The organism is Marinitenerispora sediminis (assembly GCF_003336425.1).
Classification (GTDB): Bacteria; Actinomycetota; Actinomycetes; order Streptosporangiales; family Streptosporangiaceae; genus Marinitenerispora; species Marinitenerispora sediminis.
The window spans coordinates 1-48,318 of the sequence record NZ_QEIO01000029.1 but is presented as its reverse complement, the minus strand read 5'-3'; the positions used below and the strand labels follow the sequence as shown (position 1 = coordinate 48,318).

The 48,318-nt window shown below is 74.5% G+C and carries 40 protein-coding genes and 2 pseudogenes; 13 read left to right on the top strand and 29 right to left on the bottom strand.

What is annotated here, in order from left to right; all coding sequences use genetic code 11:
* A partial coding sequence (gene fxsT, locus DEF28_RS08210; protein ID WP_147281055.1) for an FxSxx-COOH system tetratricopeptide repeat protein occupies positions 1-2,497 on the top strand: 2,497 nt, incomplete at its 5' end.
* A gap of 58 nt (positions 2,498-2,555) precedes the next feature.
* On the opposite strand, the gene DEF28_RS08205 is transcribed toward fxsT, so the two are convergent.
* The gene (locus DEF28_RS08205) at positions 2,556-2,834 is read right to left on the bottom strand and encodes a DUF397 domain-containing protein (RefSeq protein WP_114396445.1); all 279 of its coding nucleotides are present in this window, start codon (positions 2,832-2,834) and stop codon (positions 2,556-2,558) included.
* 219 nt (positions 2,835-3,053) lie between these two features.
* On the opposite strand from DEF28_RS08205, the gene DEF28_RS08200 reads away from it, so the two are divergent.
* Positions 3,054-3,365, top strand: a complete 312-nt coding sequence (locus tag DEF28_RS08200; protein ID WP_114396444.1) for a CU044_2847 family protein — start codon at positions 3,054-3,056, stop codon at positions 3,363-3,365.
* Positions 3,362-4,168, top strand: coding sequence for a YdcF family protein (locus DEF28_RS08195; RefSeq protein ID WP_114396451.1), 807 nt, complete (start codon positions 3,362-3,364; stop codon positions 4,166-4,168). Before DEF28_RS08200 ends, DEF28_RS08195 begins: the two co-directional genes overlap by 4 nt.
* On the opposite strand, the gene DEF28_RS08190 is transcribed toward DEF28_RS08195, so the two are convergent.
* The 3 genes from DEF28_RS08190 to DEF28_RS08180 all read right to left on the bottom strand — a co-directional run bounded on the left by DEF28_RS08190 (position 4,153) and on the right by DEF28_RS08180 (position 7,236).
* Positions 4,153-5,952, bottom strand: coding sequence for an AMP-dependent synthetase/ligase (locus DEF28_RS08190; protein ID WP_114396443.1), 1,800 nt, complete (start codon positions 5,950-5,952; stop codon positions 4,153-4,155). The genes DEF28_RS08195 and DEF28_RS08190 overlap by 16 nt on opposite strands.
* 45 nt (positions 5,953-5,997) lie before the next feature.
* Positions 5,998-6,657, bottom strand: a complete 660-nt coding sequence (locus tag DEF28_RS08185) for a PaaI family thioesterase (protein ID WP_114396442.1) — start codon at positions 6,655-6,657, stop codon at positions 5,998-6,000.
* A 153-nt stretch (positions 6,658-6,810) separates the two neighbouring features.
* Entirely contained in the window at positions 6,811-7,236 is a 426-nt protein-coding gene (locus DEF28_RS08180; RefSeq protein WP_114396441.1) for a GNAT family N-acetyltransferase, read from the bottom strand.
* A 297-nt stretch (positions 7,237-7,533) separates the two neighbouring features.
* Here DEF28_RS08180 and DEF28_RS08175 point away from each other — a divergent pair, with 297 nt between their 5' ends.
* Complete coding sequence (locus DEF28_RS08175) at positions 7,534-8,409, top strand: AraC family transcriptional regulator (RefSeq protein WP_114446120.1); 876 nt, start codon at positions 7,534-7,536, stop codon at positions 8,407-8,409.
* A gap of 598 nt (positions 8,410-9,007) precedes the next feature.
* On the opposite strand, the gene DEF28_RS08170 is transcribed toward DEF28_RS08175, so the two are convergent.
* Positions 9,008-9,322, bottom strand: coding sequence for an AzlD domain-containing protein (locus DEF28_RS08170; RefSeq protein ID WP_114396439.1), 315 nt, complete (start codon positions 9,320-9,322; stop codon positions 9,008-9,010).
* Positions 9,319-10,068, bottom strand: coding sequence for an AzlC family ABC transporter permease (locus tag DEF28_RS08165; RefSeq protein ID WP_233515164.1), 750 nt, complete (start codon positions 10,066-10,068; stop codon positions 9,319-9,321). Before DEF28_RS08165 ends, DEF28_RS08170 begins: the two co-directional genes overlap by 4 nt.
* 150 nt (positions 10,069-10,218) lie before the next feature.
* Here DEF28_RS08165 and DEF28_RS28360 point away from each other — a divergent pair.
* The 5 genes and pseudogenes from DEF28_RS28360 to DEF28_RS08140 form a co-directional block, all read left to right on the top strand.
* Positions 10,219-10,563 (top strand): annotated as a pseudogene (locus tag DEF28_RS28360) (PIG-L deacetylase family protein); the annotation flags it as partial.
* A gap of 65 nt (positions 10,564-10,628) precedes the next feature.
* Complete coding sequence (locus tag DEF28_RS28355) at positions 10,629-11,087, top strand: PIG-L family deacetylase (RefSeq protein ID WP_233515167.1); 459 nt, start codon at positions 10,629-10,631, stop codon at positions 11,085-11,087.
* Positions 11,088-11,509: 422 nt separating this feature from the next.
* Positions 11,510-13,204: a thiamine pyrophosphate-dependent enzyme gene (locus tag DEF28_RS08155; protein WP_199493174.1), complete on the top strand. Its 1,695-nt coding sequence runs from the start codon at positions 11,510-11,512 to the stop codon at positions 13,202-13,204.
* A 374-nt stretch (positions 13,205-13,578) separates the two neighbouring features.
* Positions 13,579-14,160: a DUF4352 domain-containing protein gene (locus DEF28_RS08150; RefSeq protein ID WP_114396436.1), complete on the top strand. Its 582-nt coding sequence runs from the start codon at positions 13,579-13,581 to the stop codon at positions 14,158-14,160.
* A 409-nt stretch (positions 14,161-14,569) separates the two neighbouring features.
* Positions 14,570-15,568: a DMT family transporter gene (locus DEF28_RS08140; protein ID WP_114396434.1), complete on the top strand. Its 999-nt coding sequence runs from the start codon at positions 14,570-14,572 to the stop codon at positions 15,566-15,568.
* Here DEF28_RS08140 and DEF28_RS08135 read toward each other — a convergent pair.
* From DEF28_RS08135 to DEF28_RS08120, 4 genes are all read right to left on the bottom strand, one after another.
* Positions 15,550-16,476: an RluA family pseudouridine synthase gene (locus DEF28_RS08135; RefSeq protein WP_114396433.1), complete on the bottom strand. Its 927-nt coding sequence runs from the start codon at positions 16,474-16,476 to the stop codon at positions 15,550-15,552. The two genes, DEF28_RS08140 and DEF28_RS08135, sit on opposite strands and share 19 nt — an antisense overlap.
* Complete coding sequence (lspA, locus tag DEF28_RS08130; RefSeq protein ID WP_325048992.1) at positions 16,469-17,170, bottom strand: signal peptidase II; 702 nt, start codon at positions 17,168-17,170, stop codon at positions 16,469-16,471. Before lspA ends, DEF28_RS08135 begins: the two co-directional genes overlap by 8 nt.
* Positions 17,143-17,547 (bottom strand): TraR/DksA family transcriptional regulator, encoded by a 405-nt coding sequence (locus DEF28_RS08125; protein WP_233515163.1) that lies wholly within the window; start codon positions 17,545-17,547, stop codon positions 17,143-17,145. Before DEF28_RS08125 ends, lspA begins: the two co-directional genes overlap by 28 nt.
* Before the next feature lie 294 nt (positions 17,548-17,841).
* On the bottom strand, positions 17,842-18,111 hold the full coding sequence (locus DEF28_RS08120; RefSeq protein ID WP_114396431.1) for a divalent-cation tolerance protein CutA: 270 nt from the start codon (positions 18,109-18,111) through the stop codon (positions 17,842-17,844).
* Between the two features lie 401 nt (positions 18,112-18,512).
* Here DEF28_RS08120 and ileS point away from each other — a divergent pair, with 401 nt between their 5' ends.
* Both ileS and DEF28_RS08110 read left to right on the top strand, forming a co-directional pair.
* Complete coding sequence (gene ileS / locus DEF28_RS08115; protein WP_114396430.1) at positions 18,513-21,692, top strand: isoleucine--tRNA ligase; 3,180 nt, start codon at positions 18,513-18,515, stop codon at positions 21,690-21,692.
* A 161-nt stretch (positions 21,693-21,853) separates the two neighbouring features.
* A complete protein-coding gene (locus tag DEF28_RS08110; RefSeq protein ID WP_158562779.1) occupies positions 21,854-22,693 on the top strand; it encodes a class I SAM-dependent methyltransferase in 840 nt (279 codons plus the stop codon).
* 37 nt (positions 22,694-22,730) lie between these two features.
* On the opposite strand, the gene DEF28_RS08105 is transcribed toward DEF28_RS08110, so the two are convergent.
* The 19 genes and pseudogenes from DEF28_RS08105 to mraZ all read right to left on the bottom strand — a co-directional run bounded on the left by DEF28_RS08105 (position 22,731) and on the right by mraZ (position 45,636).
* Positions 22,731-24,182: a hypothetical protein gene (locus tag DEF28_RS08105; protein ID WP_114396428.1), complete on the bottom strand. Its 1,452-nt coding sequence runs from the start codon at positions 24,180-24,182 to the stop codon at positions 22,731-22,733.
* A 57-nt stretch (positions 24,183-24,239) separates the two neighbouring features.
* Entirely contained in the window at positions 24,240-25,109 is an 870-nt protein-coding gene (locus DEF28_RS08100; RefSeq protein WP_114396427.1) for a DivIVA domain-containing protein, read from the bottom strand.
* A 129-nt stretch (positions 25,110-25,238) separates the two neighbouring features.
* Positions 25,239-25,532: a YggT family protein gene (locus DEF28_RS08095; protein ID WP_114396426.1), complete on the bottom strand. Its 294-nt coding sequence runs from the start codon at positions 25,530-25,532 to the stop codon at positions 25,239-25,241.
* A 39-nt stretch (positions 25,533-25,571) separates the two neighbouring features.
* Positions 25,572-26,099, bottom strand: a complete 528-nt coding sequence (locus DEF28_RS08090) for a cell division protein SepF (protein ID WP_114396425.1) — start codon at positions 26,097-26,099, stop codon at positions 25,572-25,574.
* Between the two features lie 118 nt (positions 26,100-26,217).
* Positions 26,218-26,949: a YggS family pyridoxal phosphate-dependent enzyme gene (locus DEF28_RS08085; RefSeq protein ID WP_114396424.1), complete on the bottom strand. Its 732-nt coding sequence runs from the start codon at positions 26,947-26,949 to the stop codon at positions 26,218-26,220.
* Positions 26,950-26,951: 2 nt separating this feature from the next.
* Positions 26,952-27,674, bottom strand: coding sequence for a peptidoglycan editing factor PgeF (gene pgeF, locus DEF28_RS08080; RefSeq protein ID WP_114396423.1), 723 nt, complete (start codon positions 27,672-27,674; stop codon positions 26,952-26,954).
* Between the two features lie 130 nt (positions 27,675-27,804).
* Entirely contained in the window at positions 27,805-29,196 is a 1,392-nt protein-coding gene (gene ftsZ / locus DEF28_RS08075; RefSeq protein WP_114396422.1) for a cell division protein FtsZ, read from the bottom strand.
* A gap of 405 nt (positions 29,197-29,601) precedes the next feature.
* The gene (locus DEF28_RS08070; protein ID WP_114396421.1) at positions 29,602-30,366 is read right to left on the bottom strand and encodes a cell division protein FtsQ/DivIB; all 765 of its coding nucleotides are present in this window, start codon (positions 30,364-30,366) and stop codon (positions 29,602-29,604) included.
* A 32-nt stretch (positions 30,367-30,398) separates the two neighbouring features.
* Positions 30,399-31,841: a UDP-N-acetylmuramate--L-alanine ligase gene (murC, locus tag DEF28_RS08065; protein ID WP_114396420.1), complete on the bottom strand. Its 1,443-nt coding sequence runs from the start codon at positions 31,839-31,841 to the stop codon at positions 30,399-30,401.
* Positions 31,842-31,908: 67 nt separating this feature from the next.
* Complete coding sequence (gene murG / locus DEF28_RS08060) at positions 31,909-33,066, bottom strand: undecaprenyldiphospho-muramoylpentapeptide beta-N-acetylglucosaminyltransferase (protein ID WP_114396419.1); 1,158 nt, start codon at positions 33,064-33,066, stop codon at positions 31,909-31,911.
* Positions 33,063-34,403 carry a putative lipid II flippase FtsW gene (gene ftsW, locus DEF28_RS08055; RefSeq protein ID WP_114396418.1) on the bottom strand — a complete coding sequence of 447 codons (1,341 nt, stop codon included), beginning with the start codon at positions 34,401-34,403 and terminating at the stop codon, positions 33,063-33,065. The genes murG and ftsW overlap by 4 nt, the downstream gene beginning before the upstream one ends.
* Positions 34,404-34,820: 417 nt before the next feature.
* Positions 34,821-36,239, bottom strand: a pseudogene (gene murD, locus DEF28_RS08050) (UDP-N-acetylmuramoyl-L-alanine--D-glutamate ligase); the annotation flags it as partial.
* A gap of 184 nt (positions 36,240-36,423) precedes the next feature.
* Positions 36,424-37,479, bottom strand: coding sequence for a phospho-N-acetylmuramoyl-pentapeptide-transferase (mraY, locus tag DEF28_RS08045; protein ID WP_114396417.1), 1,056 nt, complete (start codon positions 37,477-37,479; stop codon positions 36,424-36,426).
* Complete coding sequence (locus DEF28_RS08040; RefSeq protein WP_114396416.1) at positions 37,476-38,888, bottom strand: UDP-N-acetylmuramoyl-tripeptide--D-alanyl-D-alanine ligase; 1,413 nt, start codon at positions 38,886-38,888, stop codon at positions 37,476-37,478. The genes mraY and DEF28_RS08040 overlap by 4 nt, the downstream gene beginning before the upstream one ends.
* Before the next feature lie 723 nt (positions 38,889-39,611).
* A complete protein-coding gene (locus tag DEF28_RS08035; RefSeq protein ID WP_114396415.1) occupies positions 39,612-41,174 on the bottom strand; it encodes a UDP-N-acetylmuramoyl-L-alanyl-D-glutamate--2,6-diaminopimelate ligase in 1,563 nt (520 codons plus the stop codon).
* A gap of 73 nt (positions 41,175-41,247) precedes the next feature.
* Positions 41,248-43,221, bottom strand: coding sequence for a peptidoglycan D,D-transpeptidase FtsI family protein (locus DEF28_RS08030; protein ID WP_114396414.1), 1,974 nt, complete (start codon positions 43,219-43,221; stop codon positions 41,248-41,250).
* A 109-nt stretch (positions 43,222-43,330) separates the two neighbouring features.
* Complete coding sequence (locus DEF28_RS08025; RefSeq protein WP_181874209.1) at positions 43,331-43,888, bottom strand: hypothetical protein; 558 nt, start codon at positions 43,886-43,888, stop codon at positions 43,331-43,333.
* A gap of 85 nt (positions 43,889-43,973) precedes the next feature.
* The gene (rsmH, locus tag DEF28_RS08020; protein WP_114396413.1) at positions 43,974-44,930 is read right to left on the bottom strand and encodes a 16S rRNA (cytosine(1402)-N(4))-methyltransferase RsmH; all 957 of its coding nucleotides are present in this window, start codon (positions 44,928-44,930) and stop codon (positions 43,974-43,976) included.
* Between the two features lie 274 nt (positions 44,931-45,204).
* Entirely contained in the window at positions 45,205-45,636 is a 432-nt protein-coding gene (gene mraZ, locus DEF28_RS08015) for a division/cell wall cluster transcriptional repressor MraZ (protein ID WP_114396448.1), read from the bottom strand.
* Positions 45,637-46,039: 403 nt separating this feature from the next.
* On the opposite strand from mraZ, the gene DEF28_RS08010 reads away from it, so the two are divergent.
* Both DEF28_RS08010 and DEF28_RS08005 read left to right on the top strand, forming a co-directional pair.
* A complete protein-coding gene (locus DEF28_RS08010; protein WP_114396412.1) occupies positions 46,040-47,029 on the top strand; it encodes an AAA family ATPase in 990 nt (329 codons plus the stop codon).
* A gap of 64 nt (positions 47,030-47,093) precedes the next feature.
* The coding region (locus tag DEF28_RS08005; protein ID WP_114446119.1) for a DUF58 domain-containing protein at positions 47,094-48,318 on the top strand (1,225 nt) is incomplete at its 3' end.

Here is a 48,318-nt window from a genome sequence, read left to right as displayed (position 1 = left end):
CGGCGACCCCCCGCCCGTCTGGGGCCAGGTACCCCCGCGCAACCCCAACTTCGTGGGCCGCACCGAGCTGCTGCGCGCACTGGACGAGCGGCTCGGCCGCGGCACGACGGCGGTGCTCCCGCACTCGCTGCAGGGCATGGGCGGTGTCGGCAAGACCCAGCTGGCGCTGGAGTACGTGTACCGCAGCCGGCACAAGTACGAGCTCGTCTGGTGGGTGCCGGCCGACACCACGGCGCAGATCCAGCAGTCGCTCATCGACCTCGCGGCGCGGCTCGGCCTGGACACCGGCGGCGGCGAGGCCGCGGTCGCGGTGCGCGCCGCGCTGGAGGCGCTGCGCTCCGGGCGGCCCTACTCCAACTGGCTCCTGGTGTACGACAACGCCGGAGAGCCGGCCGACCTGCGCGGTTTCCTCCCGGTGGACGGCTCCGGCCGGGTCCTGGTGACCTCGCGGGAGTCGGCGTGGCGCACCAGCCCGGACAGCGCCCTGGAGGTCAACGTCTTCGAACGCGCCGAGAGCATCGAGCTGCTGCGCCGCCGGGGGCCGGCCTCCCTGACCGACGACGAGGCCGACCAGATCGCCGAGAAGCTCGGCGACCTGCCGCTGGCCATCGAGCAGACCGCGGTGTGGCTGTACGAGACGCTGATGCCGGTGCCCGAGTGGCTCGGCGTCTTCGAGCAGAAGGCCACCGAACTGCTGTCCAGCGTGCGGCCGAGCGCGGACTACCCGCACTCGGTGGCGGCCACGATGAACATGTCGCTGGACCGGTTGCGCGACACCAACCCGGCGGCGCTCCAGCTCCTGCGGGTGTGCGCCTTCCTGGCGCCCAAGCCCATCCCGCGGCGGCTCTTCTACGGCGCCCGCAACATCGAGGCGCCGCAGGAGCTGACCGAGGTGCTGGCCGACCCCATCAAGCTCGGCCGGGCGCTGCGCGCCATCGACAAGTACGCGCTGGTCCGGATGGACCACCGGACCGAGTCCTTCCAGCTGCACCGGCTGGTCCAGCAGACCCTGAAGCTCCCGCTGGGCCCGGACGAGCGCGACACGCTGGAGCACTGCGCGCACATGCTGCTGGCCAACCTGGACCCGGGCGACCCGGCCGCGGCGCAGGAGTGGCCGCGCTACGCCGAGCTGCTGCCGCACGTGCGGGCTTCGGACATGGTCAACTGCTACGACGACTGGGCGCGCCAGCTCGTCACCAACGAGATCGCGTTCCTGACCCACTGGGGCGGCTACGAGGAGGGGCTGGAGCTCGCCGAGTACACGGTGAGCTACTGGCGGGAGCACCTGGGACCGGACCACTCCCAGACGCTGCGGGCCATGCTCGCCTACGCGCACATCCTGCGCCAGCTGGGGCGGTTCCGCGACGCCTACGACCAGTGCAGCGAGGTGCTGGACATCCTCACCGCGACCAGGGGCCCGGACGACGAGGAGACGCTCGACGCGCGCTCCAGGTTCACCTGGGACCTGCGCAACATCGGGGAGCTGCAGCGTGCGCTGGAGGTGGGCCGCGAGGTCTACGAGAAGTACCAGCGGCTGTTCGGGCCGGACGACCTCCTCACGATCGGCGCGGCGCACCTGCACGCGGTCGGCCTGCGGCACACCGGATACTTCCTGCGGGCGCTGGAGATCGACTCCGAGGTCTACCGGCGGCGGTCGGAGATGCTCGGCTCCGAGCACCCGTTCACCCTCGGCAGCCGGCACGCCCGCGCGATCGACCTCATGGAGGCGGGCCGGTACCGCGATGCCATGGCCGAGATGGAGGAGATCGACCACCTCATCGCACGGACGGCGGCGGAGAACTCTCCCGGACGGCTCGCGGCCCTGCGGACGCTGGCCACCCTGCGGCGGCGCAACGGGATGCCGCAGGAGGCGCTGCGGCTGTCGGAGGCGGCGTGGCGGATGAGCCTGGACCGCAACGGGCCCGAGGCGCACGACACGGTCTGCTCCGCGGCCTGCCACGCGCTGTCGCTGCGGGCGGTGGACGACATGGAGGCCGCGGTGAAGCTCGCCGAGGAGGTCGGGCAGTCCTACCTCGCGATCTTCGGCCCGGACCACTCGCACACGGCCAGCGCGTCGGTCAACCTGGCCGTCGCGCTGCGGATGACCGGGCGCTCGGCCGAGGCGCTCACCATGGACGAGGCGGCGTTCGAGGTGCTCGTGGACCGGCTGGGCCACGACCATCCGAGCACCATCGCGTGCGCCGTCAACCTGGCCAGCGACGAGTTCGCCACCGGCCAGGTGGACGCGGCGCTGGAGCGCGACGCCGCGACCGTCGAGCGGTGCCGCAGCATCTTCCGCCCGGCGCACCCGCTGACGCTGGCGGCCCGCCGCAACCTCGTCCTCGACCGGCGGGCCAAGGGCGAGAAGGGCACTGAGGCCGAGCTCGCCGACGTGGTGCGCGGCTACGCCGAGGTGTTCGGGCCGGAGCACCCCGCCACGATCAGCGCGGAGCGCGGGACCCGGGCCAATTGCGACATCTTCCTGACGGCGCTGTGAACGACGGGGCGCACCCCGCGGTGCGCCCGGCCTGGGTGCGCCCCCTCGCGGGGCGCACTCAGTCGAACCCGTCGCGTTTCAGCGCGGCGACGAAGGCCCCCCACGCCGTTCCGGACAGCCGGATCACCTCCGAGGCCGGGGGCTTGGAGTCGCGGAGCGCGACCGCCCCGCCCGGGATCATCGCGACTTCCGCGCACTGGCCGTCCTGTCCCCCGCTGTAACTGGACTTCCGCCAGGACAGCGGAGCGTCGTCGCCGGACTCGGTCTTCGAAGGCGCCGCGTCCCCCCGACGCAGGTGCTCGGTCCCGTCTCTGGGCGCTGTCTGATCAGTGCTCATGCGGATCTCTCGTCCTCGAAGCGGCCAATCCGTGGCCGCCGGCACAATGTTCGACACGGGACGCTTTCCATACCAAAGGGGCTGACACTCTGTCAGCGTCGTATATATCCCCGCCCGACTTCCCGTCATGTGGGCCAACCCTGGACATTTCACTTACGCTTTCCGCACCTTCGGGTACAGAATGTGAGCGCCCCTGCGCCTGACATTGATCGGGAGACGATGAGCGAACTCCTCCGCTTCGACACCGAGAACGGCACGGAGGTGCTGGTCGAGGTCTCCGGCGACCGGTCCGGGATCGTCGACACCAGCGCCCGCGACCTCGTGCGGTCGGCCGACCGCACCTTCGAGGCGGTCCTCGACCGCGTACGCGGGGTGTCGGAGCTCCTGGCCCGCAAGCTGACGGACCTGCCCTCGCGCCCGGACGAGATCACCGTGGAGCTCGGCGTCAACATCAACGCCGAGGCCGACGTGTTCATCGCCAGCACGACCGCGGAGAGCAGCCTGCAGATCACCCTGACGTGGCGCCGGTGAGCGCTCGACCGCAGGGCCGGCCGCCGCGGGAGCGCTGGTCCGGCGAGGGCGCGGTGAGCGCGCGGATCGGCGCGGAGGCGCGCCGCCTGGCGCGGGTGCTGTGGGACTTCCACACCGCGCCCGACCGCTCCGGCGGCGCACGTCCGGGGGAACCGGCGCCGCCGGCCGACCTCATCCTCGGGCTGGGCAGCCATGACCTGCGGGTGGCCGAGCACGCCGCGGCGCTGTGGCACGCCGGGGTCGCGCCGGTCGTGCTCTTCTCCGGGGACCGGGGGCGCCGGACGGCGGGCGGAGACGGGTTCGCCCGGTGGGAGCGGCCCGAAGCCGAGGAGTTCGCCGCCGTCGCGCGCGCCCACGGGGTGCCCCAGGGCGCCCTGCTGCTGGAGGCGCGGGCGACCAACACCGGGGAGAACCTCGACTTCAGCCGGGAGCTGGCGGCACGGACCGGGCTGCGGGTCCGGCGGGCGGTGCTCACCGCCAAGCCCTACATGGGGCGCCGCGCGCTGGCGACCGCCGCCCTGCGCTGGCCGGGCGTCGAGTGGGAGTTCCGGGGCTTCCCCGGCGGGTACGACGGCTACCCCCGCTCCCCGGCCGCCGAGGTGGAGCTGGTGCACTTCCTGGTGGGCGACCTGCAGCGGCTCGACGTCTACGCCCGCCGGGGCTGGGCGGCCCCGGTGCCGATCCCCGACGAGGTGCGGACCGCGCACGACCGGCTGGTCGCGCTGGGCTTCACCGAGCACCGCGTCGCGGACCCGCCGGCGGCCGGCGGCGCGGTGCCCGGACCGGGTCACTTCCGGGCGTAGATGCGCTCGACCTCGGCGGCGTAGCGCTCCAGGATGGTGGCGCGCCGCAGCTTCAACGTGGGGGTGAGGGTCTCGTCGTCCACGCCGAAATCGCCGGGCAGCACGCGGAAGGCGCGGATCGACTCGGCACGCGAGACGTCGTCGTTGGCCTCGTCGACCGCGCGCTGGATCTCGGCGGCCAGGTCCGGATCGGTGGCCGGGTCGAGGTCGGCCGGCTTGCCGTGCTCGTCGCACCACCGCCGCAGCGCCTGCCGGTCCACGGTGACGAGGGCGGCGACGAAGGGCCGGCCGTCACCGAGCGCCATGCAGTTGCTGACCAGGGGGTGCCGGCGCACCCGGTCCTCCAGGGGGCCGGGCACCACGTTCTTGCCCCCGGTGGTCACCAGGATCTCCTTCTTGCGCCCGGTGATGCGCAGGTTGCCCTCGTCGTCGAACGCGCCCAGGTCGCCGGTGGCGAACCACCCGTCGCGCAGGGCCGCCGCGGTGGCGGCCTCGTCGTTCCAGTAGCCGGTGAAGGTCTGGGCGCCGCGCACCAGGACCTCACCGTCGTCGGCCACCTGGATCTCGGCGCCGGGCAGCGGGGGTCCCACGGTCCCGGGCCGGATCCGGCCCGGCCGCGTGGCGGCCACCGCGGCGGTGGTCTCGGTGAGGCCGTAGCCCTCGATGACCTCCAGCCCCATCCCCCGGAAGAAGTGCAGGGTGGACGGCTCCAGCGCGCCGCCCCCGGAGACGACCCGGTTGGCGTGACCGCCGAGGGCGGCGAGCACGCGCCGGTACACCAGCCGCGCGAACACCCGGCGGCGCAGGCGGAGCAGCGGCCCCGGGCCCCCGGTGTCCAGGGCCTCGGAGTAGGCCACGGCGGTGGCGCGCGCCGCCTCGAAGACCCGGCCGCGCACGCCGCCACTGGCGCGCCTGCGGGCGGTGTCCAGGATCTTCTCCAGGACGTAGGGCACGACGAGCAGGAAGGTGGGGCGGAACGAGGCGAGGTCGGCGAGCAGCTCGCGCACGCTCGCGCTGTGCGCGAGTTCGACCCCGGCGTGGACCGCGCACACCTGCACCATGCGGCCGAAGACGTGCGCGAGCGGCAGGAAGAGCACGGTCCGCGGTCGCCGGCCCGCCGCGTCGCGGGCGAAGAGCTCGGGCAGCGCGGCGATGATGTTGTCGACCTCGGCGAAGAAGTTGGCGTGGGTGAGCACGCACCCCTTGGGCGGCCCGGTGGTGCCGGACGTGTACACGAGGGTCGCGGGATCGCCCGGCCGCACGGTCGCGCGCCGCTCGGCCAGCCGCTCCCGGTCCACGCCGGCGCCGGCCTCGGCGAGGCCGGCGACCGCGCCCTCGTCGAAGGTCCACGTGTCGCGCAGCCCGGGGAGGTCGGGGCGCAGCGCCTGGACCGCGCGTGCGCGGTCCGCCGTGTCCACGAAGCAGCCGCGGGCGCCGGAGTCGGCGAGGATCGTCCGGACCTGGGCGCGCGAGGAGGACGGGTACACGGGGACCGTGACGGCGCCCGCCGCCCACACCGCGTAGTCGGCCAGGGTCCACTCGTACCGGTTGTCGGCCAGGATCGCGACCCGGTCGCCGGGCGCGACGCCCGCGGCCACCAGGCCGGCGGCGACCCGGCACACCTCGTCGCGGAAATCCGCCGCCCGGACGCCGGTCCACCCGTCGCCGGCGCGCCGGGCGAGCAGCACCCGGTCGGGGTCGGTCTCGGCGACCCGGAACAGCGGTTCGGCGAGGCCGCCGTGCTCCGGCGGGACGGCGAGGGCGGGGACGGAGTGCAGTGTCATGGCTCCTGCCTATCCGACCGCGGTCGTTCCGGTCATGCGTTCAGGTCACTCGGGGATCGCGAGCCGCACCATCACGGCGGTCCCCTCGGCGGTGACCTCGCCGTCGTGGCGGATCTCGGCGGACACGAACACCTTCCGGCGCTCGGTGCCGGTGACCCGCGAGGTGACCGTCAGCGGGACGTTCAGCGGTGTGGGGCGCCGGTAGTCCACGGTGAGGTTGGCGGTCAGCCCGGGCATGCCGGCCGCGCTGGCGGCGGCGCCGAGGGCCTGGTCGAGCAGGGCGGCCAGCCAGCCGCCGTGCACCAGGCCGGGCGGGCCCTGGTAGATGCCGTTGAGGGTGACCTCGCCGCGCAGCCCGCCGTCGGCGTGCGCCAGGACCAGCGGCGGCGCGACGGGGTTCGTGGGACCCGCGACGAGGTTGGTGACGGTGCCGTACTCGGCCGGCCCGCCGGCGGGCTGGTGCAGGAGGAGGGCGCCGGTGTCGCGGCGCCGGCCCGCCAGGCGCTCGGTCACCTGGGCGAGCGCCGCGTCCACCTCCCGCAGCTCGGCGGGGTCGGCCTCGGTGTGGGCGACGGTGTCCACCAGGTCGCGCACGCGTGCCACCAGGGCGAGCAGTTCGTCGGGGATCTCGGACTCGCGCACCACGCTGAACCCGAAGTCGGTGGGATCAGGGAGTCCCGCGACGGGCTGCGCTTCGACGGTCATGGGGGCCTCGCCGGTCTCTCGGGGGTGGGCGGACCATGCGGTCCACCGCCAAATCCTACGGTTCGGTAAGTTACAACCGGCCGCCAACGCCTCCCTCGGGGGTGTGGCGCTGCCTACACCACCCGGTGTGACGGCGGCGCGCCGCGGCGGCGCTCACAGCTCCCGGCGCATGTGGCGGTGCGGGATACCGGCGTCCATGAACTCCGCGCCGTAGGCGGTGTAGCCGAGTCGGGCGTAGAAGTCGAGGGCGTGCGTCTGGGCGTGCAGTTCGACGGCGCGCAGCCCGCGCTCGGCCGCCCGCCGCTCGATCGCCCGCACGAGCGCCGCGCCCACCCCGGTGCCCCGCGCCTCCGGCAGTACGGCGAGCCGCCCCAGCAGCCCCTCGTCCCCGTCGACCGCGAGCCGCCCGGCGCCCGTGGGAACACCGTCCAGCAGGGCCAGGAAGTGGTCGGCGTCCAGGTCGCGGTCGTCCCACTCCTCCTCGACGGGGACCCGCTGCTCGGCCACGAAGACCGCGCCCCGGATGACGAACACCCGGGCCCGGTCCTGGAACGACTCGGCGAGGTTGATGCTCAGCATGGGGACCAACTGTAGAGGAGCGGGGTACGGCCGGGCAGGTGATGCCTCCGTCAGCGGCCTGCGGGACGCGGCCGACGTGCCGCGGCCGCGCGCCGCCCTGCCGGTCCGCGCGCCGCGCGGACCGTCCCGGCCCCGGCCACCGGCGCCGCGACCTGACCTCGCGCTTCGCCGATGGGACCGGGTTGGTACCCTCGGGCTCCGGGCCCGGCGCGCGAGGGCGCCCGCCCCGCGACGGCGGCCGCCGCGTCCGGCACCGGCCGCCTCCTCCGGCACAGAGACGACGGACGAATCAGCACGATGGCAGGTGAGGGCGGCCCGGCCGCCAGAGAGAGCGCTCGGTACTGGCGGCACCCGGGGCTGCCCGACGTCGAACTGCTGCGCGCGTCGTTCGTCCGGCAGCGCTTCGACCGGCACGTGCACGAGGAATACGCGATCGGCGTCATCGAGGCGGGGATCGAGGAGTACCGCTACCGGGGCGAGCTGCACCGGGCCGGGGCCGGCGGCGTGGTCGTGGTGGAGCCGGGCGAGGTGCACACCGGCCACGCCGGGCTGCCGGAGGGCTGGCGGTACCGGATGCTGTACCCCGAGGTCCCGGTCGTGGCCCAGATCGCCCGCGAACTGGGGCGCACGGCTCCGCCGACCTTCGCGGCCAGCGTCCTGGACGACCCGGAGACCGCACGGCTGATGCGCGCCGCGCACCTCGCGGCCGAGCGGGGCGACCGGCTCGCCGCGTCCTCGCTGACGACGGCCGCGCTGCGCGAGCTCGTCCGCCGGCACGCCCGGCCGGACGCGGCGCTCCGCTCGCCGGAGGCCGGCCGGACCACGCGGTCGCAGGCCGCCGTGCGCGCCCGCGACATCCTGCACGCGGACCTCGTCGACCCGCCCTCGCTGGCGGAGCTGGCCGCCGCTGTCGGCGCCGCCCCGTTCGCGCTGCTGCGCGCGTTCCGGACCGCGTACGGGCTGCCCCCGCACGCCTACCTCAACCAGGAGCGCGTGCTCCGCGCCCGCCGGCTGCTGGCCGACGGCGTCGCGCCGGGGGAGGTCGCGGCCCGGGTCGGCTTCGCCGACCAGGCACACCTCACCCGCCACTTCAAGCGGCGGCTCGGCGTTCCGCCGGGCGTCTACCAACGCGGGACGGCGTCCGCCGAGCGGAACGCGCTCCCGCCGCACTGACCAGCGCCGCCCGGGCCGCGACCGGACGCGCGCGGCACGCCGGTGGATCCGGGCCGCAGGCGGGGACGGAGCGCTCAGGGGTGCCCTCCCCCGGTCCCGCACACCAGCGGCCTCGGCCCGCGTCCGCCCGCGGCTGCGGACGAGCCGCCCCGAGGCGGTCGAACCGCCGCGGTGGGAGACCCGGCCCACCGGCCGCGTCAGGGCGCCGCCGATCCACCACCGGTGGCGTCCACGACCGAGCCGGGTCCAGCGCCGGGGAGCGGTCCTCCTCCTGCGCGGCGGTGACGCGTGCCACGATCCGGACGCCGGGCCGAGTTCCGATGACCCCGATGACGGCGGCAACGCGCACCCGCGTCCGTTCACGGCCGGCGCACCCGGTGGTCCGGCCCGTCCGACCGGGCGGCCCCGAGCGCGCCCCCGGAGCTGGGCATCGCCGCGCGATGCCCGGGCTCCCGCCGGACAGGGCGCGGCCCGGCTCGGCTCCGCCTCCGCGGCGGTCGACTCCCCTCTCGGGCGGTCGCGCGGTGCGGCCGCGCCCGCCCGGCTCGCGGAGCTGGCGACCGTGCGCGAACGGCCCTCCGCCGGGTCGGGCGCGAGGTCACCCCACCCCGAGGAGCCGGAGGCCCGCCGCGGTGGCGGCCGCCGCGAGGATCACCACCAGGAACGGCGCCCGCAGCAGCAGCGCGACCACCGCGGTGGCCAGGCCGGCGAGCTTGGGAACGTCGAGCACCAGGTCGCGGCCGTCGGCGATCGCCTGCAGGGCGATCAGCGCCGCGAGCAGCGCGACCGGGACGGTCATGGCGAACCGGTTCACCAGCGGGTGGTCCAGCAGGCGGCGCGGGGCGGACAGGCCGGCGTACTTGAGCAGGTAGCACCCGATACCGGTCAGCAGGATGGCGATCCACAGGGTCACGGCTGCCTCCCCTCGGGCGCGGCCGACGCCGCCGACGGGTCCGCCGCGGACCCGGGGCCGCCCGTGGTCGGGGCGCCGGACGGGCCGGCGAGCGCCGCCACGGCGGCCAGCATCACCGGAACGCCCGGCGGCAGCAGCGGGGTCGCGGCGACCGCGATTCCCGCTCCCAGCACGGCCACGAGCAGCACCCGGCCGCCCTCCCGCAGCCGCGGCCACAGCAGCGCCAGGAAGATCGCCGGGCCGACCGCGTCCAGGCCGAACACCCGGGTGTCGCCGATCTGCTCGGTGGCGATCGCGCCGACCAGCGTCGAGCAGTTCCACAGCAGGAACAGGGTGGCGAACGTGACCGAGAACCCGGTACGGGCGTCGGTCCGGCCCGACTGGGCGAGGGCCACCGCGGTGGTCTCGTCGATCACCCCGTGCGCCGCCACGACCCGCCGGACACCGCGCCAGCCGAGCAGCTCCGCCAGGCGCAGTCCGTACAGCGTGTTGCGCCCGCCCAGCAGCAGCGCCCCCACCGCCCCGGCGATCACGTTGCCGCCGCCGGCGACCACGCCCACCAGCGCGAACTGCGAGGCACCGGTGAAGCAGAGCAGGCTGAGCGCGCAGGCCTGCGCCGCCGTGAGCCCGGCGCTCACCGCGGTGGTGCCGAAGGCCAGACCGGACACGCCCACGACGAGGCCGACGCCGAGGCCGTCGCGGACGGGCGGGGAGAGGGAGAGTGGGAGGAACGTACGGTGTGTCACGTCCGACGACGCTAGTCGGCGGGGCCCGGGGCGTCTTGAACGTTCTTGCGGACGGCCCCTCGGGGGCGGGAGACCGGCCGCACCCCCAGGACAGCGACGCACCGGCCGCGCGTCCGGTCCTCTCGCTCCGCGCCCGGAATCCGTTCCGCCATGGCCGCCACCAGACGCGCGGCGGCCGCCCTGCGAGATGACCCGCCCCGGCCGGGCCCCCATAATTGGCCGATGGCGACCATCGTGGCGTTCCACGCCCACCCCGACGACGAAGTGCTGCTCACCGGCGGAACCCTCGCCCGCGCCGCGGCGGAGGGGCACCGGGTGGCGATCGTGGTGGCGACGGACGGGCTCATGGGTCCCGTCCCGCCCGAGGGGCCTCCGCGGCTGGCGGAGCTGCGGGCCAGCGCGGCCGTCCTCGGCGCCCAGCGGGTCGCGCACCTGGGCTACGCCAGCAGCGGGCACGGCCCCGTCCGCTACCCCGACCCGCCGGACCGCGCCAGGTTCGTCCGCGCCGACGTGGAGGAGGCCGCGAGACGCCTCGCCTGCTGCGTCAGGAGGACGCCGACGTGCTGCTCAGCTACGACCGCAACGGCGGGTACGGGCACCCCGACCACGTGCGGGTCCACGAGGTCGGCCGGCGTGCCGCCGAGATGGCCGGTGTGCGCACCGTGCTGGAGGCGACGATGCCCCGCGAGGTGGTCGGGCGCCTGGTGCGGCTGATCCGCGTCCTGCGGATCCCCTTCCGCTTCGACGACGAGCAGCTCCGCTCCGCCTACAGCCCCGCGGCCGCCATCACCCACCGGCTGGATGTCCGGAGGTACGCCCGGCAGAAGCAGGCCGCGCTCGCCGCACACCGGTCCGAGGTGAACGGGAGCGGCCGCATCGCCCCCGTCATGCGCCTGCTGGTCCAGCTCCCCACTCCGGTGTTCGGCCTGGTCCTCGGCCGCGAGTGGTTCGTCGACCCCGCGACGAGCCCCGCGGCGAAGCCCGCCTCCACCATCGTCCCCCGGAGTTCTGACCGGTGAGGCTGGTGACGCGGGACGCGGCGGGCCACCGATCGCGGTGCGAACCGGTGGGGGTCACAGGGATGCGTCCACGCGCCGAACGCCGCGCGGCGTTCGGTCCTGGACCGGTGGGGGCGGCGTGGGACCACTCGTCGGCCAGGGTGCGGTGGGTAGCACGTGGTCGAACGCCTCGTCCCCCGTGTCCCCGGTGGGCCGCCCGGTGCGGGGCCGGCGGCCCAGCGCCCGCGGCCCCGTGCGGTGGCGGTCCCGCCCGCGGGCCGGGGCGGGCCGGTGCTCCTTCGGCTTGCGCGCCATGGGGCCGGCCCCGGCGGGCGCCCGTGTGCGCCGTGGCGGCGCGCGTCGGCGGTCGGCAGGTGACGGCGGTCGCCGGGCGGGGCAGTAAGGCGGTGACGGTTCCGCCCCTTCGACGTGGAAGGACCCCCGTGAACACCCAGCCCTCGCTTCCCGAGACCGCAGCCGACCAGGTGGTGTCCGTGCTCGTCGACGCCGGAGTCCGGCGCTGCTACACCGTGCCGGGGGAGAGCTTCCTGGAACTGCTGGACGCGATGGAACGGCACCCCGCCATGCGGCTGGTGTCCACCCGGCACGAGAACGGCGCGGGATTCATGGCGGAGGCCGACGCCAAGCTGACGGGCGTCCCGGCCGTGGCCGCCGCCACGCGCGGTCCCGGAGCCGCGAACCTGGCCGTGGGGGTGCACACCGCGCGGCAGGACTCCACCCCGATGGTCGTCTTCCTCGGGCAGGTGGAGACCGAGTACCTGGGCCGTGAGGCGTTCCAGGAGGTGGACCTCACCGCCTTCTACTCCCCCATCACCAAGTGGACGACCACCGTTACCAGGGCCGACCGGCTGGCCGAGGTGACCGCCCAGGCGATCCGGGTGGCCACGACCGGCCGGCCGGGGCCCGTGGCCATCGCCGTCCCCGGCGACCTGTTCGGGCAGCGGGTACCGTCGCCGGGTCGGTTGCCCGGCACCGCCTGGCCGCCGCGGCCCCCGCTCGGCGGGCACGAGCGCGACCGGATCGCCGCCTGGCTCGCCGAGGCCGAGCGGCCGGTGATCATCGCCGGCGGCGGTGCACGGGACGCGCGGGACGCGCTCGTCCGGGCGGCCGAGCGCTACCGCGCGGGTGTCTACACCTCGTGGCGCCGCCAGGACGTGTTCCCCAACGACCACCCGCTCTACCTCGGCCACCTCGGGCTGGGCTGCCCCGCCGCGGTACTGCGGGGCCTGGAGGAGGCCGACGCGGTCCTGGTCGTGGGGTCGCGGCTGGGCGAGATCACCACCCAGACCTACCGGCTGCCCGAGAGCGCGGGCTTCGGCGCCCGGCCGAGCGTCGCGCAGCTCGACATCGACCCCGACCAGGTCGGTGCGGTCACCGGGGTGTGGCTCGGCGCGGTGGCCGATGCCGGCCGGGCGCTCACCGCACTCGCCGAGGCGCCCGTGTCCGTCCCGGCCCGCGACTGGACGGCGGCCAACCAGGCGTGGCGGGACACCACCACGCCGCCGGCCGACGCGGCGGGCCATCCCGGCGGCCGGCTGCACCCGTGGGCCGTCGTGACGACGATGCGCCGGGTGCTGCCAGCGGACTCCGTGGTGACCAACGACGCCGGGAACTTCGCGGCGTTCCTGCACCGGGGCTGGTCCTACCGCCATCCGCGCACCCAGCTCGCCCCCACCAGCGGCGCCATGGGGTACGCGGTGCCGGCCGCGGTCGCCGCCAAACTCGTGGAACCGCACCGCACCGTGGTGGCGGTGGTCGGCGACGGCGGCGTGCTGATGACCGGCCAGGAACTGGAGACGGCCGTCCGGCTGGGGCTGCCGGTCATCGTCGTCGTGTTCCAGAACGGGCTGTACGGGACGATCGCCATGCACCAGGCCCGGGAACTGGGCCGCACCGCCGCCGTCGGCATCGGGGGCCCGCTCGACCTCGCCGGCTACGCCCGCGGCCTCGGCGCCCGAGGGGCGACGGCGACCACACCGGAAGAGCTGGAGAAGGCCCTCGGGGAGGCACTGGCCTGCGACCTGCCCACCCTGGTCGACGCCCGCACCGACCCGGAGGTGATCAGCCCGGAGGCGACCATGGCAGAACTCCTGGGCCGCGGCCACCGTGCCGGTTGAGGCCGGCGACGCGCCGGAGGACGCGCGGGCCCGGACCGGGGAGTCCCGCGCACGGCGAGACGGCTCCGCGTGGCCGGCCCCCTCGGCCGCGGACACCGCCCACGCGGTCAGCGCCGCTTCGCGGAGACCGCCGGCGTCCCTCTCGGCGGGCCCCGCGCCCGGGCCGTCACGGGGCCGCGTTGCCGTCCGGAGCGTCCGGGCGCCCCCGCTGTGCGTGACACCGCGCGGACACGCGGTGACCTGCGCAGGGGGCTGCGCCGACGACGCTCACCGGGGCTCGTGGGATCACCTGCTGACCTGCCCCGGCCAGATCGGCGGATCCGGCCGGGCCGCACCACTACGGTGCTCTCACCAGGACAAAAAGGAGATCCCCCATGTACGGTCCCCCACCCCCTCCTCCACCGCCCCAGCAGAAGAAGCGCAATCCGTGGCTGTGGGGCTGCCTCGGCTGCGGTGGCGCCGCGCTGCTCGTGCTGGTTCTGGCCGTCGGCTGCGTCGCCGTACTCGGCGGCGACGCGCCCGCGCCGCCAGCCGGCGGCGGTAGCGCCGCCTCCGGACCCGCGGAGGAGAGCCCGCCAGCGGACAGCGACGCGGAGGCCGCGGAGGAGGAGGTCGTCGAGGAGGGCCCGATCGGCCTTGAGGCGACACCCGCGGACTTCACGCCGAGCATCCTCGCGCAGGGGGACGACTACACCTCCGTGCGGGTCACCGTCACCAACAACGGTGACGAGAGCATCGAGGTGAACCCGCTCTTCTTCACGATCACGGACGCCAACGGCACCGTCCACGACACCGCGGACGGTCTCGGAGCAGACGAGACGCAGATCGGAGCGGTGACGCTGGCGCCCGGCGAGAACGCCACCGGGACGGTGACCGCGTCGGGGAGCTTCGAGCCGGCGCGCGTGACGTTCACGGAGAGCCTGATCGGTGACTCCGTGACCGCTGACGTGGCCTGACCGCCCGGCGCGGCCGCCCCGCCGACCTGTCGGTGGCGGGGCGGCCGCGCCGATACGGCGTGCTCGCGGACGACGGGGCGCGGGGCGGATGGCAGGCGGCCCTCGCCTGGCTCACCTCCGGCACCGGCTCGCCCGCCCGGGTCCGGATCGCGCGGCCGGGGCTCGCGGGGCGCTCCGGCGTGACCCGGCCGGTCCACGCCGTCCGGGAGCCCCCGCGGAGCCGGGCGGGGCCGCGGCGCCCGCCCCTGCCGCGGGGCCCCGCCCGGGTGACGGGGACGCCGGACCGGCGGGCCGTTTGAGGCAGCCCGGGCACACCCCGGGCGGCCCCCCTGACCGGTAAGAAACGCTCACATGTCGGTGAAGCAAACCAACGTGGACCCGAAGCCCGCCACACGGTACAAACGACGCCGTGTCCGTCTCCACTCCCCCCACCAGCACGCCCGCCGCGCCCCTGTCGCGCGCTCTGGACTGGCGCGTGGGGTTCCTGCTGCTCTCCCTGATCTGGGGATCGAGCTTCCTCCTCATCAAGATCGGCACCGAGGCACTGGAGCCCGCGCAGATCGCGCTCGGGCGGATGGTGACCGGCGCCATCCCGCTGGTCGCTGTCCTGCTGCTGACGCGGGGCCGGCTGCCCCGGGGGCTCGCCACGTGGGCGCACCTGTCCGTCGCGGCGTTCTTCCTCAACGTCGTACCGTTCACGCTGTTCGGCTACGCGGAGCAGCTGATCCCCTCAGCGCTCGCCGGCATCGCGAACGCGACGACCCCGCTGTTCACACTCGCGGTCAGCCTGGTGGTGCTCTCCGACGAGCGCCCCACCCGCCGCCGGCTGGTCGGCCTCGGGGTCGGCTTCCTCGGGGTGCTCGTCGTGTTCGGGGTGTGGTCCGGTGTCGCGGGCGCGGGCGGCGCGGGGATGCTCCTGGCACTGGGGGCCGCCCTCTGCTACGGGATCGGCACGCCGTACGCCAGGCGGTTCCTCGCCGGGCGGGGGCACAGCTCCCTGGAGCTGTCCACGGGGCAGCTCATCACCGGGACCGCGCAGCTTCTGGTGGTCACCCCGCTGGTCGCCGACGCGCCGGAGTCGCTGCCGTGGCGCGTGGTGCTGGCCGTGACCGCGCTGGGGGCGCTGGGGACCGGACTGGCCTACGTCCTGATGTACGGCATCATCCGGCAGGCCGGCGCGACCGTGGCCTCCACCGTCACCTACGTGGCGCCGGTCGTGGCGATCGCCGCCGGGGTGCTGATCCTCGGTGAGACCCTGTCCTGGAACCAGCCGGTCGGCGCGGCCGTCATCATCCTCGGTGCCGCGCTGTGCCAGACCTCCGCGAGGCGGCGGCCCGGCCGGGGCGCGCCGCTCACACCGGGTACCTCCCCGGAGCCGGGCGCCTCGGCTCAGTCCTCGCGGAGCTGAGCCACGGCCTTCTCCAGGTCCTCCGGATAGGGGCTCTCGAACTCGACCGGGCGCCCCTGCGTGGGGTGGTCGAAGCCGAGCCGGACGGCGTGCAGCCACTGCCGCCGGATCCCGAGCCGGGCGGCGAGCGTGGGGTCGGCGCCGTACAGGTGGTCGCCGACGCACGGGTGCCGCATGGCCGCCATGTGCACCCGGATCTGGTGGGTGCGGCCGGTCTCCAGCTTGACGTCCAGCAGGCTGGCGGCGCGGAACGCCTCCAGGGTGTCGTAGTGGGTGACCGAGGGCCGCCCGCCGGCCACCACGGCGAACCGGCCGTCACCGGAGGGGTGGCGGTCGATGGGGGCGTCGATGGTGCCGCGCAGCGGGTCGGGGTGCCCCTGGACGAGTGTGTGGTAGTGCTTGTCCACCGTGCGCTCCTTGAAGGCGCGCTTGAGGACGCTGTAGGCCACCTCGCTCTTGGCGACCACCATGAGCCCGGTGGTGTTGGCGTCCAGCCGGTGCACGATGCCCTGCCGCTCGGCGGCGCCGCTCGTGGTGACCTGGACGCCGGAGGCCAGCAGCCCCTCGATGACGGAGGGGCCGGTCCAGCCCACCGTGGGGTGCGCGACGACGCCGACCGGCTTGTCGACCACGACGATGTCGGAGTCCTCGTACACGACGCGCAGGCCGGGCACCGGCTCGGGGCGCGGAACGGGGGCGCTGGGCGGCGGGGGCAGCGTGACGTCGAGCCAGGCCCCGCCCCGCACGCGGTCGGACTTGGCCGCGGCGGCGCCGTCGACGAGGACGTTGCCCTCGGCGATCAGCTCGGCGGCGCGGCTGCGCGAGAGCCCGAACATCCGGGCCAGCGCGGCGTCCAGCCGGTCGCCCTCCAGGCCGTCGGGCACCGGCATGCTGCGGTGGTCACTCACCGCCGTCCTCCTTCGTCCCAGGCGCGTGCCCGCCGCCCGTCCCGCTCGGCCGCTCGCCGGAGCCGGACGGGCCCTGCGCCTCGTCCTCCACCGGGCCCTCCGCGGCAGCGGCGGCCGCGGCGGCCTCCCGCTCGGACTCGCGGGTGCCGTCGGGGTTGATGCCGCGGAACGCCAGGATCACCACCAGGACGCCCCCGGTGACGATGCAGGAGTCGGCGATGTTGAACACCGGCCAGTTGGGCAGCTGGATCCAGTCGACCACCCAGCCGTGCAGCGGAGCGGGCTCCCGGAAGAAGCGGTCCATCAGGTTGCCGCTGGCCCCGCCCAGGATGAGGCCGAGCGCGAGGGCCCAGCCGGTACTGCGCAGCGTCCGCGCCACCCGCAGGATGTAGACGACCACACCGAGCGCGATCAGGGTCAGCAGCCAGGTCACACCGGTGCCGATCGAGAACGCCGCGCCCGGGTTGAAGATCAGCGTGAACCGCAGCAGCCCACCCAGCAGCTCCACCGGATCCTGCGGTGAGAAGCGGGCGAGCGCGATCTCCTTGGTGGCGTAGTCCGCCGCGAGCGCGACGGCCGCGACGATGAGCAGAAGCACGAACCGCCGCGGCTTCGTCGCGGCGGATCCGTGCGCGGTCTGGTTGTCCCCGGAGGGCTCTACGTCACTCAGCGACGCTCCTCGCGCTGTTTGCACTTCACACATTGCGTGGCACGCGGGAACGCCTGCAGCCTGGCCTTGCCGATGGCCTGTCCGCACGACTCGCAGACGCCGTAGGTCCCCGCGGCCATCCGTTCGATGGCCCGCTCGCTCTGCGCGAGCAGTTCACGGGTATTGTATGCCAACGCGAGATCGTGCTCGCGCTGGTACGTCTTCGCCCCGGTATCCGCGGGGTCGTCCCCCGCGCCGTCCACCGAGTCCGACAGCCGTTCGGCCAGCTCGGTCTCGGCGCTGGCGATCTCGCCGCGCAGCCGGGCGATCTCGGCCTCCAGCTCCCCGCGCACGGCGGCCAGCTCGGCCTCCGTCCAGGGGTCCTCCCCCGGCCGGACGGGGAGGGCCGCCGGATCCGTCACTCGCGTACCTCTCCCCCGCTCGTCGCCACCGCGCCCCCCGTGCTCGTCGTTCCGCGTCCTGGCAGCCGTCGCCATGGTCATCGTCTCCCCCGGACGTCGCGGCCCGCCACCCGGCGCACGACGCAGAGCTCGCTGACGGTCCCCCGTGGACCCTCCCGTTGACATGCGGTTTCGTGGGACATCGCAGCGCGAACCGCACGGTGACGCGAAGCTTAGATCGCGATCCGGGAGAGGGCAACAACCGCGTCGGCCCGCCCCCGCGTCGCCGGAGGCGGCTGGTCCTCGGTCGGCGGTTCAGGACTCCACGACGGCGAACCCGCCGTAGTCCTCGGCGAGCGCGGCCAGGTGCGGCTCGTCGAAGACCGCGGGGCCGCCGTGCGGTCCGGTGCGCACCTCGATCACCCAGTCGACGTCCTCGGCGTCGTCCTCGCCGGCGAGCATGTCGCGGTGCACGAGGCACGGCTGGTAGCCCTGGTCCAGCAGCTGCTCGGCGAGTTCCTCGGCGTCCTCGCGGTCGGGCAGCGTCACCAGCACCGCGTCCCCCGCGCCCGTCTCCCCGGTCATGTGCCCTCTCCGCCTCGGCTCCGGCAGCTTCCGAGTGGCAAGTATGCCGCTCAGCGGTCGGTCCCGGCGACGGCGGGAGCGGCGGCCGGCCGCCGCGGTGCGTTATCCTCGGTGCCAGCGAGGCTTGGATGGGGACGAGTACCGCCGGACACAGCCAGGAGCGACTCGGGGACGGTGCGAGCCCGAGGGTATGCCCGGCCGGGAAGATCACCCCGGAGCCGTCGGAAGAACGGTCCCGACCACCACCGCGTCCACCGGAGGCGGCGGGCCAAGTAGACCCGACTGCGGCAGCGAACGAAGTGGGCAGCGTCCGGCGACGGCGCTACCAAGGAGGGTGGTACCGCGGGGCCCCGGCCTCGTCCCTCCGTCAGGTGCACACGTCCTGATGGAAAGGTACCCAGGTGTCGCAAGAGCAACGACCCGCGTCCCCGCCGTTCCCCGCGCTGCCGGCCCAGGTCGACCTGCCCGCCGTGGAGCACGAGGTGCTGCGCCGCTGGTCCGACCAGAAGGTGTTCGAGCGCTCCCTGGAGCAGACGCGCGGCGGCCGCAACTGGGTCTTCTTCGAGGGGCCGCCGACCGCCAACGGCCAGCCCGGGGTGCACCACGTCGAGGCGCGGGTGTTCAAGGACGTCTTCCCGCGGTTCAAGACGATGAAGGGCTTCCACGTCGACCGCAAGGCCGGCTGGGACTGCCACGGCCTGCCGGTCGAGGTGGCCGTGGAGAAGGAGCTCGGGCTCAGCGGCAAGAAGGACATCGAGACCTTCGGCGTCGCCGAGTTCAACGACCGGTGCCGCGAGTCGGTGCTGCGCAACGTCGACGCGTTCACCGCGATGACCGAGCGCATGGGCTACTGGGTCAACATGGACGAGGCGTACCGCACCATGGACCCGGAGTACGTCGAGTCGGTCTGGTGGTCGCTCAAGGTCATCTGGGAGAAGGGCCTGCTGTTCCGCGACTACCGGATCAGCCCCTACTGCCCGCGGTGCGGCACGACGCTCGCCGACCACGAGCTCGCGCAGGGGTACGAGACCGTCACCGACCCGTCGGTGTACGTGCGCTTCCCGGTCACCTCGGGGCCGCTGGCCGACCCTGGGCGGCCCACCTCGCTGCTGGTCTGGACGACCACCCCGTGGACGCTGGTGTCCAACACCGCGGTCGCCGTGCACCCGGAGGTGCAGTACGTGGTGGCGACCAACGGCACCGAGCGGCTGCTCGTCGCCGAACCACTGCTCGGCAGCGCCCTCGGCGAGGGGTGGCAGCCGACCGGCGAGCGCTTCGAGGGTGCGGAGATGGAGCGCTGGACCTACCAGCGGCCGTTCGAGCTGGTGGCCTTCGAGGAGCCGGCGCACTACGTGGTGCTCGCGGACTACGTCACGGTCGAGGACGGCACCGGCCTGGTGCACCAGTCCCCCGCCTTCGGCGCCGACGACATGGCCGTCTGCCGCTCCTACGGCCTGCCGGTGGTCAACCCGGTGCGCGCGGACGGCACGTTCGAGGCCGGCCTCGACCTGGTCGGCGGGGTGTTCTTCAAGACCGCCGACGCCACGCTGGTGACCGACCTGAAGGAGCGCGGGCTGCTCTTCCGGCACGTCGCCTACGAGCACAGCTATCCGCACTGCTGGCGCTGCCACACCCCGCTGATGTACTACGCGCTGCCCTCCTGGTACATCCGGACGACCGCGATCAAGGACCGGCTGCTGGAGCAGAACGCGGCGACCAACTGGGTACCGGGCAACATCAAGGAGGGCCGCTACGGGGAGTGGCTGCGCAACAACGTCGACTGGGCGCTGTCGCGGAGCCGCTACTGGGGCACCCCGCTGCCGGTCTGGACCTGCGTCGAGGACCACGTCACGGTCGTGGGCTCGCTCGCCGAGCTGGGCGGGCTGGCGGGCCGGGACCTGAGCGCCCTGGACCCGCACCGCCCCTACGTCGACGACGTGGTGTTCGACTGCCCCGAGTGCGGCGGCACCGCCCGGCGGGTGCCCGAGGTCATCGACGTCTGGTACGATTCCGGCTCCATGCCGTTCGCGCAGTGGGGGGCGCCGCACCGCAACGACGAGGTGTTCCGCGCGAACTTCCCCGGCCAGTACATCTGCGAGGCCATCGACCAGACCCGCGGCTGGTTCTACTCGATGATGACGGTGAGCACCCTCGTCTTCGGCCAGACCTCCTACAAGAACGTGGTCTGCCTGGGCCACATCCTCGCCGAGGACGGCCGCAAGATGAGCAAGCACTTGGGCAACGTGCTGGAGCCCATGGCGGTCATGGAGCGGCACGGCGCCGACGCGGTGCGCTGGTTCATGGCGGCCAGCGGCTCGCCGTGGACGCCGCGCCGGGTCGGGCACGCGGCGCTGGAGGAGATCGTCCGCAAGGTCCTGCTCACCTACTACAACACGGCGTCGTTCTTCACGCTGTACGCCAACGCCGGCGAGACGTGGTCGCACGCGCGCCTGGCCGACGCCCCGGCGCCCGCCGAGCGGCCGCTGCTGGACCGCTGGGTGCTCTCGGAGCTGAACCGCGTCGTCCGGGGGGTGGACGAGGCGCTGGAGCGGTTCGACACGGCGGCGGCCGGGCGGCTGCTCACGGCGTTCGTGGACGACCTGTCGAACTGGTACGTGCGCCGGTCCCGCCGCCGGTTCTGGTCCGGAGCCTCCACTCCCGAAGGCGCGGCGGCCTTCGCGACGCTCTTCGAATGCCTGGAGACGGTCACGCTGCTGATGGCCCCGCTGGTGCCGTTCCTCACCGACCACGTGTGGGTGGCGCTGCGGCGCCCCGACGCACCGGAGTCGGTGCACCTGGCCCGCTGGCCGCAGGTCCGGGAGGAGCTGATCGACACCGGGCTGTCGGAGCAGATGGCCCTCACCCGCCGGCTGGTCGAGCTCGGCCGCGCCGCCCGGGCCGACTCGGGTGTGCGCACCCGCCAGCCGCTGGCGCGGGCGCTGGTGGGCGCCGCGGGCTTCGGGGACCTGCCCGAGCAGCTGCGCGGCCAGGTCGCCGACGAGTTGAACGTGGTCCGGCTCGACCCGCTGTCCTCGGTGGGCGGCGACCTCGTCGACTACGTGGTGAAGCCGAACTTCCGGACACTCGGGAAGCGCTTCGCCAAGCGCACCCCGCTGGTCGCCAAGGCCATCCAGGCCGCCGACGCCAGGAAGCTGGTGGAGCAGGTGCGCTCGACCGGCTGGGCGCACGTGGAGGTGGCGGGCGAGCCGGTGGAGGTCAGCGCCGAGGAGGTGCTCGTCACCGAGCAGCCGCGCGAGGGCTGGGCGGTGGCCGCGGAGTCCGGTGAGACGGTCGCGCTGGACCTGGAGATCACCCCGGAGCTACAGCGCGCCGGTCTGGCCCGCGAGGTGGTCCGGCTGGTGCAGGACGCCCGCAAGTCCAGCGGCCTGGACATCTCGGACCGCATCGACCTGTGGTGGGCCGCCACCGACCCCGTGACCGCCCAGGCCGTGGCCGAGCACGGCGCGGTGATCGGCGCCGAGGTGCTGGCCCGGGACCTGGCCGAGGGTGCTCCGGACGGCCCGGCGCACGCGGTCGAGGCGCCGGACTTCGGGCTGCGGTTCTGGCTCCGGAAGGTCTGACGGAGACGGCGCGAGGGGGCCGGGAGCGGCTGGCGCTCCCGGCCCCGCGCGTCTTCGGCGGTCCGGTGCCCCGCCACGCCCCGGCCGCGGCGGCCCGCGGGTTGGCCGGGCCCGCAGCGGGAAGCATGGGAGTGCGCGGTCGCCGCGGTCAGGAGGGCGCCATGAGCCCCGACACGCCGAAGGTCGCCTTCACCGGCACGAAGGCGACGATGCTCGCCACCCTGTACGCGCGCGCGGTGCAGAGCGCCGCGCCGGATCCGGTCCTGGCCGACCCGTGGGCGGTGGAGGCGGTCGCCGCGCTCGACTACGACTTCCGCCGGCTGCGGACTCGGCGCACCGATACGGTAAGCGTCGCGGTGCGCGCCAGGACCTTCGACCGGCTGGCGCTGGAGATGCTCGCCCGCGAGCCCGGCGCCGCCGTGCTGCATCTGGGATGCGGTCTGGACAGCCGGGCGCTGCGGATCGGGGTCCCGCCCTCGGGGGCGTGGTACGACGTCGACTACCCCGACGTCGTGGACCTGCGCCGGCGGCTGCTGCCCGCGCCCGAGGGGGAGTACCACCTCCTCGGAGCGTCGCTCACCGGCTCCGCCTGGCTCGCGGAGGTCCCGTCGGAGCGCCCGGTGGCCGTCGTCGCCGAGGGGGTGCTTCCCTACCTGGAGGAGGGGGCGGTGGTCGCGCTGCTGCGCGGAATCGTCGGGCGGTTCCCGCAGGGGGAGGCGGCGTTCGACGCGCTGTCCCGGCGGGCGCTGCGGCTGGCTGCGCTGCACCGCACCCTGCGCGCGACCGGCGCCGCCCTGCGCTGGGGGATCGACGATGCGGGAGAGTTGGAGGCGGCCGTTCCGGGGCTGGTGTTCGTGAGCGCCCCGGGCATCGCTTCACCCGCCGACCTGGCCAAGCTGCCGTGGGCGTACCGGATGCTGGTCCGTATCCCGGCGGTGCGGCGGATGGCCCGGGTGCTGTGCTACCGGTTCCCCGCGGTGCGGCCGTCCGAGCGGGCGTGACGGGCGCCGCGCGGGATCGGCGGGCCCTGGCGCGGGCTCAGTCGTCGCGGTCGGTGGTCCGGGTGCCGGAGGCGGGGCGCCGGAGCACCGCGGTGGCGTCCGGGTCCGGCTCCGGGTCCGGCTCATCGGCCTGGCGCGGGACGGCTCCGGTGCGCTCCGGGGCGGTGTCGCCGCCGGCGGCCGTGCTGGCGGCGGTCTCGGCGTCCCGCTCGTCCTCGGGCTCGCCGGCGCCCGGGCGGTCGGTGTCGGCGGCCTCGTGGGGCACGGTGTCCGGGGCGGGGTCCGCCTCGTCGCCGGCGTGCTCGGAGCCGGCCGCAGCGCCGTCGAGCCGCTCGGCGCGGTCATCGGCCGGGGTCGGCTCCGCGGGTTCGGGATCGGCTGCGGCGGCCGGAGGGTCGGCAACGACGGAGGAGGAGAACCTGGCGGCCGGCACTTCGGTACCGGTCCCGTCCTCGTCGGGGCCGGGCGCGGACTCGACCGCGTCGGCCTCGGCGGACGTGGATTCGGCGGCGGTGTCAGCCGTTTCGATGTCGGGGGTCGCGGGCCCTGCGGCGGCCTCGGGCGCGGCTTCGGGCGCGGACGGGGTTTCGGTCGGGGCGGGGGCGGTCGCCGCTGCGTCATGGGAGTCTTCGGCCTCGGGGTCGGCCGGCGGGGTCTCGGAGCGGCCGCTGCCCGGCTCGACGAGGTCGGACCCGCCGTCCTCGGAGTCCTCGGAGTCCTCAGCGGGCCGGGGCCGGGAGGCGCCGCCGTCGTCAGCCGCGGCGTCCTCCCCGGTCCGCGGAGCGCCGGCCGGCTCCGGCCGCTGCTCCGGGTCGGCGGTGACCGGCTCGGGGTCCGGCACGGCGACCGTCTCCGCCCGGTCGGGCGACCGGGCGTCGTCCGGCGCCGTTCCCTCCCCCTCGGCGGGATCCGCGTCGCGGTTCTCGGGGCTGTGCGCGGTCTCCACCGGCGCGGTCGGCTGTTCCGGCCGCTCCGACTGGCCGGACGCGGCGGTGGCCGCGCCGGGGTCCGCGTCGTGCGTCCGATCCGGGTTCGGGTCGGACCGGGGTACGTCCACAGCCGGCGCCCCTCCCCCGGTGTGCGCCGGATACGCGACCGCCCGCACCGGCTCGGGTTCCGGCGCGGGTGCGGGCGCACTGCTGCCCCATGGGTGTCCGGCCGGCACCACGGGCGCCGGCTGCCGTGCGGCCGCCGGGACGCTCCCCGGGCCAGCCGCGTAGCCCTCCCTGGTGGGAGCGGAGTGGACGGACGCCTTCCCCAAACCGTCCGTCCCAGCCGCTGACACCGGGGCGGCCGTCCCCCATGCGAGATCACCGCGCCGCCCGCCGAGGAGCTCCGCCCGGTTGCGGACGAACTCCACGACCAGCAGTACCGCTGCCACGGCGCCCAGTCCGAGAGCGATGTACACGAGAGTCAGCTCTGCGAGCGCCACTGCCACGCCGATGACGACCAGGGCCGCGACGACGGCGACGAGGCAAACGATGATCACTGGAGGGTTGGCCTTTTCAGGAACTCACGGGGTCGTGTGGTGACGCCTCGCCGACCGTCAGCGGCGGTCGTGCGGCGCGTCACCGGGGTGGTAGCCACCGTGCTGCGCGGGCTCGGGCTGGGCGAACGGGTTGCCGGCGGGTGCACCGCCCGGACCCGCGTGCTGCAGCGCCGGGGTGCCCCCGGTCGGCGGAGCCATCGTCTGGAACCCACCGGTGGTGGTGGGCGGGGCGTTGTGGTCGTTGGCCCCCTCGGCGAGCTCGCGCAGCTGCCGCTCGAAGTAGTCCTTGAGCCGGCTGCGGTACTCGCGCTCGAAGTCCTTGAGCTCGCTGACCTTGTGCTCCAGCTCCTCGCGCTGCTGCACGAGCGAGCCCATGACCTGGCGGTGCCGCTCCTGGGCGTCGCGGTCGAGGTTCTCGGAGCGGGCGCGCGCCTCGTTGACGATCTGCTCGGCCTGGCGGCGGGCCTTGCCGAGGATGTCGTCAGCTTCGTGGCGGGCGCGTCCGAGGGTCTCGTCGGCTTCGCGGCGCGCGTCGGAGATCGCCTGGTCGGCGGTCTGCTGGGCGAGCGCGAGCACCCGGGCGGCCGTGTCCATGTTGTCCTCGGCGCCCGGCAGTCCCATGCTGGCCATCTGCGGCATGGGCTCCGGCTGCTTGACCGGCTCCGGCCGCGGGGGCTCGGGCTGCGGCGGCGGCTCCGGGGCGAGCTGGGGCTCCTGCGGCTGGAAGTCCTGCATGCCCGCGTTGGGCACCTTCCCCCGCAGGCACTCCGCGAGCTTGCCGCGCAGCTCCTCGTTCTCCTGGATCAGCCGGTCGAGCTCGGACTCGACCTCGTCGAGGAAGGCGTCGACCTCTTCTTCGTCGTACCCCGGCCGTAGCCGGGTCGTACTGAACTGTTTATTCCGTACATCCGCGGGTGTCAGCGGCATGTTCGTCTCCTTGGCGCGCTTGGACTCTGTCCGTAGGGACGCTACCTGATCGTGACCTTACGGCAATCCAGATCATGACCAAGACCACATATCGGAACCGGAGCTTACCTTTCCGACATCTGCGGCCCGCTACATGGCCGGGATCCAGGCCACGAACTGGATGAGGATCACCACCAGGAGGAAGAGGACGGTGAAGCTCAGATCCAGCGCAACGCTCCCCAGGCGTACGGGCTTGATGAAGCGACGCAGGAACCTCAACGGCGGGTCGGTGATCGTGTAGGTCGTCTCGGCGAGCACCAGCACGAACCCGGTGGGTCGCCAGGACCGCGCGAACGACTGCACGATCTCGAACACAAGCCGCGCGATGAGTACCAGCATGAAGAGGTACAGCACGGCGATGAGTATGTTCTGGACGATACTCACGGTCGTTCCCCGGCCCAATCCCTGGACATCTGTGATGATCTAGCTCTGATTGAAGAACCCTCGCTCAGCGATCCGTGCCTTGTCTTCAGCGGTCACCTCAACATTAGCCGGGGACAGCAGGAACACCTTGTTGGTCACGCGCTCGATACTGCCATGCAGACCGAAGATCAGCCCCGCCGCGAAGTCGACCAGACGCTTGGCGTCGCTGTCGACCATCTCGGTGAGGTTCATGATCACCGGTATGCCTTCCCGGAAATGCTCTCCGATAGTACGCGCTTCGTTATACGTGCGTGGATGCAGCGTGGTAATTCGCGCGAGATCGGCGGTGGCCGGCGCGGCGTGTGTGACGTTGCGTCGCTCTCCGTGGGACACGGCGTAGTCATCCGCCTCCGTCACAGCCCGGGTGCGGGGATCGCCGCCCCGAGGCTCGAGGTCGCGGTCACGTCGGTCCTCGACGCCCTCATCGAAATCCTCGAAGTCATCATATTCATCCGCATAGCGGTGATCGTAACGGTCGTCCTCCACGAGGCCGAGGTAGACCGCCATCTTGCGCATCGCGCCGGCCATCTCTTGTCCTCCGTCGTCCCTGTGGTGCTGTACCGCAGATGACTTATCGCTGGCTCTCGGCCGGGCCCGCCACGCTGGGCGAACTCGACAGATGGGCGCCAAGGTCCATGTGGGGACATTACCCCACGTTCGCCGCACGATCGCCGAGCAACGCCGCACCGATTCTCAGGTGTGTCGCGCCCCGCTCGATCGCGGCCTCCAGATCACCGCTCATGCCCGCGGACACGGCCGTCGCTTGAGGGTAGCGAGCCCGGACCTGCGCGGCGACCGCGGCGAGCCGGTCGAACGCCTCCGCCGGGTCTCCCCCGCGCGGCGCGACGGCCATCACACCGCCGACCGCGAGGCCCTCCTCCGCGTGGATCGCGTCGGCGACCGCGAGGACGTCGCGCGGATCGGCACCGCCGCGCGGCCCGAGCACGCCGGCCGCCGACTCCGGGTCCAGGTTGACCTGGACGAGGCATCTCAGCTCGCGCCCGGCCGCGCGTGCCCGCAGTCCGAGCTCCCGCGCCAGGCGGACGCGGTCGACCGAGTGCACGACGTCGGCGTAGCGGACGACCGAACGGGCTTTGTTGGTCTGCAGCTGACCGACGAAGTGCCAGATGAGGGGAAGGTCGGCGCACTCGGCGGCCTTGGCGGCGGCCTCCTGGTCCCGGTTCTCACCGACGTCCATAATGCCCAGTTTTGTCAGTATTCGCACATCTGACGCCGGGTAGGTCTTGGTCACCGCGACCAGGGTCACCTCGTCCTCCGCGCGTCCCGCGGCCGCGCACGCCGCCGCGACACGCCGCCGGACGGCGGCCAGGTTCGCCGCGACGCGCTCGGCCCGCGCCCGCTCCGCCTCCGCGGCCATACTCAGGCCCTCCAGACGAAGCCCGCGAGCCGCCCGGTCGGGGCGCCGCGCCGGTGCGAGAAGAGCTCGGGGCTCTCCAGCGTGCAGCGCCCGTCGGCGGCGATCCGCCGGACCCCGGCCCGCCGGAGCTGGGCGGTCACGCCCGCGCGCAGGTCCACCCCGGTCGTCCCGGCACGGGTCCGGCTCGCCGCCTCGGGCGTGCCCGCCGCGACCTCGTCCTGCATCTGGGGCGGCACCTCGTAGCAGGCGCCGCAGATGGCCGGGCCGAGCAGCACCGAGACCCGCTCCACCGAGGCGCCCTGGCTGACCATCTCGGCGATCAGCGCCGCGGCGACCCCCCGGACGGTGCCGAGGCGGCCGGAGTGCGCCGCGCCGATGACGCCCGCCTCCAGGTCGGCCGCCAGGATCGGCAGGCAGTCCGCCGCCAGGGTCGCGAGCACGAGGTCGGGACGGGTGGTCACCACCGCGTCGACCCGGCCCGCGTCGCCCGGAGCGTCCGCCACCGCGACGTCGGCGCTGTGCACCTGGGTCATCCACACCACCCGCTCGGGGTCGAACCCGAAACGGTTCGCCGCGATGCGGCGGTTCTCGGCGACGGCGGCCGGGTCGTCCGCGACCCCCGCCCCCAGGTTGAGCGTGTCGAACGGGGCGGCGCTGACACCGCCGCCGTAGCGCTCGGTGAATCCGGCGCGGACGCCCGGTCCGATCTCGGTCACGGCAGTCATCGCGGGGGTCGGTCCTCCAGCGGGCGGGGGGAGTACGTGCGGGAAAAGAATATCGGCGGTCGCCCCCGGGGACGCACCGCCGATGCGACGGGGCCGGCGGTCCGCCCAGGACCGCCGGCCCGAGAACCGGTCACTTCAGGAAGTCGGGGACGTCCAGGTCGTCGCCCTCGTCGAAGATCACGCGGCGCCGCGGAGTGGGCACCTCACCGGAGCGGGAGAACGGGCTCTCCGTGCCGCCGCGGCGCACCGTCCCGGACGCGCCCTCGCCCACGGGCCGGATGCCCCGCGGCTGGAACGGCTCCTCCTCGGCCGGCGCGGCCGGCGGCTGCGGCTCCGCGGGGCGCGGCTGCGCGGGCTCCTCCGCCCGCGGCGGCTCCGGGGCGGACTCCGGCTCGGGCTCCGGGCTCGCGGCCTGCTCGGCCGGCGGGTCCTCGCGCACCGGCTCGGGCGCGGGGCGCTCCACCTGCGGCTCGGCGGGCGGTGCCGGGCGCTCGGGCGGCGGAGCGGCCCGCGGCGGCGCGGGCGGCTCGACCCGGTCGGTGACGGCGGCCCGCGGCGGGGTGACGATCTCGGGAGCGGGCTCGTCGAAGCCGGCCGCGATGACCGTCACCCGCACCTCGTCGCCGAGCGCGTCGTCGATCACCGCGCCGAAGATGATGTTGGCCTCGGGCGCCGCGGAGTTGGCCACCAGCTGGGCGGCCTCGTTGATCTCGAACAGCCCGAGGTCGGACCCGCCCTGGATGGAGAGCAGCACGCCGTGGGCGCCGTCGATGCTGGCCTCCAGCAGCGGCGAGGAGATCGCCATCTCGGCGGCGGCGACCGCGCGGTCGTCCCCCCGGGCCGAGCCGATCCCCATGAGCGCCGATCCGGCACCGGACATGACCGACTTGACGTCGGCGAAGTCGAGGTTGATGAGACCCGGCGTGGTGATGAGGTCCGTGATGCCCTGGACACCGGAGAGCAGGACCTGGTCGGCGGCCTTGAAGGCGTCGAGGACGCTGACCTGGCGGTCGGAGATCGAGAGCAGCCGGTCGTTCGGGATGACGATCAGGGTGTCGACCTCCTCACGCAGCATCGCGATCCCCGCCTCGGCCTGGGTGGCCCGCCGCTTGCCCTCGAAGCCGAACGGGCGGGTCACCACGCCGATCGTCAGCGCGCCGAGCGAACGGGCGATGTTGGCGACCACCGGAGCGCCGCCGGTACCGGTGCCGCCGCCCTCGCCCGCGGTCACGAAGACCATGTCGGCGCCCTTGAGGACTTCCTCGATCTCCTCGCGGTGGTCCTCGGCGGCCTTGCGCCCGACGTCGGGGTTGGCGCCGGCGCCCAGCCCCCGGGTCAGCTCCCGGCCGACGTCGAGCTTGACGTCGGCATCGCTCATCAGCAGCGCCTGGGCGTCGGTGTTGATGGCGATGAACTCGACGCCCTTGAGTCCCTCCTCGATCATCCGATTGACGGCGTTGACACCGCCGCCGCCGATACCGACGACTTTGATGACCGCGAGGTAGTTCTGCGGTGCTGCCACGACGAGGGGCCTTTCCGCTCGCTTTGCGCCAGCCGACCGCGGCATCCCCGCGGGAACGTCCACGTTCCCGCCGCCGGTGGCACGGCCGCCTGACTGTCCGGATCTACTGTCTGCTGTGTGGCACCGGAGCCGGCGCGCGGCCGGTCCCCGGGTCACGAGGTCCCGGACGGGGCGAACGCACCTGGGCGCCTCTGCCCACGCTCTCCCGCAATGGTCCGAGTCCCTACTTATGTCAACTAAAGGTATTGCGTTACGACAGTAGGCTGACGCCCCGCTGACGAGCAACTAACCACGAGTTCAGCCTATCGGCGTGTCGCATGAGGAGGCGATACGCGCGCTCGGCGCGTCGCGTCCCGAATGTCCTGCCCGCCGGCGAGCGCCGAGCGCGCCGGCCCGCGGCCACCGCTACTCGACCACCGCGACGTCGGGGGCGCTGACGTCGTAGCGGCGCTCCTCGGTGGGCGGGTGCTCCCGCATGAGGATGTCGAGCAGCCGCGCCTTCTCCGCGGTGCGCTCGCCGTCGCCCCACACCACCTCGGCGCCGTCGTCGAGCAGCAGGATGACGGCGGCCCGGTCGGTGGCGTCGATCCGCCCGATCCGCTCCAGGACGTCGGCGGGGAGTTCCGCGACGATGGCCGCGGCCTCGGCGATGCCCGGGTTCCCGGTGATCTCGCCCCGGACGTCGACCAGCGGGTAGTCCGCCGGCCGCTCCGCGACGTCCTCGACCGTCACCCCGTCCCCGTCGACCAGCCGGTAGCCCTCGCCGACGGCCACGCTGAGCGCCGGGGCCCGCTCGGTCACCCGCACCCGCAGGGTGGCCGGCCAGCTACGCGACACCTCCACCGACTCCACGAGCCGGAGGTCGGCGACCCGCTCCCGCACGGCCTCGGTGTCCACCCGGGCCAGCGCGGTCCCGGTGGGCACGTCGGCCGCGGTGAGCACCTCGTCGCGGCCGACGCGCTGCGTCCCGGTGACCTCGACGTCACGCACGACCAGCAGCCGCGAACCGAGCAGCAGCCACGCGGCGACGGCGAGGACCGCCACGACCAGCAGCGCGACGAAGGCGGCCTTCCAGGGGTCCGAGCGCCGGGGGCGGCCGGAGCCGCCGCGCGCCCCCTCCGCCGCGGGCGCGGTGGCGGGCGCCCCGGTCTCCGTGTCGGCCTCCCGCACCGCATCCCTCCATCGTCCGGCGGCGGACCAGCTCAGCCCGCGGCCCGCTCCAGGCGCTCGACGATGGCCGGCCCGAGCTCGGTGACGTCACCCGCGCCCATCGTCAGCACGATGTCGCCGGGCCGGGCCAGCGACGCCACCAGGTCCACCGCCGCGGCCCGGTCGGGCTCGTGGCGGACCCGGTCGTGTCCGACGCCGCGCGTGATCAGCTCGGCGGTCACCCCCGGCTCGGGGTCCTCGCGCGCCGCGTAGATCGACAGGACGACGACCTCGTCGGCGAGCGTGAGGGCCTCGGCGAACTCGGTGGCGAAGATCCGGGTGCGACTGTACAGGTGCGGTTGGAACAGCGCCACGACCCGGCCGCGCGTCCCCTCGGAGTCGGCCGCACCCGGGTCGCTGTCCAGCGCAGCGCGCGCCGCGCGCAGGTCGGCCGCGATCTCGGTGGGGTGGTGCGCGTAGCTGTCGTACACCCGCACGCCCGCGGCCTCGCCCTTGAGCTCGAACCGCCGGGCGGCGCCGGTGTAGGCGGCCAGCGCCTCGACCGCGACCTCGGGGTCGTGCCCGAGCTCGTCGGCCACCGCGACGGCGGCCGCGGCGTTCAGCACGTTGTGCCGGCCGGGCACCGCGATGGCGCACCGCAGCGGCTCGCCGCCGGGCGCGGTGAGCGTGAACTCGGTGGCGAAGCCCCGGGCGGCGATGCCGGAGACCCGGAAGTCCGCCTCGGGCGACTCGCCGTAGGTGCGCACCCGCAGGCCGCGCTCCCGCGCCGCCTCGGCCACCTTGCGCGCGCCGGGGTCGTCGATCCCGACGACCATCGCCTCGGCGACCCGCTCGGTGAACGCCGCGAAGTTCGCGTGGATCTCGGCCAGCCCGCCGTAGTTGTCCAGGTGGTCGGCCTCGACGTTGGTGACGACGGCGACCCTCGGCGCGAGCATCAGGAACGAGCCGTCGCTCTCGTCGGCCTCGACCACGATGACGTCGCCGGCGCCGGCGTCGGCACCCCGGCCGGTGGTGACCAGCGTGCCGCCGATCACGTATCCGGGCTCGGTGCCCAGCTCCCGCAGCACCACGGTGAGCATCGAGGTGGTGGTGGTCTTGCCGTGCGTGCCGGCCACCGCGACACCGCGCCGGTCCAGCAGCAGCGCGCCGAGGGCCGCGGCGCGCGGCAGCACGCGCAGGCCGCGTTCGCGGGCGGCGGCGAGCTCGGGATTGTCGGCGCGGATCGCCGAGGAGACGACGACGGTGTCGGCGGCACCGACGTTGCCGGCGGCGTGTCCGACGTGCACCCGCGCGCCCAGCTCCTCCAGTTCGCGCAGCAGCGCGCTGTCGCGGGCGTCGCTGCCGGAGACCTCGACACCGCGCTGGATGAGCACGCGCGCGATGCCCGACATCCCCGCGCCGCCGATGCCGACGAAGTGCACCCGTCCGAGTTCGGCGACGGGAACGGGGTCGGTCGGGGTCACCAGGCCGCTCATGACGCCGCCCCCTCGCGGCCGGTGGGGGCGGAGCCTCGGCGGGCCGCGCCCGGCGCTCCGGCCCCGGTCATCGGAGGTCCCCCGGTCCGGCCGGGTGGGTGTCGTCGTCGCCGTCGTCGATCGGCATCTCGGGGGTCGGCCGGTCGCCGCGCGCGATGGCCATGACCTCGCGAGCCAGCTCGACGTCGGCGTCGCGGCGGCCGAGCCTGGCGGCGGCCTCGGACATCGCGACGACGCGGTCGGTGTCGGTGAGCAGCGGGATGAGCTGGGTGCGGATCCAGTCCGGCGTGAGCTCGGAGTTGGCGACGAGCAGCCCGCCGCCGGCCTCCACGACCGGCTCGGCGTTCAGCCGCTGCTCGCCGTTGCCGATGGGCAGCGGGACGAACGCCCCGGGCAGCCCCACGGCGGTCAGCTCCGCGCAGGTCATGGCACCCGAGCGGCACATCGCGACGTCGGCGGCGGCGTAGGCGAGGTCCATCCGGTCGATGTAGGGCACGACGACGTAGGGGACGCCGTCGCGGGTGCGGTCCTCGGGTTCGCTCGCGTTCTTCGGGCCCACCACGTGCAGGACCTGCACTCCCGCGCGGCGGAAGTCGTCGGCGGCGCCGAACGCGGCCTCGTTGACGGTCTGCGCGCCCTGCGAGCCGCCGAAGATCAGCAGCGTGGGCATCTCGGGGTGCAGGCCGAAGTGGGCGCGCGCCTTGTCGCCGACGGCGAGGCGGTCCAGGCCGGAGATCTGCTCGCGCAGCGGGATGCCGATGTAGCGGCCGTTGCGCATCTCGGTGTTCGGGTGGCCCGTGAAGACGTGCGGGGTCAGCCGCGCGCCGAGCCGGTTGGCCAGGCCGGGCAGCGGGTTGGCCTCGTGCACGACGATGGGGACCCGGCGCCGGCGCGCAGCGAGGTAGCCCGGCGTGGCGACGTATCCGCCGAAGCCGACCAGTACGTCGGCCTGGATGCGCTCCAGGTGCCCCGAGGCCGTGCTGATGGCGTTGGCCAGCTTGCCAGGAACGGAGAGCAGCTGCGGCGTGATCTTGCGGGGCAGCGGGACCGCCGGGATCAGACCCAGCTCGTAGCCGCGCAGCGGAACGAGCCGGGTTTCGAGTCCCCGCTCGGTGCCCAGACACAGGATCTGGGTGTCGGGGTCGACGCGCCGCAGCGCGTCGGCCAGGGCCAGTGCGGGCTCGACATGCCCGGCCGTGCCGCCTCCGGCGAGGACTACCCTCATCGTCGTCGATTCCTCCTCGCTTGTTGCGATCCGATGGTGGCCTGGTTCCGAGCGGCCTTCGTGGTGGGGGCGCCCACATTGTCCAGGCCAAGCCAGCTTAGAGCCCTTTGCACCCGGCTCGGACCGCGTGCGGCAAGGGCCTTACGGGCGTCGGGCTCGGCCTTGGCGAGGGCGAGCAGGATGCCCAGCGCGAGCATGGTCGGGATGAGCGACGAGCCGCCGGCCGAGACGAGCGGCAGCGGGATGCCCGTGATCGGCAGCACCCCGATGACCGTGCCGATGTTGACCAGCGCCTGGACGACGATCCACGCGGTCAGCGAGGCCGCGGCCAGCCGCACGAACGGCTCCCGGGCCCGGGACGCCACGCGCAGCCCAGCGTAGCCGAGGAGCCCGAAGAGTCCGACGACGAGGAGTGTTCCGATCAGCCCGAGTTCCTCGCCGATGATGGCGAAGATGAAGTCGCTCTCGGGGTGCGGGAGGAACCCCCACTTCTCGCGGCTGCCGCCGATCCCCACGCCGAACACCCCGCCGGTGCCCAGGGCGTAGAGGCCGTGCAGCAGCTGGAACCCCGACCCGGTCGGGTCGGCCTCGGGGTCGAGGAAGGACATGAGCCGGGCCATCCGGAACGGCTCGACCGCGATCATGATGCCGACGAGGGCGACGACGAGCACGAACATCCCGAGGAACAGCCGTCCCGGTGCCCCCACCACCCACAGCAGCGCCAGGAAGATGGCCATCAGCACGAAGGTGGTACCGAGGTCGCTCCCCAGCAGCACCAGGATCACCAGCACACCGCAGCCCGGCAGCACCGGGATCAGCAGCTGCCGCCACTCCAGCAACTGCCGCATCTCGTCCTTGCGGGCCAGCACGTTGGCGCCCCACAGCGCGAAGGCGAGCTTGGCCGGCTCCGACGCCTGGATGGTCAGCCCGCCGATCTCCAGCCACCGGGTGGCGCCGTAGTACTCCTGGCCCTGGAAGACCGTGAGCACCAGCAGCGCGACCGAGCCGAGCACCGCGGGGTAGCCCAGCAGGCGGAACACCGACAGCGGGAGGTGCGAGGCGACCACCATGAGCGGCAGGCCGATCGCCGCCGCGAGCATCTGCTTCTGGAAGAGGGAGTACGCCGACCCGGTCTCGGTGTAGGAGTCGACCATGGAGGAGGAGAGCACCATGACCAGGCCCAGCGCGATGAGCAGCGCGCTGCTGCCGAAGATGAGGTAGTAGGACGTCAGCGGACGGTCCAACCGCTGCGGGAACTCCCGCAGGAGCGTCTGGACCGATCCGCCGGCCCGCGGACGCGTGTCGGCCCTGTCGGCCGACGGAACCGTCACCGCCATACGCCACCTCCGCCTGGTCACCCTGGGCCCGTCCGCCGGGGGCCCGGTCCCGCGCCGTCCGCCCGGCACCGCCCACGCCGCACGGTCCCGGGTCGGGAGAGGGGCGCCCGGCGGGCCTCGGCGCCGACCCGGCGGCGCGGGCGGTCGCCGGTCCCGGTGGCGCGCCCGGCCTCCTGCACGGTCTGCGTCGCGAGAGCGGCGCCGGCGGCCGGCCGGCGCCGTGCACGGCGCTCCTCGGGCAGACCCCAGCGTCGACCAAGTCTGGTGGCAGGGGACGACACGACGGTGGACATTACGCGCGTGTTGGGTTTTTTTCTGAGCGTGACACCGGTAACGGCCGGGGATCGGGCTCCCGCGGCGGCGCGCCGGGCGGTGCGTCCGCCCGGCGCCGGGCGGTCGGCCCGCGGGCCGACCGCCTCAGCCGCGGAGTGCGCGCACGGCCGCGGCGAAGGCGTCGCCCCGGGCGTTGTAGTCGGTGAACATGTCCATCGACGCGGCCGCAGGGGCGAGCAGCACCGTGTCGCCGGGCCGCGCCAGTTCCGCGGCGGCGGCCACGGTCTCGGCCATGGCGCCGCTGTCGGAGCGCGCCACCTCCACGACCGGCAGCGCGGGCGCGTGCCGGTCCAGGGCGGCGCGCAGGCGGTCGCGGTCGGCGCCGAGCAGCACCGCCCCGCGCAGCCGGGGCGCCGCCGCGGCCACGAGGTCCTCGACGTCGGCGCCCTTGAGCAGGCCGCCGGCCACCCACACGATCGACGGGTAGGCCGACAGCGACGCCGCGGCGGCGTGCGGGTTGGTGGCCTTGGAGTCGTCGACGTAGTGGACGCCGGCGACGGTGGCCACCGGGGAGATGCGGTGCGGTTCGGGCGCGAACGCGGCCAGGCCGGCGCGCACCGACGCGGGGGCGACTCCGACGGAACGGGCCAGCGCCGCGGCGGCCAGCGCGTTGGCCACGTTGTGCGGCGCGGCCGGCCGGACGTCGGCGAGGGTGGCGAGCTCCTCGGCCGTACTCGCGGGGTCGGCCACGAAGGCGCGGTCCACCAGCAGGTCCTCGACCACGCCGAGCTCGCCCGGCCGCGGGGTGTCCAGCGTGAAGGCGACCCGCCGGGCCGCGGCGGCGCCAGCCGCGGCGTCCGCCTCGTCGGCCCGGTCCGCCAGCCGCCCCGACAGCGGGTCGGCCGCGTTCACCACCCGGACGGTGCCGGGCGCGTAGACCCGGCCCTTGGCCGCGGCGTAGGCGTCCAGGCCACCGTGCCAGTCGAGGTGGTCCGGAGCCACGTTCAGCACCGTCGCGGCGTGCGGCCGCAGCGAGTTCGACCAGTGCAGCTGGAAGCTGGACAGCTCCACCGCGAGGACGTCGGCGGCCGCCTCCCCCGGGCCGGGCGACACCGCCTCGACCACGGGGGTGCCCACGTTGCCGACCGCGCGGGCGGACCGGCCGTCGGCGCGCAGCATGGCCTCCAGCATCCGCACCGTGGTGGTCTTGCCGTTGGTCCCGGTGACGGCGAGCCAGGTCTGCCCGGCCGGCCGGAGCCGCCACGCGAGTTCCACGTCGCCGATGACCTCGACACCGGCGCGGGCGGCCTGGACCAGCGGGACGGCGTCCGGCCGCCAGCCGGGGGAGGTCACGACGAGGTCGGTGCCCTCGGGGAGCGCCTCGGCGCCGAGCAGCACCCGCGCGCCGAGGTGCCGCAGCCGCTCGGCCCGCTCCCGGGTGGCCTCGTCGGTCCGGCCGTCGATGACCGTGACGCGGGCCCCCCGGTCGAGCAGCGCCCGGGCGACGGGCGGCCCGGACACACCGAGCCCGGTGACGCAGACTGCCCGCCCGGCGAGCGCGGCGGCGAAAGCCCGCTCCGCGGCCGTTCGGAGCTCTTCCCGCTCCGCAGCCGCTCGGAGCTCTTCCCGCTCCGCAGCCGCTCGGAGCTCTTCCCGCTCCGCAGCCGCTCGGAGCTCTTCCCGCTCCGCAGCCGCTCGGGCTGGACCCCGCTCCGCAGCCGCTCCGGCTGGCATCTCCGCCATGGGGTTACCTCGGCATCCATTCCAGGTAGAACAGGCCGATACCGACACCGACGAACAGCCCCTGGATGATCCAGAACCTGATCACGATCGTACTCTCGGCCCAGCCCTTCAGCTCGAAGTGGTGCTGCAGCGGCGCCATGCGGAAGATGCGCTTCCCGGTGAGCCGGAAGGAGCCGATCTGCAGCATGACCGAGAGCGTGATGAGCACGAACAGGCCGCCGATGATGAGCAGCAGCAGCTGGGTGCGGGTGGTGATGGCGAGACCGACGATCAGGCCGCCCAGGGCCAGCGAGCCGGTGTCACCCATGAAGATCTTGGCCGGCGGCGCGTTGTACCAGAGGAACCCGATGCAGCCGCCGAGCCCGGCCGCCGCGACCACCGCGAGGTCGAGCGGGTCGCGGACGGTGTAGCAGTTGGCCTCCAGCGCGTTGACGCAGCTCTGCCGCAGCTGCCAGTTGCCGATGATGACGTAGGCGACCAGCGACAGGATGGTGGCGCCGGTGGCCAGGCCGTCCAGGCCGTCGGTGAGGTTCACCGCGTTGGAGAAGCCGACGATCAGGAAGAGCGCCCAGATCGCGAACACCGGTAGCGCCAGCGCCGGACCGAAGTCCCGGAGGAAGGACAGGTGCGGGGAGCCGGGGGTGTAGGTGTAGTTGTTCGGGAAGAACGTGACGCCCACGGCGAACCCGATACCGACGATCGCCTGCCCGAGCATCTTCGCGCCGCTGCGCAGGCCGAGGCTGCGCCGCTTGTAGATCTTGATGAAGTCGTCGAGGAAGCCGACCGCGCCGAGCCCCACGAACAGGAACATCACCAGCAGACCGGACACGGTGGGCCGGGTCATCGACGCCAGGTGGGCACCGAAGTAGCCGATCACCGCGCCGAGGATGATGACGATGCCGCCCATCGTGGGCGTGCCCTGCTTGCTCTTGTGGCCCTCGGGACCGTCGTCCCGGATCTCCTGGCCGAACTTGAACCGGTACAGCATCCGGATCACCATCGGCATGATGAGCAGCGACACCAGGAGGGAGAGCGCCGCGGCGACGAGAATGCCGGTCACTTGGCGGCCTCCTCGGCGGTCAGCTGCTCGGCTACCTGTTCCAGCCCGGCCACTCGTGATCCCTTCACCAAGACAACGTCTTCCGGCCGCAGCAGCCCGCGCAGGGCCGCGACCGCCTGCGCGGTGTCGGCCACCTGCCGGACCTCGCCGTGCCACCCGGCCACACTCCGCACGCCATCCACGATGGGCGCGGCCTCCTCACCCACGGCGATGAGGCAGTCGACCCCCGACTCGGCGACCAGCCGCCCGAGGCGCTCGTGCTCCACCTGGTGCGCCGGGCCCAGCTCGGCCATGATTCCCAGGACCGCCACCGAGCGCCGGGCCCGGGCCAGCGCGGCGAGCGTGCGCAGCGCCGCACCCATGGACTCCGGGTTGGCGTTGTAGGCGTCGTTCACGACGGTCACGCCGCCGGGGCCCTCGGCGACCTCCATACGCCAGCGGCTCACCGCTCCCGCCTCGCCCAGCGCGGCGGCGATGTCGTCGAGGTCCATGCCGAGCTCGGCCGCGACGGCGGCCACCGCCAGCGCGTTGTGGACCTGGTGCTCACCGACGAGCGCGAGGCGCACCGGCGCCGATCGCGCGCCGATCTGCAGCGTGAACGCGGCGCGGCCGTCCTCGCCGAGCCGGACGTCGCGGCCGCGCACGTCGGCGCGCTCGCCGAGCCCGTAGCCGACGACCCGCGCGGCGGTACGCGCCGCCATGCCGATGACGGCGTCGTCGTCGACGTTCAGGACCGCCACACCGCCGGCGTCGGCGCCGGGCAGCGCCTCGACGAGCTCTCCCTTGGCCTGGGCGATGGCCGCGCGGCTGCCGAACTCGCCGACGTGCGCGCTGCCCACGTTGAGCACGACGCCGATCCGGGGCGGGGCGATCCGGCACAGGTGCGCGATGTGCCCCAGTCCGCGGGCGGCGACCTCCAGGACGACGTAGCGGGTGTGCTCGTCGGCGCGCAGCACGGTCAGCGGGTGGCCGATCTCGTTGTTGAACGAGCCGGCGGGCGCGACCGTCGGGCCGAGGCGGCGCAGCACTTGGGCGAGCAGGTCCTTCGTGGTCGTCTTGCCCGACGATCCGGTGACGCCCACGATGTCGGCCTGCGGCAGTTCGCCGACGACGGCCCGCGCCAGGCGCCCGAGCGCGGCCACGACCTCGGCGTCGCCGCCGTCGACCAGCAGCTGCGGCGCCGCCAGCGGCCGGGATCCCAGCACGGCGGCGGCGCCGGCCGCGACGGCGGCGTCGGCGAAGTCATGTCCATCGACCCGCTCGCCACCCAACGCCACGAAGAGCGCTCCCGGGACAGCCTGTCGCGAGTCGATCACGACCGGACCGGTGACGACGTCCGCGGGGCGCGCCGATCCGTGTATGCGGGATTGGGTGATCTCAGCGATCCGATCGAGCGTCAGCGCGATCAAATCCACTCCTCATGTCGGGCCCGGTCCACCGCGCCTTCGGGGCGCCTCGACGACGAGACAGCGTGCTGTGTATGGGGATTCGCTGCACAAGAGCCGCAAGGCGGCGGGTGACGCCACGGTGCCGGGCTGCAATTGCCGGACCTACCTTAGAACATGTTTGGTTATCGGGGTTGCGTCCCAGCCGAAACACCCGACGGGGCCTCCCGCCCCCGAGCGGCACCGCCCGGTCGGCCCCGCCACGGCCTCCTCCGCCCGGTACGGACGAACCCGCAGGTGGGTGCGGCGGCGGACGCCGGGACCGGACGGGGCCGTGGCTGTCCGCCGCGGGCCGCGGCGCCCGGTTCCGCCGCCGTGTTCACAGCACGATCACGATCCGAACGGGGCGGCGCAGCACGGCACGGGCGCGGGTCTCCCGCTCCGCAGCCGCTCGGACAGTCTTCCCGCTCCGCAGCCGCTCGGACGGATTTCCCGCTCCGCAGCCGCTCGGACGGATTTCCCGCTCCGCAGCCGCTCGGACGGATTTCCCGCTCCGCAGCCGCTCGGGCTGGACCCCGCTCCGCAGCCACTCGGAGGGATTTCCCGCTCCGCAGCCGCTCGGACAGTCTTCCCGCTCCGCAGCCGCTCGGGCTGGACCCCGCTCCGCAGCCGCTCGGACAGTCTTCCCGCTCCGCAGCCGCTCGGGCTGGACCCCGCTCCGCAGCCGCTCCGGCTGGACCCCGGGGCTCAGCCGCCGACGCGCCATCGCAGCGCATCACGCAGCACCTCGCGGTCGTCGAACGGCAGCACGCGGTCGCCCACGTACTGGCCGCGCTCGTGCCCCTTGCCGGCCACGACCACCACGTCGCCCGGCTTGGCGCGCTCCACGGCCATCTCGATGGCGGCTGCGCGGTCCGGCTCCACGGTCACCCGGGCCCGCTCCCCCGCCGGCACCTTCGCCACCCCGTCCAGCATGCTGGTGATGATCGTGATGGAATCCTCACTGCGCGGGTTGTCGTCGGTGAGGATGACCGCGTCGGCGAGCCGTGCGGCGACCTCACCCATCAGCGGGCGCTTGGCGCGGTCGCGGTCGCCCCCGCAGCCCAGGACGATGGTCAGCCGCCCCTCGGTCACCGTCCGCAGGGATCCGAGGACCGCCTCCACCGCGCCGGGTTTGTGAGAGTAGTCGACGAGGGCGGTGAAGTTCTGGCCCTCGTCGACCCGCTCCATCCGGCCGGGGACGCCCGCGGCGGCGGCCACGCCGCGCAGCGCGGCCTCCAGCGGGACGCCGCCCTCGACGAGTCCGACGATCGCCGCCAGCGCGTTGGAGACGTTGAAGGGGCCGGGCAGCCGCACGGCGGCGTCGACCTCCAGCCCGCCGGGGCCGACCACCCGGAACACGCTGCCCTCGGGGCCCAGTTCGACGTCCACGGCGCGCCAGTCGGCCTCGGGGTCGCCCTCGGCGGAGAACGTGGTCACCGGGATCTCGCCGCGCGCCGCGACCATGTCGACGAGCGCGCGGCCGAACCGGTCGTCGCGGTTGACCACCGCCACCCGGGCGAGTTCCGGGGTGAACAGCCGGGCCTTGGTGTCGAAGTAGTCGCGCAGGTCCGCGTGGAAGTCCAGGTGGTCCTGCGAGAGGTTGGTGAAGACGGCGACGTCGAATCTCGCGCCGCCGACCCGGCCCAGGGCCAGGGCGTGGCTCGACACCTCCATGGCCGCGGCGTCGACGCCCCGCTCGCGCATGACGGCGAACAGGCCGTGCAGCTCGGTGGCCTCCGGCGTGGTGAGCGCGGAGTCGACGCGCTCGTCGCCGATCCGGATCTCGACGGTGCCGATCAGCCCTGTGCGCAGCCCGGCGGCCCGCAGGCCGGACTCCACCAGGTAGCTGACGCTGGTCTTGCCGCTGGTTCCGGTGGTGCCGATCAGCAGCAGGTCCTCGCCCGGATGGCCGTAGACCCAGGCGGCCACCTCGCCGAGGCGGGCGCGCGGGGCGGGCACCGCGAGCACCGGAAGCCCGGTCGCGGCGGCGCGGTCGGCGCCGGCGGGGTCGGTGAGGATCGCCACCGCTCCGGCGGCCGCGGCCTGGGCGGCGAACTCGGCGCCGTGCGCTCTGGCTCCGGGCAGCGCCGCGTAGAGGTCCCCGGGCCGCACCGCACGGGAGTCGTGGGTGATCCCGGTGATCGTCGTCTCCGTGACGGGGCGGGACTCCCCTTCCACCGTGTCCGGGGCGTCCCCGGACGTGGGGGCCGCGCCCAGGAGCTGGGCGAGGCCGGACAGCGGACGGAGCTGGTTCTGGTCAGGTCGCATTACCGGTGGCACGTCGTGAGGCTATCGGCTGGCGGGCGGCGGGGGTTAATTCTTCGTCGGCGGGGCGGCCGGTTCACTCCTCCAGGCGGATGTTGGGCGGCTCCGTGCCGGTCGGCGGGATCTGCAGCGTCTTCAGTGAGAAGGACATCACGTCGGTGAAGACCGGTGCGGCGGCCTCGCCCCCGTAGTAGTCGCGCTGCGGGCCGTGCAGCACCACCTGCACGATCAGCTCCGGGTCGTCGGCCGGCGCCATCCCCACGAAGGTGCTGGTGTAGCCGCCGCCGGCGTAGCGCCCGGTCTCGGGGTTGACCCGGTTGGCGGTTCCGGTCTTGCCCGCGACGCGGTAGCCGGGGATCTGGGCCTGCTCCGCCGTGCCCTCCTCGCCGGTGACCGCCTCCAGCATCAGCCGCAGCTCCTCCGCGGTGTCGGCGCTGACGACCTGCTCCTGGCGGGGCTCGGGGGACGCGGTGAACTCCCCGCCCTCGTCGACGGTCCCGGCGACGACCTGCGGTTCCACCCGGACGCCGTCGTTGGCGATCGTGGCGTAGACGCTGGCCATCTGCACCGCGTTGACCGAGATGCCCTGCCCGAACGAGACCGAGGGGAGCTGGGTGCCCCACCAGTCGTCGGGGTCGGTCAGGATGCCGGCGTTCTCACCGGGCAGGTCCAGTCCCGTGGGCTTGCCGAAGCCGAACTTCCCGAGGTAGGTGTACAGCCCGTCCGCGCCGAGCTGCTCGGCCACCTGGATGGTGCCGACGTTGCTGGACTGCGCCATGATCCCGTTCAGGGTCAGCCGCTGGGTCTCGTGGAAGTGCGAGTCGCGGAAGGTCTGGTCGTAGCGCTGGATGGCATAGGGCACCGTGTAGACGGTCTCGGGGGTGGTCAGCCCCTCCTCCAGCGCGCCGGCCGCCGTGATGACCTTGTTGGTGCTCCCGGGTTCGAACGCGACCGCCACCGCGCCGTTGCCGCGCTGCTCGGGGGTCGAGTCCTGGATGTCGTTGGGGTCGTAGGTGGGGTAGCTGGCCATGGCGACGATCTCGCCGGTGGGGCGCATGACGATCACGCTGCCCCCTTCGGCGTCGAGGTCGGTGACGCGTTCGGCGAGTGCCTGCTGCGCGCGCCACTGGACGTCCTGGTCCAGGGTGAGCCGCACGTCCCGGCCGGGGACCGGCTCCTGGGCGAGTCCGGTCGCCATGGGGATCTGGGTCCCCTCGGCGCCGACCTCGACCTGCTGGGTGCCGGGCTCTCCCGCGAGCGTGCTCTCCAGCATGCTCTCCAGGCCCTCCAGGCCGTGCCCGTCACTGCCGACGAACCCGATGAGGTTGGCGGCGCCGGTCTCCTCGGGGTACACGCGCTTGTAGTCGGTCTGCGCGGCCACGCCCTGGAAGCCCAGCTCGTCCAACTCCCGCCACTCCGCCGGCGAGACGTTGCGCATGATGACCTGGTAGCGGCTGGGCTCGGCGTCGACCTTGGCCGCCACCTCGTCGGGGTCGAGGTCGAAGCGCTCCGACAGCTCGTCGACGATCTCGTCGCGCTGGTCGTCGCGGACGTCCACCGGGTCGACGAAGACGGTGCGCACCGCCACGGACATGGCGAAGGGGTTGCCGTTGACGTCGGTGATGTCGCCGCGGGTGGTGGGGATGTCGATGGTGTTGAGCCGCAGGTCGGAGGCGGCCGAGGCGTAGTCGGCGGCCTGGATGCCCTGGATCTGCACCAGCCGGCCGGCGAAGATCAGCAGGACGACCACCATCAGCAGCACCGCGATCTTGATGCGCCGCCCCGGGTTGCCGCGCCGGAACCGCCGGCGCAGCGGGGGGACCGGGGTTCGGCCGCCGCCGCGGCCGCGGGGCCGCCGCGGCGGCGGGACGGCTCCCTCGGGGGCGCGCCGGCGGGACGGCGCCGGTTCGCGCGCGGCGCGGCGCCGCGGCGGCTCGCCGCCGGCCCGGGCACGGCCCGGCTTGCCCGCGGACCTGGACGCCGCGGCCCGCCGGGTGGACGCGGCGGGCCTGCGGGGGTCGCGGGGACGCGGTTCACGCGACGGACTCACCGACGCCTCCTCACCGGTCTCGGAATACGGTCGTGCCCCCGGCTGGCGTGCGGGACGCGGCGCACGGCCCCGGTCGCACGGCGGTGCGCCCCCACCGGGATCGCCTCGCTCACCGGGCGCGCTCCGCGGAGTCGGCCGCCCCCGCCTCCGCCTGCTCGCCGGTACCGGGCAGCTCCTCGGAGCCGCCGCTGTCATCGCCCCGGACCTCGCCGGTCTCCAGCTCGATGAACAGCGGGGCCTCCCCTGGTTCCATGCCCAGCCGCTCGGCGGCCTCCGCCACGGCCTCCGGCGACTCCGCGTGCAGCGTCCGCTCGCGCAGCGCCTCCTCCTGGTTGGCCAGCTCGCGGTTCTCCTGCTGCAGCTGGCTGATGGCGAAGGCGTCCTCGGTGAGCACCGTGCGCAGCACCAGCAGGCTCGCGAGGGCACCGCCGAGCAGGCCGAGGATCAGCAGCACGAACGGCATGCGCGGCGCGGCCCCCGGGTCCGGCCGGGGCGCCGGCGGGACGGTCCGCGCGGCCGAGCGCGGCCGGGCCGGCGTGCGGCGCGGGGTGGCGCGGGGTGCGCGCGGCGGTGCGGCCCGGGTGGCGCCGCTCTGCCCGGCTGCCGGGCGGGTACGCGGGCCGCCGCCCGTCCCGCCGCGCCCGCGGTCCTCGGTCGCGGTGCTCATATGGCCTCCCGCCTCCCTGTCACTCAGCTCGCGTCCCGGCCCCTCCGCCGGCGGACGCGTTCCACCGTCGTCTCCGACCTCCGGGTCACCGCTCCCGGATGCGTTCGGCGGCCCGCAGCCGGGCCGACGCCGCGCGCGGGTTGCGGGCGTTCTCCTCGTCCGAGGGGAGTTCGGCGCCCCGGGTGAGCAGGCGCAGTTCCGGCTGCCGGTCGGGCAGCGGGACCGGGAGGTCGGGCGGGGTCGTGTCGGTGGAGAGGGCGGCGAGGGCGCGCTTGGTGATGCGGTCCTCCAGGGAGTGGTACGACAGCACCGCGATCCGGCCGCCGAGAGCGAGCCGCCCGATGGCGGCGGGGAGCGTGCGCTCCAGGATGGCCAGCTCGGCGTTGACCTCGATGCGCAGCGCCTGGAAGGTCCGCTTGGCGGGGTTGCCGCCGGTGCGGCGCGTGGCGGCGGGGATGGCCTCGCGGACGAGTTCGGCCAGGCGGCGGGTGGAGGCGATGGGCGCGGCGGCGCGTTCGCGGACGATGGCGTGCGCGATGCGGGCGGCGAAGCGCTCCTCGCCGTAGTCGCGGAGGACGCGGGTGAGTTCGGCGGCGGAGTAGCCGTTGACGACGTCGGCCGCGGTGCGGTCCTGGGTGCGGTCCATCCGCATGTCCAGCGGCGCGTCGTAGGAGTAGGCGAAGCCGCGTTCGGCCTCGTCGAGCTGGGGTGAGGAGACGCCGAGGTCCAGCAGCACGCCGTGCGCGCGGTCGATGCCGAACCCGTCGAGGACGCGCGGGATCTCGTCGTACACGGCGTGCGCGAGGTGCACCCGGTCGCCGAAGGGGGCGAGGCGGCGTTCGCTGCGGGCCAGCGCGGTGCGGTCGCGGTCCACGCCGACCAGCCGCAGGCCGGGGTGCGCGGCGAGGAGGGCGGCGGAGTGGCCGGCGAGCCCCAGGGTGCCGTCGACGAGGACCGCTCCGGGGGCGGCGAGCGCGGGCGCGAGCAGCTCCGCGATCCGGTCCAGCATGACCGGAACGTGCGCCGCCTCGGTTTCGCCCATGAGCACAGTGTCCCCCGACTCCTCGTTGCCAGTCTCGGCCGCCTCGTGCGGTCCGTGCCGCGTGCGGCCCCTTCGACGTCCGCCCCCGCGGACGTCCTCCCCCTGGGGACTTGCCCCGGTCAGCCTCCAGACGCGGACCCGAGGGACCACCTGGCGCCGGGGAAGATGCGTCAGCTGGCCGTGGTCGCGCCTGGAGGCCGGAACCAGACAGGGCTTGGTCGTGACCTCCGGATCACCGCGCCGGGTGTCGAGGCCGACGGGCGATGCCGTGCGGTCACAGCACCCCCGGCAACACCTCCTCCGACAGATCCGCGAATGCCTGTTCCTGTTCGGCCTCGTAGGCGGCCCAGGCCGATGCGTCCCAGATCTCCAGGCGCGTGTTGGCCCCGATGACCACGCATTCGCGGCTCAGGCCGGCGTAGGTCCGCAAGCCCGCCGGAATGGTGACGCGCCCTTGCTTGTCGGGCACCTCGTCCGACGCGCTGGCGAAGAAGACGCGGCTGTAGTCGCGCACTGCCTTGGCGGTGACGGGAGCGGAGCGGAGAGCCTCGGTGACGCGCTCGAACTCCGGCACGGGAAACACGTAGAGGCAGCGCTCCTGGCCCTTCGTGATCACCAGTCCCCCCGACAGTTCGTCGCGGTACTTCGCCGGAAGGAACAACCGCCCCTTCTCGTCGAGGCGGGGAGTGTGTGTGCCGAGGAACACCGGCCGCACCTCCCGTACCTCCGTGGAGTAGTCCCCTTCTCCACGATGCTCCACTGTACTCCACTATCCCCCACGGTCAACAGATTCAACCCCCGGCGCACCGCGGGGGCGGCGCCAAAGCCGCAGGTCGCCGCGGGCGGGCGCGCGGGAGCGCCCGCGGGGCCCCGCCGGCGGCCCACCGCGGCCACGCGCGGCGGGCCGGACCGCGCGCCGCGAAGCGCGGCGGCCGGGGGCCGGTGCCCGGCGCGCCCGGGCACGCGGCGGGCGCGGGCCGCGGCGACCGGGCGCGAAGCCCGGCGGCACCGGGCGTTGCGCGCCCGGTCCGGCGGGCGATCCAGGTTTGCAAACCTCCGCTTTGCGCCTAGCCTCGTTGCGACACACCAGCCGCTGCGGGAGGGGACACGTGTCACTCGATACGCGGGCCACGGACGTCGAGGGGGCACCGGAGGACGCCGGGGCGGTCCTCGCCACCGCGGAGCGGATCCGGTCGGCCATGGAGACGGTGATCGAGGGCAAGTCCGAGATCGTGCGCATCGCGCTCACCGTGCTGCTCGCCGAGGGACACCTCCTCATCGAGGACATCCCGGGGGTCGGCAAGACCATGCTCGCCAAGGCGCTGGGCCGGGCCGTCGACTGCTCGGTGCAGCGCGTCCAGTTCACGCCGGACCTGCTGCCCAGCGACATCACCGGGGTGAGCGCCTACCACCGCGACCGCCACGAGTTCGAGTTCAAGCCCGGCCCGGTGTTCGCCAACATCGTCGTCGGCGACGAGATCAACCGGGCGTCCCCCAAGACGCAGTCCGCGCTGCTGGAGTGCATGGAGGAGGGGCAGGTCAGCGTCGACGGTGCCACCCGCCCCCTGGAGCGGCCGTTCATGGTCGTGGCGACCCAGAACCCGGTCGACATGGAGGGGACCTACCCCCTGCCCGAGGCGCAGCTCGACCGGTTCATGGCGCGCATCGCGGTCGGCTACCCCGCCGCGCAGGCCGAACTCGACATGATCGACACGCACAGCGCGCGTTCCCCGCTGGACGGGCTGCGCCCCGTGGCCACGGCCGCGGACGTGCGCGCCATGGTCGAGCGGGTCCGCGCCATCCACGTCTCGCCCGCCGTGCGGCGCTACGTGGTGGACCTCGTCTCGGCCACCCGCACCTCCCCGGCCCTGCGGCTCGGCGCCTCCCCGCGCGCCACTCTGCACCTGGTCCGCGCGGCCCGCGCCTTCGCGGCCCTCGACAACCGCTCCTACGTGATCCCCGACGACGTCCAGGCCCTCGCCGTGCCGGTCCTCGCGCACCGGCTGCTGCCGAGCGCCGAGGCGCAGCTGGAGCGCCGGCTGCCGGAGGAGGTCGTGCGCGACCTCGTCGCCCGGCTCCCCGTCCCCGACCGGCGGTAGCGCACCGGACCTCCATGAAACAACGGGCGAGGACCGCCCCGCCGCGCGGGCGGGAGGTGGCGAGGTGACGTTCCTGCGCGCCTTCACGGCGCGTGGCCGGGTGTTCCTGTGCGTGGGCGCGGTGATCGTCGCGGGCGCGCTGGCGGTGGGCGAGCGCGACCTGGTGCGGGTCGGCGTGCTGGTCACCGTGCTGCCGCTGCTGTCCGCGCTCTCGGTCCTGGGCGCACCCCGGCTGGTGACGCACGACCGCGAGCTCACCCCCGCCCGTGTGCCGGTGGGCGGCGACGCCCGCGTGGTGATCCGGGTCGCGAACACCGGCTCGGTCCTGCCGGCGAGCGGCGTGCTCGTGGACGACGCCCTCCCGCACACCCTCGGCGGCCCGCCGCGGTTCGCCCTCGGGCGGCTGCGCCGGGGGGAGACCCGCGAACTGCGCTACCGGGTGCGCTCGCAGGTCCGGGGGCGCTTCCCGGTCGGCCCGCTCACCCTGACGTTCCGCGATCCGCTGGGGTGCGCACAGGTGGAGCGGCGCCTGGGGTCGGGGGTCTCGCTGCTGGTCACGCCGACCGTGGTCGCACTCGACGGCCTGCCGCGCGGCGGCTCCGCCGACGAGGGGTCCAGCCGGACCCCTTCCATGGCCCGGAGCGGGGAGGACGACACGCTGCCCCGCGAGTTCCGGCACGGCGACGACCTGCGCCGGGTGCACTGGCGCTCGACCGCGCGGCACGGCGAGCTGATGGTCCGCCGCGAGGAGCGGCGCTGGCGCGAGCACAGCTCGGTGCTGCTCGACGTCCGGGCCTGCGCGCACGGCGGCGGCGGGCCGGACTCCTCGCTGGAGACCGCGGTGTCGGCCGCCGCCTCCGTGGCCGTGCACCTGCTTGGCACCGGCCAGGAGCTGCGGCTGCTCGCCGGCGAGACCGAAGTCGGCGCGGTCGGCCGCGCCGAGGGCGTGCTGGACGCGCTCGCGGTGGTGCGGCCGGTGCCCTCGCCCACCCTGCACGGCGCCGTCGAGCGGCTGTGCCGGGCGTCCGCGTCCGGCCGCGGAGTGGTCGTCGCCGTGCTCGGCGCCCTCCAGGCGGCCGAGGCCGACGCGCTCGCCGAGGTCGGCCGGGCGGACGCGCGGACCCGGGTCGCCGTTCTGTGCCGGCCCACCGTTTGGCCCGCTCCCGCCTCGGCGCGGCAGGCCCGGGACCGGCTCGCCGGCGCGGGGTGGCTGGTCGTCGAGATCGACTCCGTGGAGGACCTGGCCGCGGCGTGGCGGGAGCGGGCCAAACGGTGGGCCGGCACAGAAC

Excerpts from the sequence above, each read along its gene's own strand:
- DEF28_RS08205 (WP_114396445.1), bottom strand. The coding sequence starts at position 2,834 with ATGAGCACTGATCAGACAGCGCCCAGAGACGGGACCGAGCACCTGCGT.
- DEF28_RS08200 (WP_114396444.1), top strand. The coding sequence starts at position 3,054 with ATGAGCGAACTCCTCCGCTTCGACACCGAGAACGGCACGGAGGTGCTG.
- DEF28_RS08190 (WP_114396443.1), bottom strand. The coding sequence starts at position 5,952 with ATGACACTGCACTCCGTCCCCGCCCTCGCCGTCCCGCCGGAGCACGGC.
- DEF28_RS08185 (WP_114396442.1), bottom strand. The coding sequence starts at position 6,657 with ATGACCGTCGAAGCGCAGCCCGTCGCGGGACTCCCTGATCCCACCGAC.
- DEF28_RS08180 (WP_114396441.1), bottom strand. The coding sequence starts at position 7,236 with ATGCTGAGCATCAACCTCGCCGAGTCGTTCCAGGACCGGGCCCGGGTG.
- DEF28_RS08175 (WP_114446120.1), top strand. The coding sequence starts at position 7,534 with ATGGCAGGTGAGGGCGGCCCGGCCGCCAGAGAGAGCGCTCGGTACTGG.
- DEF28_RS08150 (WP_114396436.1), top strand. The coding sequence starts at position 13,579 with ATGTACGGTCCCCCACCCCCTCCTCCACCGCCCCAGCAGAAGAAGCGC.
- DEF28_RS08120 (WP_114396431.1), bottom strand. The coding sequence starts at position 18,111 with ATGACCGGGGAGACGGGCGCGGGGGACGCGGTGCTGGTGACGCTGCCC.
- DEF28_RS08110 (WP_158562779.1), top strand. The coding sequence starts at position 21,854 with ATGAGCCCCGACACGCCGAAGGTCGCCTTCACCGGCACGAAGGCGACG.
- DEF28_RS08100 (WP_114396427.1), bottom strand. The coding sequence starts at position 25,109 with ATGCCGCTGACACCCGCGGATGTACGGAATAAACAGTTCAGTACGACC.
- DEF28_RS08090 (WP_114396425.1), bottom strand. The coding sequence starts at position 26,099 with ATGGCCGGCGCGATGCGCAAGATGGCGGTCTACCTCGGCCTCGTGGAG.
- DEF28_RS08085 (WP_114396424.1), bottom strand. The coding sequence starts at position 26,949 with ATGGCCGCGGAGGCGGAGCGGGCGCGGGCCGAGCGCGTCGCGGCGAAC.
- pgeF (WP_114396423.1), bottom strand. The coding sequence starts at position 27,674 with ATGACTGCCGTGACCGAGATCGGACCGGGCGTCCGCGCCGGATTCACC.
- murC (WP_114396420.1), bottom strand. The coding sequence starts at position 31,841 with ATGAGCGGCCTGGTGACCCCGACCGACCCCGTTCCCGTCGCCGAACTC.
- murG (WP_114396419.1), bottom strand. The coding sequence starts at position 33,066 with ATGAGGGTAGTCCTCGCCGGAGGCGGCACGGCCGGGCATGTCGAGCCC.
- ftsW (WP_114396418.1), bottom strand. The coding sequence starts at position 34,403 with ATGGCGGTGACGGTTCCGTCGGCCGACAGGGCCGACACGCGTCCGCGG.
- DEF28_RS08035 (WP_114396415.1), bottom strand. The coding sequence starts at position 41,174 with ATGCGACCTGACCAGAACCAGCTCCGTCCGCTGTCCGGCCTCGCCCAG.
- DEF28_RS08025 (WP_181874209.1), bottom strand. The coding sequence starts at position 43,888 with ATGAGCACCGCGACCGAGGACCGCGGGCGCGGCGGGACGGGCGGCGGC.
- rsmH (WP_114396413.1), bottom strand. The coding sequence starts at position 44,930 with ATGGGCGAAACCGAGGCGGCGCACGTTCCGGTCATGCTGGACCGGATC.